The organism is Mongoliibacter ruber (assembly GCF_003003005.1).
GTDB lineage: Bacteria > Bacteroidota > Bacteroidia > Cytophagales > Cyclobacteriaceae > Mongoliibacter > Mongoliibacter ruber.
Window position 1 is genome coordinate 1 of the sequence record NZ_PVTR01000003.1, and the last position, 57,412, is coordinate 57,412.

The 57,412-nt window shown below is 39.0% G+C and carries 60 protein-coding genes, 1 rRNA gene and 1 pseudogene; 29 read left to right on the forward strand and 33 right to left on the reverse strand.

All coding sequences use genetic code 11. The features are described from left to right. The 8 genes and pseudogenes from CLW00_RS05610 to CLW00_RS05645 all read right to left on the reverse strand — a co-directional run. A 16S ribosomal RNA gene (locus tag CLW00_RS05610) occupies positions 1-63 on the reverse strand; the annotation flags it as partial. 444 nt (positions 64-507) lie between these two features. After that, positions 508-1,056 carry a 3-keto-disaccharide hydrolase gene (locus tag CLW00_RS05615; protein WP_425437943.1) on the reverse strand — a complete coding sequence of 183 codons (549 nt, stop codon included), beginning with the start codon at positions 1,054-1,056 and terminating at the stop codon, positions 508-510. A 53-nt stretch (positions 1,057-1,109) separates the two neighbouring features. After that, entirely contained in the window at positions 1,110-1,874 is a 765-nt protein-coding gene (locus CLW00_RS05620; protein WP_106132693.1) for a 3-keto-disaccharide hydrolase, read from the reverse strand. Then, entirely contained in the window at positions 1,871-3,220 is a 1,350-nt protein-coding gene (locus CLW00_RS05625; RefSeq protein ID WP_106132694.1) for a Gfo/Idh/MocA family oxidoreductase, read from the reverse strand. Before CLW00_RS05625 ends, CLW00_RS05620 begins: the two co-directional genes overlap by 4 nt. Before the next feature lie 103 nt (positions 3,221-3,323). Further along, on the reverse strand, positions 3,324-4,085 hold the full coding sequence (locus CLW00_RS05630) for an ABC transporter substrate-binding protein (protein WP_106132695.1): 762 nt from the start codon (positions 4,083-4,085) through the stop codon (positions 3,324-3,326). 136 nt (positions 4,086-4,221) lie between these two features. Then, the gene (locus CLW00_RS05635) at positions 4,222-5,289 is read right to left on the reverse strand and encodes a M42 family metallopeptidase (protein ID WP_106132696.1); all 1,068 of its coding nucleotides are present in this window, start codon (positions 5,287-5,289) and stop codon (positions 4,222-4,224) included. Positions 5,290-5,352: 63 nt separating this feature from the next. Beyond that, positions 5,353-5,682, reverse strand: a pseudogene (locus CLW00_RS05640) (four helix bundle protein); the annotation flags it as partial. Positions 5,683-5,880: 198 nt separating this feature from the next. After that, positions 5,881-7,464, reverse strand: a complete 1,584-nt coding sequence (locus CLW00_RS05645) for an acyl-CoA carboxylase subunit beta (RefSeq protein ID WP_106132697.1) — start codon at positions 7,462-7,464, stop codon at positions 5,881-5,883. A 164-nt stretch (positions 7,465-7,628) separates the two neighbouring features. On the opposite strand from CLW00_RS05645, the gene CLW00_RS05650 reads away from it, so the two are divergent. The 4 genes from CLW00_RS05650 (at position 7,629) to CLW00_RS05665 (ending at position 11,954) form a co-directional block, all read left to right on the forward strand. Continuing rightward, entirely contained in the window at positions 7,629-8,585 is a 957-nt protein-coding gene (locus CLW00_RS05650) for a Ppx/GppA phosphatase family protein (protein ID WP_106132698.1), read from the forward strand. 23 nt (positions 8,586-8,608) lie between these two features. After that, a complete protein-coding gene (locus CLW00_RS05655) occupies positions 8,609-9,679 on the forward strand; it encodes an Ldh family oxidoreductase (RefSeq protein ID WP_106132699.1) in 1,071 nt (356 codons plus the stop codon). A 92-nt stretch (positions 9,680-9,771) separates the two neighbouring features. Continuing rightward, on the forward strand, positions 9,772-11,136 hold the full coding sequence (locus CLW00_RS05660) for a Gfo/Idh/MocA family oxidoreductase (protein ID WP_106132700.1): 1,365 nt from the start codon (positions 9,772-9,774) through the stop codon (positions 11,134-11,136). A gap of 122 nt (positions 11,137-11,258) precedes the next feature. Further along, positions 11,259-11,954 (forward strand): DUF4397 domain-containing protein, encoded by a 696-nt coding sequence (locus CLW00_RS05665; RefSeq protein WP_170073176.1) that lies wholly within the window; start codon positions 11,259-11,261, stop codon positions 11,952-11,954. Between the two features lie 563 nt (positions 11,955-12,517). On the opposite strand, the gene cysM is transcribed toward CLW00_RS05665, so the two are convergent. The 16 genes from cysM to CLW00_RS05755 all read right to left on the reverse strand — a co-directional run bounded on the left by cysM (position 12,518) and on the right by CLW00_RS05755 (position 25,586). Further along, positions 12,518-13,396, reverse strand: a complete 879-nt coding sequence (gene cysM, locus CLW00_RS05675) for a cysteine synthase CysM (RefSeq protein WP_106132703.1) — start codon at positions 13,394-13,396, stop codon at positions 12,518-12,520. Continuing rightward, positions 13,393-14,226: a serine O-acetyltransferase EpsC gene (epsC, locus tag CLW00_RS05680; protein WP_106132704.1), complete on the reverse strand. Its 834-nt coding sequence runs from the start codon at positions 14,224-14,226 to the stop codon at positions 13,393-13,395. The genes cysM and epsC overlap by 4 nt, the downstream gene beginning before the upstream one ends. Before the next feature lie 26 nt (positions 14,227-14,252). After that, complete coding sequence (locus CLW00_RS05685) at positions 14,253-14,804, reverse strand: hypothetical protein (RefSeq protein WP_106132705.1); 552 nt, start codon at positions 14,802-14,804, stop codon at positions 14,253-14,255. Then, entirely contained in the window at positions 14,785-15,072 is a 288-nt protein-coding gene (locus CLW00_RS05690; RefSeq protein WP_106133060.1) for an FtsB family cell division protein, read from the reverse strand. The genes CLW00_RS05685 and CLW00_RS05690 overlap by 20 nt, the downstream gene beginning before the upstream one ends. Positions 15,073-15,210: 138 nt before the next feature. Beyond that, the gene (locus CLW00_RS05695) at positions 15,211-15,798 is read right to left on the reverse strand and encodes a porin family protein (protein WP_106132706.1); all 588 of its coding nucleotides are present in this window, start codon (positions 15,796-15,798) and stop codon (positions 15,211-15,213) included. Positions 15,799-15,873: 75 nt separating this feature from the next. Then, on the reverse strand, positions 15,874-16,245 hold the full coding sequence (locus tag CLW00_RS05700) for a response regulator (RefSeq protein ID WP_106132707.1): 372 nt from the start codon (positions 16,243-16,245) through the stop codon (positions 15,874-15,876). Positions 16,246-16,375: 130 nt separating this feature from the next. Then, positions 16,376-17,764, reverse strand: coding sequence for a sodium-dependent transporter (locus tag CLW00_RS05705; RefSeq protein WP_106132708.1), 1,389 nt, complete (start codon positions 17,762-17,764; stop codon positions 16,376-16,378). A gap of 39 nt (positions 17,765-17,803) precedes the next feature. Further along, positions 17,804-18,721 (reverse strand): SDR family oxidoreductase, encoded by a 918-nt coding sequence (locus tag CLW00_RS05710; RefSeq protein WP_106132709.1) that lies wholly within the window; start codon positions 18,719-18,721, stop codon positions 17,804-17,806. Next, positions 18,718-19,563 carry a peptidylprolyl isomerase gene (locus CLW00_RS05715; RefSeq protein WP_106132710.1) on the reverse strand — a complete coding sequence of 282 codons (846 nt, stop codon included), beginning with the start codon at positions 19,561-19,563 and terminating at the stop codon, positions 18,718-18,720. The genes CLW00_RS05710 and CLW00_RS05715 overlap by 4 nt, the downstream gene beginning before the upstream one ends. Then, on the reverse strand, positions 19,560-20,498 hold the full coding sequence (hemC, locus tag CLW00_RS05720) for a hydroxymethylbilane synthase (protein WP_106132711.1): 939 nt from the start codon (positions 20,496-20,498) through the stop codon (positions 19,560-19,562). Before hemC ends, CLW00_RS05715 begins: the two co-directional genes overlap by 4 nt. After that, positions 20,488-21,402 carry a 30S ribosomal protein S6--L-glutamate ligase gene (gene rimK / locus CLW00_RS05725; protein WP_106132712.1) on the reverse strand — a complete coding sequence of 305 codons (915 nt, stop codon included), beginning with the start codon at positions 21,400-21,402 and terminating at the stop codon, positions 20,488-20,490. The genes hemC and rimK overlap by 11 nt, the downstream gene beginning before the upstream one ends. After that, positions 21,399-21,830: an ATP-dependent zinc protease family protein gene (locus tag CLW00_RS05730; RefSeq protein ID WP_106132713.1), complete on the reverse strand. Its 432-nt coding sequence runs from the start codon at positions 21,828-21,830 to the stop codon at positions 21,399-21,401. The genes rimK and CLW00_RS05730 overlap by 4 nt, the downstream gene beginning before the upstream one ends. Further along, positions 21,830-22,972 carry a DNA polymerase III subunit gene (locus tag CLW00_RS05735; protein ID WP_106132714.1) on the reverse strand — a complete coding sequence of 381 codons (1,143 nt, stop codon included), beginning with the start codon at positions 22,970-22,972 and terminating at the stop codon, positions 21,830-21,832. The genes CLW00_RS05730 and CLW00_RS05735 overlap by 1 nt, the downstream gene beginning before the upstream one ends. A 7-nt stretch (positions 22,973-22,979) precedes the next feature. Next, complete coding sequence (locus CLW00_RS05740; protein WP_106132715.1) at positions 22,980-24,179, reverse strand: GlmU family protein; 1,200 nt, start codon at positions 24,177-24,179, stop codon at positions 22,980-22,982. A gap of 72 nt (positions 24,180-24,251) precedes the next feature. Further along, a complete protein-coding gene (locus tag CLW00_RS05745; RefSeq protein WP_106132716.1) occupies positions 24,252-24,497 on the reverse strand; it encodes a type B 50S ribosomal protein L31 in 246 nt (81 codons plus the stop codon). A 210-nt stretch (positions 24,498-24,707) separates the two neighbouring features. Beyond that, a complete protein-coding gene (locus CLW00_RS05755) occupies positions 24,708-25,586 on the reverse strand; it encodes a hypothetical protein (protein ID WP_106132718.1) in 879 nt (292 codons plus the stop codon). A gap of 300 nt (positions 25,587-25,886) precedes the next feature. Between CLW00_RS05755 and CLW00_RS05760 the strand changes: the two genes are divergently transcribed. From CLW00_RS05760 to CLW00_RS05805, 10 genes are all read left to right on the forward strand, one after another. Further along, a complete protein-coding gene (locus CLW00_RS05760) occupies positions 25,887-26,498 on the forward strand; it encodes a Uma2 family endonuclease (RefSeq protein WP_106132719.1) in 612 nt (203 codons plus the stop codon). 40 nt (positions 26,499-26,538) lie between these two features. Continuing rightward, complete coding sequence (locus tag CLW00_RS05765; protein WP_106132720.1) at positions 26,539-27,156, forward strand: Uma2 family endonuclease; 618 nt, start codon at positions 26,539-26,541, stop codon at positions 27,154-27,156. A 75-nt stretch (positions 27,157-27,231) separates the two neighbouring features. After that, the gene (locus CLW00_RS05770; protein WP_106133061.1) at positions 27,232-27,846 is read left to right on the forward strand and encodes a hypothetical protein; all 615 of its coding nucleotides are present in this window, start codon (positions 27,232-27,234) and stop codon (positions 27,844-27,846) included. Position 27,847: 1 nt separating this feature from the next. After that, positions 27,848-28,141, forward strand: coding sequence for a winged helix-turn-helix domain-containing protein (locus CLW00_RS05775; RefSeq protein ID WP_245917181.1), 294 nt, complete (start codon positions 27,848-27,850; stop codon positions 28,139-28,141). Between the two features lie 70 nt (positions 28,142-28,211). Next, positions 28,212-28,535, forward strand: a complete 324-nt coding sequence (locus CLW00_RS05780) for a hypothetical protein (protein WP_106132722.1) — start codon at positions 28,212-28,214, stop codon at positions 28,533-28,535. A gap of 48 nt (positions 28,536-28,583) precedes the next feature. Further along, the gene (creD, locus tag CLW00_RS05785; protein WP_106132723.1) at positions 28,584-29,939 is read left to right on the forward strand and encodes a cell envelope integrity protein CreD; all 1,356 of its coding nucleotides are present in this window, start codon (positions 28,584-28,586) and stop codon (positions 29,937-29,939) included. 216 nt (positions 29,940-30,155) lie between these two features. Continuing rightward, complete coding sequence (locus CLW00_RS05790) at positions 30,156-31,841, forward strand: hypothetical protein (protein WP_106133062.1); 1,686 nt, start codon at positions 30,156-30,158, stop codon at positions 31,839-31,841. 58 nt (positions 31,842-31,899) lie between these two features. Then, positions 31,900-33,732 (forward strand): ABC transporter ATP-binding protein, encoded by a 1,833-nt coding sequence (locus tag CLW00_RS05795; protein WP_106132724.1) that lies wholly within the window; start codon positions 31,900-31,902, stop codon positions 33,730-33,732. Positions 33,733-33,768: 36 nt separating this feature from the next. Beyond that, a complete protein-coding gene (locus tag CLW00_RS05800) occupies positions 33,769-34,134 on the forward strand; it encodes a hypothetical protein (RefSeq protein ID WP_106132725.1) in 366 nt (121 codons plus the stop codon). Between the two features lie 74 nt (positions 34,135-34,208). Then, a complete protein-coding gene (locus tag CLW00_RS05805) occupies positions 34,209-35,747 on the forward strand; it encodes a YifB family Mg chelatase-like AAA ATPase (RefSeq protein WP_106132726.1) in 1,539 nt (512 codons plus the stop codon). A 181-nt stretch (positions 35,748-35,928) separates the two neighbouring features. Here CLW00_RS05805 and CLW00_RS05810 read toward each other — a convergent pair whose 3' ends face one another. Beyond that, a complete protein-coding gene (locus tag CLW00_RS05810; protein WP_106132727.1) occupies positions 35,929-37,032 on the reverse strand; it encodes a trans-sulfuration enzyme family protein in 1,104 nt (367 codons plus the stop codon). An 83-nt stretch (positions 37,033-37,115) separates the two neighbouring features. After that, positions 37,116-37,598 carry a DUF4293 domain-containing protein gene (locus tag CLW00_RS05815; RefSeq protein WP_106132728.1) on the reverse strand — a complete coding sequence of 161 codons (483 nt, stop codon included), beginning with the start codon at positions 37,596-37,598 and terminating at the stop codon, positions 37,116-37,118. Positions 37,599-37,704: 106 nt separating this feature from the next. Here CLW00_RS05815 and truA point away from each other — a divergent pair, with 106 nt between their 5' ends. From truA to CLW00_RS05850, 7 genes are all read left to right on the forward strand, one after another. After that, complete coding sequence (gene truA, locus CLW00_RS05820; RefSeq protein ID WP_106132729.1) at positions 37,705-38,457, forward strand: tRNA pseudouridine(38-40) synthase TruA; 753 nt, start codon at positions 37,705-37,707, stop codon at positions 38,455-38,457. A 12-nt stretch (positions 38,458-38,469) separates the two neighbouring features. Next, positions 38,470-40,245, forward strand: a complete 1,776-nt coding sequence (locus CLW00_RS05825; protein ID WP_106132730.1) for an ABC transporter ATP-binding protein — start codon at positions 38,470-38,472, stop codon at positions 40,243-40,245. A 246-nt stretch (positions 40,246-40,491) separates the two neighbouring features. Continuing rightward, positions 40,492-41,076, forward strand: coding sequence for a hypothetical protein (locus CLW00_RS05830; RefSeq protein WP_106132731.1), 585 nt, complete (start codon positions 40,492-40,494; stop codon positions 41,074-41,076). 3 nt (positions 41,077-41,079) lie between these two features. Continuing rightward, positions 41,080-41,595, forward strand: a complete 516-nt coding sequence (locus CLW00_RS05835) for a hypothetical protein (RefSeq protein ID WP_106132732.1) — start codon at positions 41,080-41,082, stop codon at positions 41,593-41,595. Between the two features lie 266 nt (positions 41,596-41,861). Beyond that, positions 41,862-42,416, forward strand: a complete 555-nt coding sequence (locus tag CLW00_RS05840; protein ID WP_211300156.1) for a hypothetical protein — start codon at positions 41,862-41,864, stop codon at positions 42,414-42,416. Between the two features lie 133 nt (positions 42,417-42,549). Beyond that, positions 42,550-43,575, forward strand: a complete 1,026-nt coding sequence (gene hemE / locus CLW00_RS05845; RefSeq protein WP_106132733.1) for a uroporphyrinogen decarboxylase — start codon at positions 42,550-42,552, stop codon at positions 43,573-43,575. A gap of 253 nt (positions 43,576-43,828) precedes the next feature. Beyond that, positions 43,829-44,605: a DUF6733 family protein gene (locus CLW00_RS05850; RefSeq protein ID WP_106132734.1), complete on the forward strand. Its 777-nt coding sequence runs from the start codon at positions 43,829-43,831 to the stop codon at positions 44,603-44,605. 71 nt (positions 44,606-44,676) lie between these two features. On the opposite strand, the gene CLW00_RS05855 is transcribed toward CLW00_RS05850, so the two are convergent. Beyond that, the gene (locus CLW00_RS05855) at positions 44,677-45,477 is read right to left on the reverse strand and encodes an MOSC domain-containing protein (RefSeq protein ID WP_106132735.1); all 801 of its coding nucleotides are present in this window, start codon (positions 45,475-45,477) and stop codon (positions 44,677-44,679) included. Positions 45,478-46,038: 561 nt separating this feature from the next. On the opposite strand from CLW00_RS05855, the gene dnaK reads away from it, so the two are divergent. The 3 genes from dnaK (at position 46,039) to CLW00_RS21355 (ending at position 49,073) form a co-directional block, all read left to right on the forward strand. Continuing rightward, a complete protein-coding gene (gene dnaK, locus CLW00_RS05860) occupies positions 46,039-47,958 on the forward strand; it encodes a molecular chaperone DnaK (protein WP_106132736.1) in 1,920 nt (639 codons plus the stop codon). Between the two features lie 305 nt (positions 47,959-48,263). Continuing rightward, complete coding sequence (locus CLW00_RS05865) at positions 48,264-48,638, forward strand: co-chaperone GroES (RefSeq protein ID WP_106132737.1); 375 nt, start codon at positions 48,264-48,266, stop codon at positions 48,636-48,638. Positions 48,639-48,926: 288 nt separating this feature from the next. Beyond that, positions 48,927-49,073 carry a hypothetical protein gene (locus CLW00_RS21355; protein ID WP_170073177.1) on the forward strand — a complete coding sequence of 49 codons (147 nt, stop codon included), beginning with the start codon at positions 48,927-48,929 and terminating at the stop codon, positions 49,071-49,073. Positions 49,074-49,159: 86 nt separating this feature from the next. Here CLW00_RS21355 and CLW00_RS05875 read toward each other — a convergent pair whose 3' ends face one another. The 6 genes from CLW00_RS05875 to rocD all read right to left on the reverse strand — a co-directional run bounded on the left by CLW00_RS05875 (position 49,160) and on the right by rocD (position 54,929). After that, positions 49,160-49,408 (reverse strand): hypothetical protein, encoded by a 249-nt coding sequence (locus CLW00_RS05875; protein ID WP_106132739.1) that lies wholly within the window; start codon positions 49,406-49,408, stop codon positions 49,160-49,162. 135 nt (positions 49,409-49,543) lie between these two features. After that, on the reverse strand, positions 49,544-50,512 hold the full coding sequence (hemB, locus tag CLW00_RS05880; RefSeq protein ID WP_106132740.1) for a porphobilinogen synthase: 969 nt from the start codon (positions 50,510-50,512) through the stop codon (positions 49,544-49,546). Between the two features lie 29 nt (positions 50,513-50,541). Further along, entirely contained in the window at positions 50,542-51,054 is a 513-nt protein-coding gene (locus CLW00_RS05885; RefSeq protein ID WP_106132741.1) for a TlpA family protein disulfide reductase, read from the reverse strand. A gap of 114 nt (positions 51,055-51,168) precedes the next feature. Then, entirely contained in the window at positions 51,169-52,383 is a 1,215-nt protein-coding gene (locus CLW00_RS05890; RefSeq protein WP_106132742.1) for a porin, read from the reverse strand. A gap of 310 nt (positions 52,384-52,693) precedes the next feature. After that, positions 52,694-53,350: an HAD family hydrolase gene (locus CLW00_RS05895; protein WP_106132743.1), complete on the reverse strand. Its 657-nt coding sequence runs from the start codon at positions 53,348-53,350 to the stop codon at positions 52,694-52,696. 304 nt (positions 53,351-53,654) lie between these two features. Then, positions 53,655-54,929: an ornithine--oxo-acid transaminase gene (gene rocD / locus CLW00_RS05900; protein WP_106132744.1), complete on the reverse strand. Its 1,275-nt coding sequence runs from the start codon at positions 54,927-54,929 to the stop codon at positions 53,655-53,657. Positions 54,930-55,018: 89 nt separating this feature from the next. Between rocD and CLW00_RS21740 the strand changes: the two genes are divergently transcribed. The 5 genes from CLW00_RS21740 to ftsY all read left to right on the forward strand — a co-directional run bounded on the left by CLW00_RS21740 (position 55,019) and on the right by ftsY (position 57,401). Next, a complete protein-coding gene (locus CLW00_RS21740) occupies positions 55,019-55,177 on the forward strand; it encodes a C1orf53 family protein (protein ID WP_170073178.1) in 159 nt (52 codons plus the stop codon). Positions 55,178-55,699: 522 nt separating this feature from the next. After that, positions 55,700-55,942, forward strand: a complete 243-nt coding sequence (rpmB, locus tag CLW00_RS05905; RefSeq protein ID WP_106133064.1) for a 50S ribosomal protein L28 — start codon at positions 55,700-55,702, stop codon at positions 55,940-55,942. Between the two features lie 31 nt (positions 55,943-55,973). Next, positions 55,974-56,156: a 50S ribosomal protein L33 gene (gene rpmG, locus CLW00_RS05910; RefSeq protein ID WP_009036148.1), complete on the forward strand. Its 183-nt coding sequence runs from the start codon at positions 55,974-55,976 to the stop codon at positions 56,154-56,156. Positions 56,157-56,201: 45 nt separating this feature from the next. Beyond that, complete coding sequence (locus tag CLW00_RS05915) at positions 56,202-56,354, forward strand: DUF4295 domain-containing protein (protein WP_106132745.1); 153 nt, start codon at positions 56,202-56,204, stop codon at positions 56,352-56,354. Between the two features lie 90 nt (positions 56,355-56,444). Then, positions 56,445-57,401 (forward strand): signal recognition particle-docking protein FtsY, encoded by a 957-nt coding sequence (ftsY, locus tag CLW00_RS05920; protein WP_106132746.1) that lies wholly within the window; start codon positions 56,445-56,447, stop codon positions 57,399-57,401. Positions 57,402-57,412: the final 11 nt, after the last annotated feature.

Genomic DNA, 57,412 nt, shown 5'->3' on the forward strand with positions numbered 1-57,412 from the left:
GACTTGCATGTATTAGGCCTGCCGCTAGCGTTCATCCTGAGCCAGGATCAAACTCTCCGTTGTATAGTTTGTTGTGACATATAAATATGTCTAGTTGTCTCTCTATAGTCCCGGATATTCCTCGCCCGGATATCTTTATTTGTTATTCTTATTCTGTGTTACAGCCTTTCAAAGAACTTATTCCCGATCATAGATCAATACCATCAATCTATATCAGAACTCGACCAACGCTTTCCGTTAGTTTCTTACTTCTTTACCCTCTCTTTCGAAACAGGTTTGCAAAGGTAAGAATTTTTTATTGTTTCACAAGTGAGAAAGTTGAAAATTTAAAATATTTTTTACTTTCGTTTGCGCCTTTCCCCTTATGGGATTGCAAAAGTGGGAAACATATTTTAAAAGTCAAAACATCAGGTAAAATATATTCTGAATATTATGATAACTACCTGAAATGTAAAGACAAAAAATCCCGACAATAAATTGTCGGGATCAAATTACCATTTACAATTCTTACAAAGGCTTCAAAGTAATATTTTTCCAATACACCTTTATGCCACCACCATCATGGATTTGAAGAAGTATTCCTCCTTCACCCTGGCCTATTTTCGAATCTGTGTAATCTACCATTTCTACATCATTGAGATATGAAGTCACTCTGTCTCCTTTCACGAATATCTTCATTTTATTCCAATCTCCAAATTTCAACACACTGTCTTTCTCTTTATCAGGCTTAATCAACCAACCTCTGCCATAAGATTCATAGATACCTCCTGTATCATGACCAGGAGGAGCAACCTCCACCTGCCATCCCGAAACTTTGGTTCCATCCACGGTAGACCTAATAAAGACTCCACTGTTACCGTCAGCTTCTTGCTTGAATTCTAAATTGAGTTCAAAATCCTTATAATTTTTCTTGGTCCCCAAATAACCATACTCCTTATCAGGACCACTTTCAGAGATTAATAAGCCATCTTCTACATACCACTTTTCAGTGCCATAAATTACCCAGCCATTCAGATTTTTCCCGTTAAACAATTTTATCTCTTTGTTTAAGGTCATAGACAAGCCTGCAAAAACGCATACTCCTATTGCTACTATTGCAAATATTTTTTTCATAATGATCTTATTTTAATGTTTTTAAACCAAGCCTCACTCCCGTGGTCCTGTAATGCAATCAAACCTTTGGTAGCGATGGCGTAATCAGGGAAGTCATCCCATTTCCCACTGTTTCTCCTTTTTTGCCAATCTTCTGAGTAAGGAACAAACTCTAAAGTCTTTTTCCCATTTAGCCAATAGCTTGCACCATCTTTGGAAAAAATAATCCTAGAAGTATTCCATTCTCCGGCAGGTTTTACCACCCCTTCTATATCCCCTGGATACATTCCATAGTCAGATGCCAGTGACTGCCAATCTTCTAATGGCTGAGGGAAACCTAATTGATCTATCACCTGATATTCGGGGCCGGTTTCATAAGGTGCATTATATTTAGGATCTTCCACAACATGATAAAAGACCCCACTATTACCCCCTGGGGCTATTTTCCAAGTAAACTCTAATTCAAACTCCTCGAAATCTAGAGGCCCAAAAACAATATCTCCACCAATGTCACCTCCAGAACCCAAAGCCTTGAGCGCTCCATCTTCTACTACCCATCCTTCAGGAAAACTATCTCCGTTGAATGACCGCCAACCTGCCGGATCTTCACCGTCAAACAATAACATCCAACCTGATGACTTTTCACCCTCTGTAAGTGTATTGTCTAAAACAATTATTTCTTCCTCTTCTTCTATATCATCTTCGGTTTTCTCTGAAGCACATGACCAAACCAATAAAGGCAATATGATGGCCATAAAACCAACTTTATTTCTTTTTATCATACAAGTTTCATGTTTACAGGATCCCACTGAATAAATTTATTCTGAAAATAACTGTCATTACAAAGCAAAGCTGGGGCTGCAGCCCTGAATCCAAATACCGGATCTTCGGCTACCTTACCTTCTGTTCTAATGGCTGTAAACCAGTTCCCAAAATGATCATAGTGCGCCCCTTTCCAATTTCTTTGTGCTGAATACACCAATTCTTTAGGAGGTAAAATTGAGGCCCTAGCCTCAGAACCACCTCTTAATCTTGCCTGCTCTTGCAAGAAAGGATCATCAGATATTACACTTTGATTCATTTTTACTACAACCTCCTCCCACTTCACGTCCATTGAACCTTTTGTTCCCACTATCCTCAAATAAGTAGTACCGCTGGTGCCGTCTACAAAATTACACCTTAAAGAAAGGTTGAATCCTGGATGTTTTTCTGTTTTGGGATAATCAAAAGTCCCTAATAGGACATCAGGTACTTCTCTTCCATCATTCCAATACCTTAATCCACCCATAGCGGATATTTTACTAGGACCATACGAGTCTGTAATAAAGTGCAAGCTTGAAAACAAATGGACAAATAAGTCCCCTGACATACCTGTACCATAATCCAGATAGTTTCTCCACCTAAAAAACCTTAACGGATCCCAATCTCTAGTTTTGGTATTAGAAATATATTTTTTCCAATCAACAGTTTGTTCATTTCCATCTTGCGGAACATTATACTGCCAAGCTCCTTCAGGAGACATCCTTGCCCAAAAACCTTCTGCATACACAATATCACCTATGGCTCCTTCGGCTAATAATTCTTTTGCTTTTTCATTTCCTAAAGAAGAAACACCTTGACTCCCCACTATCATCACTTTACCGGATTTTTCCCATGCATTGATGACATCCATTCCCTCTTTCACAGAATGTACCATCGGCTTTTCGCAATACACATGTTTGCCTGCATTCAAGGCATCTATACTGATTTGCTTATGCCAATGATCAGAGGTTGCGATGATGACAGCATCTATATCATTTCTTTTTAGGATTTCTTTGTAGTCTTGGGTGACAAATAAGTGATCCCCCCATTTTTGTTTTGCTGTATCTAACCTACCTTTATATAAATCGCAAACTGCTACCAGCTCGACATTGCTATGCCTAAGTGCGGAATTGGTGTCTTCGGTACCCATAATTCCCGCACCTATGAGGGCAAGCTTAATGGGTGTATCATTATTGAGAAGAAAGCTATCTTTACTTTCTATGAGATTTTTGGCTTGGGCTTCTTGAGGGATAGCAAAAGGGCTTAAAGCGGCTACTGCCCCTGTGGCTCCCAATTTTTTAAGAAAGTCCCTTCTTTGTTTTTTCATGGCTTTGATTCAGTTATTTGGAATGAGTGGAAAAGTTAATTAATTTTTTTATAAAAGTACCGTTCAATGATTCATAATTTTATAAACGGACAAAAGCTCCTTTTCACATACCAAGAAAATATGTTTTCGCATATTTCAGTCTACTCCCGTACCAGCTAAACATCTCTCCGTCTACCAATTGAATTGTTGCCATTGGTAATAAAGATGCGAATTCCTCAATATGCTTACGCTTAAAAGGAAAAGGTTCAGAACTCAAAAGCAAGTAATCAGGGTTCAATGATTTCAACTCTTCCATAGCCAACATAGGATATCTTTCATTCTTGATCAAATTATCAAAACCCACTCTATTCAACATATCGTCAATAAAGGTATTGGCCCCTACTACCATCAGAGGGTCTTTCCAAATCACATAAACAGCTGTTCCTTTCTTTTCAAAGTGAAGGTCTAAATCATTTTTAATCTTTCGGACAAGAGAATTTGCAACAATTGAAGTCCCTGTGATTTCACCTACACCTACCATCATATTAAAGGCATCTTCCAAATTGAAAATATCACTCATCCAGACAGGATACTTTTCTGCCAATTGTTCAATCCCTTCCTGATAATTTTCTTCCTTATTCCCAATGATCAAATCAGGTTGCAGAGCAGCTATCTTATCGAAATGAAAGTTCTTAGTCCCACCAATGATGGTTTTTTGTTTTTTTAGTCCCTTGGGATGCACACAAAACTTAGTCACACCGACCAATCTTTCTTTTAACCCCAAATCCACCAATAGCTCTGTCTGAGAAGGTACCAATGAAACAATCCTTTGAGGCTTTTCATGAATCTCTATGGTCCTGTTCATCTGGTCGGTAAAAAAAGGCATGGGAAGAATGTCCTAGTGATTAGTGGTCAGTGAATAGGTGACTGAGTGAGTCATATAATAATGTCCTGAAATTACTTAATTCTTGTTTCTTTGTCTCGTATCTCGCTTCTAGTATCTTGTTTATCGTCTCTCCTTTCTAAACCACATACCTGAAATCAAACTTTGGATCAAATTCTATAAGGAACTTATACATCAATTCAATCACTAGCTCAATATCATCCTTGCTTGCAGTCTCCACAGTAGTATGCATATATTTAATTGCAAGAGAAATCAGTGCAGAAGGTACACCGTCATTGGAATAAGCAAATGCATCTGTGTCTGTACCTGTACTTCGGGAAGCCGCAGCCCTCTGGAATGGGATGTCGTTTTTCTTGGCAGTAGCAATAATCAGATCCAGAAGCTTTTTGTGTACAGCTGCACCATAGGTAAGCACAGGTCCTGAACCAGCAACTTGCTCACCACTGACATTTTTTTTGTACATGGGTGCAGTAGTGTCATGGCATACATCAGTTATGATTGCAATATTAGGCTTGATTCGTGCAGCAATCATTTCCGCCCCACGCAAGCCAATTTCTTCTTGGACAGCATTGACAATATACAGTCCAAAGGGAAGTTTTACTTCTTCTTCTTTAAGTTTTCTGGCAACCTGAGCTATCATATACCCTCCAATCCTATTATCCAAAGCTCTACCTGAAAGGTATTTTCCGTTTAATTCCTGTAATTCATCCTTGAAAGTAACGACACAGCCTACATGTACACCTAACTCCTCCACTTCCTCTTTGGACCGCGCTCCAACATCAAGAAAAATGTTTTCCAAGGTTGGTGTTTCCTCTTTTTCATTTTTTCTCACATGAATGGCCGGCCAACCAAAGACCCCCGGAACTATGCCTTTATCTGTGTGGATATTTACCCTCATTGATGGCGCGATCATGTGATCGGAGCCTCCGTTTCTATTCACATAAATATACCCTTCTGGAGTAATGTAATTGATAAACCAGGAAATTTCATCAGCATGAGCCTCGATAATTACTTTATAATCTGCTTCCGGATTGATCACCCCTACGGCAGTACCGTACTGATCTGTAAAGTGTGTGTCAACATATGGCTTGATATAGTCTAGCCAAATCTGCTGGCCAGAGGCTTCAAAGCCAGTTGGTGAGGCATTATTAAGGTATTTATATAAAAAACTGTTTGATTCACTCATTTGATAAAGTATTTAGTTATTGGTTATTGAGTTATTAGTTATTGGTTATTGAGTTATTAGGGGTCATGAGTTTTGTATTTTAGATTTTTTCAAATAACTGATGTAACCGTTCAGTAATTTTAAACACTCATTATTCAGTGTACGAAACTCAGCAAATTCTTCATCTGAAATGTAATTTTCATCATGGGCGATAATAATATGATCCAAAGTCTCTGCCAAAGAACCTCTGGCTATCCTACAAAACTGAATGTTTTCTTGGTAGAAGAATCTGCCAAATCCTTCTGCTATATTATTGGTTATTGATCTGGAAGCTCTTTTTACTTGATGTGTTAATGCATATTTTTCCTCTATAGGAAATTTTTTTATGATTTTGCTCACAAATAAACGTACCTCCCGTCCTTTTTTTCAGACGTCTAAATCCTCGAATGAATTAAAAGCCATAGTGATATAAAGTTATTGGTTCAACTATTGAAAAACTTTGACGATAGAATCTATTTCTTCTGGATAAGCCATCGCCAAAATCATAAAAGGCCTATGAAAATAAACAAACCTCTAATAACTCAATATACTAATTACTAATCAACTACAATCTTACAGCGGAATATTTCCATGCTTTTTCCTAGGTAGCTTATCAACCTTGTTTTCCAGCATTTTATAAGCCCTTATTAGCTTCTCTCTCGTTTCGGAGGGCATGATGACCTCATCTATAAAACCTCTATGAGCTGCACGATATGGATTTGCAAATTTCGCAGTGTAATCATCTATTTTTTCCTGTAGTTTGGCCGCCGGGTCATCTGATTCTGCTATTTCTCTTTTGAAAATAATTTCAGAAGCTCCTTTTGCTCCCATCACTGCAATCTCAGCTGTAGGCCAGGCAAAGTTCAAATCTGCTCCAATATGTTTGGAGTTCATTACATCATATGCACCTCCGTAAGCTTTTCGTGTGATGACCGTGACTCTTGGAACTGTCGCTTCTGAAAAAGCATAGAGTAATTTGGCCCCATTGACAATGATACCGTTCCATTCTTGATCAGTGCCAGGTAAAAAACCAGGTACATCAACCAAGACAAGTAAAGGAATATTAAAGGAGTCACAGAATCTTACGAATCTAGCAGCTTTGATGGAGGCATCATTATCCAAGACACCCGCCAATGATTGAGGCTGATTTCCTACAATCCCAATACTTCTCCCTGCTAACCTGGCAAAGCCAACAACGATATTATCAGCGTAGTTTTTATGAACTTCCATGAAAGAAGATTCATCCGTAATCCCAACTATCACCTCCCGCATATCATATGGATGATTAGGGTTTTCAGGAATAATCTTGTTCAAAACCTCTCTGCTTTCATCACTTTTAAGTTCATACTTATATACAGGGGCTTCATCTTCACAGTTTTGGGGTACATAGCTCAAAAGCTGTTTGATATGATTGATACATTCTATTTCATTGGCACAAGCAAAATGCGTAACACCACTTTTGGTACTGTGGGTACTTGCACCTCCTAGCTCCTCGGCAGTAACGTTTTCTTGTGTAACCGTTTTGACAACATTTGGTCCTGTAACAAACATGTAAGAGGAGTTTTCTACCATCATGATAAAATCCGTAATGGCAGGAGAATATACAGCACCACCTGCACAAGGCCCCATGATTGCAGAAATCTGCGGCACTACACCAGAGGCCAGTGTATTTCTATAAAAAATATCCGCATAGCCCCCAAGAGAAACCACACCTTCTTGAATTCGGGCACCTCCTGAATCATTCAATCCAATCACAGGAGCACCATTTTTCATAGCCATGTCCATGATTTTACATATTTTCTCGGCATGTGTTTCCGAAAGTGACCCTCCAAAAACAGTAAAATCCTGAGAATAGACATATACTAACCTTCCATTGATTTCTCCATAGCCTGTCACTACACCATCTCCTAAATAATGTTCCTTGTCCAAACCAAAATCTTTAGCACGGTGCATTACGAATTTGTCAATTTCCTGAAAAGTACCTTCATCCATTAAAAAATGAATTCTTTCTCTGGCTGTAAGTTTTCCTTTTTTGTGTTGTGCTTCTATTCTCTTCTGACCACCTCCCTCTAATGCTTCTTGGTTTTTTTTCTTGAGAAGACTGATTTTATCCTCATTGCTGGGCAAAGTATAAACACCCTTGATGCTGCTATCCATGTATCTAAAGTTAATTGGTTGTTTCAAATATAACGAGGTGGATCAAAGGGAGAAAATTTTTGTACAAATACGTCCGACAAATCCCAGTATCCAAAGAAAAAATAGTCAGTTTCACGGATTTAAGATAAACTTTCTATATTCGCAAAACTAAATTTCAGGGCCAAATGATCCCCAAGAAGGCAGCAATCATTGATATGGGTACCAATACATTCCATTTGCTATTGGTGGCATTATACGAAGACAGGTTTGAGACGATTTACAAAGAAAAAATCGCCGTAAAAATCGGGCAAGGAGGTATCAGTCAAAACATGATCCTTCCTGAAGCTCAAAAGCGTGCCTTCCACACCTTAAAACATTTCCGAAACCTTATCGACGGGGAGAATATCACCAACATATTCGCATTTGCTACAAGTGCTGTGAGAAATGCTGAAAATGGCTCCGCATTTGTAAATGAAATAAAAGAGACGTTTGATATATCAGTCAATGTGATATCAGGAGCAGAAGAAGCTCAACTCATTTATGAAGGCATCAGATTCAGCGGTTCATTGAATGGACAGACTAGTTTGATGATGGATATCGGCGGGGGATCAGTTGAATTCATCATAGGTACAGCACAAGAAGCTTTTTGGAGAAAGAGTTTTGAAATTGGCGGTCAGCGAATGCTTGACCTTTTCCATTATCACGATCCAATTCTGATAGAGGAGGCTGAAAATTTGACAGAATATTTAAAGGGCAATTTAGAAGAGTTATCTAGTGCAATAGCTCAATATAAACCAGTCGCGCTTGTAGGAGCTTCCGGAACTTTTGATACGCTTACCGATATCTATTTCCAATCTTTGCATCAGAACAAAAGTAAAACTCAACAGGTTTTTGACCTACCAAGGCCTTCGTTTGATGAAATCGCTGAAAAACTCCTGAATCTGAACAAAGAGGAAAGACTCAAAATCCCAGGAATGATACCAATGCGTGTGGATATGATCGTGGTAGCATCTTGTTTGATCAAATATATTCTAAAACTGGTCCCTGTAAATGTGCTTATTTGTTCCAATTATGCTTTGAAAGAAGGTGTCATTGCTCAATTGATGGGTAAACATTCCTTGGCTCCTGCTGAAAGCAGGTAAATAATATAACAAACATTGACTTCATGGTAATAGAATATCAACAGCTATTTGATTTCACCAAAAGAATTTTATTGAAAATCGGATGTCCAGAAACAGATGCTGAACTGGCTGCCGATGTATTGCTCTCCGCTGACCTCCGTGGGATCGATTCTCATGGTGTCGCCAGGCTTTCGGGCTATGTGCGGCTATGGGAGAAAAAGCGAATCAACGCCAATCCTAACATAAAAATTGTCCACGAAACTCCTAGTACCGCTGTGGTAGACGGGGATGCGGGTTTGGGTTTGGTGGTAGCACCATTTGCCATGAGAGTGGCAATAGAAAAGGCAAAAAATGTAGGTACAGGTTGGGTCTCGGTCAAAAACTCCAACCACTACGGAATAGCCGGGTATCATAGTATGATGGCTTTGGAACACGATATGATCGGTCTTTCATTCACCAATGCAAGCCCATTGGTAGCACCGACTTTCTCCAAAGAAAGACTCTTAGGAACAAACCCGATTTCAGTGGCAATTCCCGCTGGAGAAGAGCCTCCATTTGTAGCAGACATGGCAACTACTACGGCAGCCAACGGTAAACTTGAGATTTTGCAAAGAAAAGAGCAAGATGCTCCTTTTGGTTGGGTCCAAGATGATCAGGGGCAGCCAACCCAAGATGCAAATGGGGTAAAAAAAGGAGGGGCACTTTTACCTTTAGGTGGCGATCGGGATCATGGTTCACACAAAGGCTATGCTTTAGGTTCCATTGTTGATATTTTTTCTGCAGTATTGTCTGGCGCCAATTATGGGCCATGGGTTCCCCCTTTCGTAGCATTTTTAGAGCCGGACCCAAATCCTGTGGGTGAAGGTTTGGGACACTTTTTTGGAGCAATGAGGGTCGATGCCTTCCGTCCATCTTCTGATTTCAAATCCCATATGGATAATTGGATAAGAAGATTCCGATCAGCACAACCAACAGATGGCAATCCCAAAGTACTTATCCCCGGTGACCCTGAGAGAGATTTGGAAAAAGAAAGACGAAGCGGTGGCATACCACTTTTAAAACCAGTTTTCGAAGATCTATTAAAACTTGGTGATAGATTTGAGGTAAACCTTTGACCATCCATCAAATCGGATTTGATTGATTTTGACCTTTTTGTAAATTGGTTCGGTATTGTTAGTATCACCTATTAACCCAAACCCAGTAACCAATGAAAAATCTCTCACTCAACCGTCGTCAGTTTATCAAAGGCAGTGGCGCAACATTAGCCCTTGCCAGTATGGGACTGATGGGAATGAACTTTGTCAAAACAGAAAAAACCCTACAAGTAGCGCTGATTGGAAGCGGTTGGTATGGTAAAAGTGATCTTTTCCGATTGATTCAAATAGCTGACTGCGAAGTAGTGGCTTTGTGCGATGTCGATTCCAATATGTTGGAAGAAGCTGGAAAACTTGTGTCACAAAGACAGAAATCGGGTAAAGTTCCCAAACTTTATAAGGATTATCGAGAACTTCTGAAAAACCATAAGCTTGATATCACTGTGATAGGAACACCTGATCACTGGCATGCACTTCAAGCGATAGCTGCTATAAAAGCAGGATCACATGTTTACCTCCAAAAGCCCATTTCAGTGGACGTAATTGAAGGCGAGGCAGTAGTAGCTGCAGCTAGAAAATACGATAAAATGGTTCAAGTTGGAGTACAGCGAAGAAGCACACCACATCTTTGGGAAGCCAAGCGCGAAATTTTGGAAAAAGATATGCTTGGAAAAATTTCCCATGTCGAAATCTGCTGCTACTACCACATGAGGGCTAATGGAAATCCACCCGAACAAGATGTTCCTGACTTTTTGGATTACGACATGTGGACGGGACCGGCACCATTACGACCATATGATGGCATACCTCATACCCGTTGGTGGAGAACATTTATGGAATATGGGAACGGGATTACCGGTGACATGTGTGTACATATGTTAGACACAGTAAGATGGCTCCTAGCTTTGGGGTGGCCAACCAAAATTACTTCAACAGGAGGTATCTATGTACAAAAAGAGGGGAAGTCCAACATTTCGGATACCCAAACAGCCATCTTTGAATTTGATGAAATGAATGTCGTTTGGCAGCACCGTTCTTGGGGGAAACCAGTGGACCCTGAATACCCATGGGCTTTTAAAATTTATGGGGAAAAAGGCACATTGGTAGGCAGCACTATGAAGGCCGAGTTTTTACCCATGGAGGGTGAGAAAGTACTTTTTGATGTTCTTTATGAAAAAGAAGAATATCCAGAAGACCTGACTGAAGATAGAATTGAACTGAATGCTGCCCCGGCTACAAGAAGACAAATGCAGAATCTTATAAAATCAATGGAGACCGGAGAATTACCTGTTGCAGATATAAAAGAGGGGCATATTTCCACGGCTTCCTGTATTCTTGCAAATATCTCTATGGAACTTGGCCGGCCTTTGGCATATGATCCTGAAAAAATGATTGTCGTAGATGACCCAGAAGCTACGGAAAGGTTGAGGAGGCCATATAGGTCTCCTTGGAAACATCCTGAACCTGATCAAGTATAATCTCAATCCCCGAAAATTCGGGGATTTTTTTTTGTACCTGTAGCACTTTTGATGCATGTATCGTTAGGGGGGAAAATTAAACCAACTATTATATGATCAACAAATCAGTTATTAACCCATTTATGAAAAAAAGTCTTGTTACATTCTTACTAATAGGAGGAATATCCCTTCTTAGCTCTTGCCTTCCTGACAGAGATCCAGTTACCCCACCTGACGCTGCCTTTGTCACTATTTATCACGGTTCACCGGATGCTCCCAATTTGGATATTTACGCAGAGACCAATCGGATTAATAATTCACCCCTTACATATGGCAATTCATTCCCATATAGTCAGTTTTTTATCGGTGAAAGGTTACTAAGATTCACACCTCACAATGCTGCCAATACTGTGTTGGAAACGACCCATACCTTTGAAAAAGATAAAGTTTATTCGTTATTTATAATCAATAGGCTAGCTGAAATTGAAGCTATCAAAGTAGAAGATAAATGGAGTGATCCTACTTCAGAAAATGCTCAAATAAGACTTGCACACTTATCTCCTGACGCTGGAAATATCAGGGTTAAAATTGGGGAGGAAGAGGTATTTTTCGGCGCAGCAAATAATTTTGAGGAGGTTACATCCTTCAAGGATCTGGAAAAAGGAAAGTACTCTGTGAGCATTCTAAATGAAGACGGAAGCAAGGAATTGCTAAAAATCAATGAAATAGAAATCAGGGGAAATAGAATATACTCACTTATCGTGCGGGGTTTTGCTGATAGTGAAAACGGCAATAATCCGCTGAGCGCACAACTATTGACCAACTATATTAAATTCTAAGCAGAGTAAATTACAATTACGAATCCCAAAGATTTTTCTTTGGGATTCGTAATTGCCCTAAAAAATGTAAAATAGGTATACCTTTTTTCTCAATCACACTGGGTTTCACTCCAAACGCTAATTAAAGAGGTACAATAAATTTATCAGTTAATCACACCAACCAACAGAAATACCGAATAAATAACCATCAAAGATCTTGAAATAGGTATACCATTTGGAAAGATTTCAAATGGTATTTTTTGGTTGCGTTGGAAAATGAAAAATTGTTTAAAACAAAACTTGTAGATACTTTTATTCGGTTATAAATGAAATCAAGAGATAATGCTAAAAATTGGATATTTAGTCTTTAATAAACAAGCACTTAAAAACCTGGCTTTGCTATTTTTCCTAATTGGGCTTCCTTATGGATTTCTGATAGCTTATATACAAGATAATGGTGTAATAGTGTATCCAGCATTTCTAGTTTATGGATTATTCATTTATAACTTTTCATGTTTCTTTTTGCTAAAAAATAGAATTGCAAGGAACATAATTGAACTAAACAATTGATAATAAATCAATTGTTAACCAAACAAATCCGAGCTCAAATACCTATCACCTCTATCGCAGGTAATGCAGACAATCACACCGGATTGTAATTCAGAGGCTAATTTTAAAGCGGCGTGCAAGGCTCCTCCACTACTCATGCCAGCCAAAACCCCCTCTTCTTTGGCCATCCTCCTGGTCATGTATGTGGCTTCTTCCTGACTGACATCAATCACCCGATCAACCCGATTTGGTTCAAAAATCTTAGGCAAATACTCAGGAGACCACCTTCTGATTCCCGGTATACTTGAACCATCTGTAGGTTGAGTACCTACTATTTGAATTGCTGAATTTTTCTCCTTCAAAAACATCGAAACCCCCATAATAGTCCCTGTGGTCCCCATGGCTGACACAAAGTGAGTAACCTCGCCAGCCGTATCCCGCCAAATCTCCGGTCCAGTCGAATGATAATGTGCCATGTAATTGTCTGGATTAGAAAATTGATTGAGTATCACATAACCTTCCTCCAAAGCCATTTTTTCAGCTAATTCACGGGAATATTCAATTGTCTTTTCTGAAGGCGTAAGAATTACCTTAGCTCCATACGCTTCCATGGAAAGCACTCTTTCTTTGGTACTATTATCGGGCATGATCAAGGTCATGTGGAGCCCGAGAATATTTGCTACCATCGCCAATGCAATACCTGTATTACCACTTGTGGCTTCTACGAGCTTGTCACCTTTTTTTATTGTGCCGCGATCCAAAGCGCTTTTGATCATATTATATGCGGCTCGGTCTTTCACACTTCCGCCTGGATTTTGTCCTTCAAGTTTGCAAAAAATCTTAACATTTGGATTTACAGGAATGTTGGTCAACTCCACCAAAGGAGTGTTTCCGATCAAGTCAACAAGTTTCATCCTTGGCTTTTGATTATATAAGTATCTGTTTCTTCAGAATCAGGATTATACATCCTGGCTTGGTAGTAAATTTTACTGTTGGCGGGAACGCTTTTGGTGACCCATACATTTCCTCCAATCACCGAATGTTCACCAATAATGGTATTGCCTCCGAGAATGGTTGCTCCAGCATAGATGATTACATGGTTTTCGATTGTTGGGTGACGCTTTTTATCAGCATCTTCTTTTTCTACACTCAATGCTCCAAGTGTGACTCCCTGATAAATTTTGACACAATTTCCGATTATGGTAGTTTCTCCGATTACTATTCCAGTACCATGATCGATACAGAAATGTTCCCCGATTTTGGCGCCTGGGTGAATATCTATACCAGTTCGACTATGGGCATATTCTGTAATCATCCTCGGAATCAGGTATACATCGAGGCTATATAGGAGGTGAGCCACTCTATATGCTGCAATTGCATAAAAACCGGGATAACAACGAATGATTTCTGTAATGGATTTGGCAGCTGGGTCTCCATCAAACATGGCCTGAACATCTTTCAAAATGAGCTCGTAAACCGTTTCCAATTTAAAAAAAAAGTCTTCGGCAATTTGAGCGCCATCTTGACCATGAAGGTGCCTGTTTTTGATCAAAAGACTACTTAGGTGATGTTTGAGCTCTTCAATTTTAGCGGATACTTGTACCTCTTCCTTCAGCAAATCATTTGCAAAATCAGGAAACAGTAGCCCAAGTATGTTTTCAAAGAATGACTGAATAATTTTTGGTGAGGGACACTCAGGGCAATTCTGGTGAGATTTGCTGAGTTTTTTGACCAATGAATCCATGATGAAAGGGCTTTATTAGGTGGTGATTACAGAATAAAACCCACTCGAATCACGTAAGGTTCAAAATAAGGTGATCTTCTGTTGTCATGAAGCAGATTATAAAGAAAAGTAAAGTTAAATCCTCCTCTATCCCCAGACGGAACAAAATATCCTCCTCCTAGAAAAAAAGCGGGAACCCAAATTCTCTCAAATACATTTCTATTTCTATCTAACCAGTCATAGTTGACATTTTCGTATTCCGCATGTGCAAAAAAATTGGGGAAAATATTATATCTGGTAAAAACCCTTCCGCCATAAAGACTATTGCTACCTCCAAAAAATCTTCTGTCATTAAAATATTGATAAGTAGCTCCTACTCCACCTGAAAGTCGGTTGGTCACCATGGCTCCAACCAATGGGGAAACATCTACGAAAGTGATGGTGCCAAAAGAAGCCCCAAAATTACCTCCGTAGTACAAACGATCTTTTAATGGGGGATTGGCTTCTTCATCAATTACTCTCTGAGCTGATACAAACGTTGAAGTCCAAGCAAAAAGAATAAAAAAAACGACAATTACCTTATTCTTCAACAACCACATATAAATCCTCTGTTTTTCTTTTCATCATATAACGTTCACGGGCAAACTTCTCAAGAAGTTCATAATTGCTCATCAGTTCTTCACGGTCGGCTTTTATTTTTTCTTTTCTCTCAAGATAAAACTCCCTTTGCTTTTCCAGGTCTTTCACTTTAGACCTTAGCTTAAACTGGGTAAAGATGTCATTGGAATCAATAAATACCATCCATAGGACAAAAAATAAAGTGAAGATGAAATAAAAATTTTTGGTGTACTTAAGGTAGCGACGCATTCTATCAATTTTTGACCATGACAAATATAGAGATTGACAATAAAAAAAACCATAATTGGGATTTTTCATGTAACAGCTATAAGAAAGCCCAAAAACCAAGCCAGCGATAGTTAACTATCTAAATATCCGATTCCTGATTTAAAAAAGCCTAAAACCAGCAGAAATAATAAGTTGATTTTGCCTTTGATCTGTTTCAAAACCGGCAACACTTCTTGATATCTTACCCAGAGAATTTTCATATTTGAAGTCCAAGATCAAATTACCGACATCTAAACCCACCCCGGCCTGATAACCTATGGTAGAATTACTATAGTCAACATCTAAAGCATTCTGAACCCCATCTTCAATAGTATAATCGAGCAAAACAGAAGCAATTGGACCAGCCTGTACCCTGAAAAAATTAGCCAATTTAAAGCCCATCATCAAAGGAATATCAAACCTGTTGAAGTTTGCATTAATGGTCCTTACTGAAGTATTCGATGTTTCGACAATTGTTCCTCCTGTGTTAGTAAAAAGGAATTCGGGTTGCACAAATATTGATGAACCTCCCATCCTAACAAACAAACCAAGATGGTAACCCGTAAAACTATCCCCTGAGGAAAACGCGTCACCATTTACTGAAATGTTGGCTTGAGAAACTCCTACTTTTGGGCCTATTGAAAACTCTTGAGCACTTATTGCGTGACTTAGCAAGATTGTAATGAAAACTAATACAGCCTGTTTCATTTGATATATTTTTAGATAATCGAATCTACGAAAAAAACATATCTACAATAACGAAAAAAAAATGTTTTCAATACGTTAGTCCAATCCTTTTCTTGCCTGCTCTTGAGCAATTGCATAGATTTCATAAAAGTCCATTGGTTTTTGAAGAAGTATATCAAAAGTAAGTTTGCTCGCTTTCTTAAAATATTCAATGTTTCCGGAAGTGATGCCAATAATGGGTAAATTTTGAATCTTTTCGTTGAGCTTTATCTGTGCTAATAGTTCTAAGCCATCCATTTGTGGCATCATAATATCAGTTATTATAAGATTGAACCCAGATTCACCTTCCAAAATGCTGATAGCTTCTACACCATTATTCGCAGTAAAAACTAGGTGATTTTCTTTTTCAAATACTTTTTTCAAAATAAGCCTATTGATGGCATCATCATCTACAACGAGGACTTTCATGCGGTTTAGGGGGTTGGATCAGTCAACAATATACATAAATCATAATATAAAATACATATTTAGATAGATAAAATAAAAAAAGAGGGGTTTAAACCCCTCTTTCAAATGATAAACAATGTCTTTAAAGGAATTACCCTCCTTCTTGAGGCGTACCAAACACGCCTACTAGATCCAGTAATACCAATGCAATTACAATAGGACAAACCCATTTGATAAAGAAAATCCACGCTGATCTCAAAGGTCCTTTAAAACCAGGAGCACCTTGAGCCAATTCATTGGCAAAATCCCCGATCTTCTTAGCCCATCCAGTATACAAGCTCAACATTAGACAAATGACAACCACTGCAAATGTCCCAAAGACAAAATCCATGATAGCAAAGAAACCTACCTGAGTATTGCCAAGGAAATTAAGTGTAAGGTCATTGAAATAATTCCCCTCAATAGATGACAAAGCTGAAGGCACTGAAAGAGCCATTGCTGCAATACCTATGGACCATGTCGCTTTTTTCCTACTCCACTTTTTCTCGTCAATAAAATAAGAAACCGGAACTTCCAACATGGAAATACTTGACGTGAGTGCAGCCACTAAAAGCAATAAGAAGAACAAGGCTCCAATGAAGTTTCCACCTGGCATTGCATCAAATACCTTCGGCAAAACTTCAAATACCAAGGCAGGGCCACCTGCTGGATCTTTTCCTGGCAACAAGGCAAACAAAGCCGGAAATACCATCAGTCCACCCATCAAGGCGACCATGCTGTCCATCCCTGCAATCCAACCTGAAGATTGGACAATGTTGCTTTTCTTAGGTAAATAAGAACCAAAAGTAATCATCAACCCCCAACCTACTGACATAGAGAAAAAGGCTTGACCAAGAGCTTGTAAAACAACTTTACTGGTGATTTTTGTAAAATCAGGATATAAATAATACCTAACCCCTTCCATAGCACCATCTAAAGTCACTGCTCTTCCAGCTATGAAAATAATGATCACAAATAAAATAGGCATTAGAAATTTAGCTGCTTTTTCTATACCTCCGGAAACGCCACCTAATACAACGGCAATGGTCAAAAATATGAATAAGAAACACAGAGGAACTACATACTGAGGCGTATCTTGAAATTCCTCAAAATCTATCGGAATGTTTACCAATTCGGTAAAAATATACCCAATTGTCCATCCAGCTATTACTGAATAATAACTCAACACACAGAAACAAACCAAAATACACAATACTCCTGCAATCTGCCAGAAACCATTCCCTCCGGTAGCTTTGATTGCACCGATTGGGTTTTTGCCTGATTTACGGCCTAAGGCAATTTCATTCAATAAGAGCGGAAGCCCGATAAGGAGAACGCGGATAGCATATACAAATACGAAAGCTCCTCCTCCATTTTCACCGGTGAGATATGGAAATCTCCAAATGTTTCCCAATCCAACCGCAGAACCGGCTGCAGCCATAATAAAACCCAAACTTGAGCCAAATTGGCCTCTACCTTGGGTATCTGAATTCATCGCCATTTTATTTGAATTAATTGATTTTGAATAAATATGATTTTTTTAAGAATCGGCTAATTTAAGTTGTTTTGATAAAATACCAATTCCATCCATAAAACTTTTGGGATTATAGCCTAATTGACTTTTTGCCTTTTCAATTATGAAACCTGTTTTGAGTGGTCTTTGCGCGGGTTGTGAAAAATTACTGGAATCGGCCTTATTAATAAGTGAATGATCCAACCCAAAATAGGTGGCCGTCTGCATGGCCATATCGTATGGAGTGAGAAAATCCTCACCTGAAATGTTGAATATACCTTCAGCTCCATGTTCAAAGATCAAAATACAACCATCTGCAAGATCCTCTGCCAGAGTAGGTGTACGCCATTGATCTGTAACTACATTGATCTGCTTTCCACTTTCCAGAGATTTTTTTACCCAAAGTATAATATTTGACCTGCTCATATCAGCGGCCAAACCATAGACCAAAACAGTCCGTGCAATAGCCCATCTGCACTTTGATTTATTGATTAATCTTTCCGCTTCCAATTTGGCTTCTCCATAGTAGTTCACCGGTCTTGGAATGGCCTTTTCATCATAGGGACCATTTTCACCATCAAAAATAAAATCTGTGGACAGATGTACAAGGTGTATATCATGCTGTTCGCAAACCGAAATCATATTGGCTACAGCATCTACATTGGCTTTCCAACAGGCTTCTTTCTGATTTTCGCAGTCATCTACCTGTGTCATGGCAGCAGTATGTATGATACAATCTGGTTGATACTCCCCTACAATTGAATTAACAATATCAGGGTCAGTAATATCCATACTCTCCCAAGTGTATCCACTTGACCAAGATGCAGGAAGCCTAGAAGCCCCTACTCCTGTAGCTATGAGATGAAGATCTTCCTTCCCCATAAGCTTCTGAACCAATTTCTGCCCGAGTAAGCCATTAGCGCCAGTAATTAATATCTTTTTCATTGTGGTTTGTATTCGTACCCATACTCCTTTGTAATAGTAGTTTTAGGTAGTTGTTCTACGCTAACTTTCATATGAACTGGTTCAAGAGGTTTGTCCCTAGGCCCAGTCTGTTCTTTGGAAATAGCTTCCATCACTTCCAAACCCTTGATCACCTGACCAAAAACAGTGTATTCATTGTCGAGATGAGGAGTACCACCCACAGAAGTATAAGCCTCCACTTGTAAAGGAGTCATTGGTTTTTCAAGATTTACATTAAAAAAGGACTCCAAATTCTCTTTTTCTGCCAACATCATTTCATTGAGAGCATCAAATTCTTTTGCTTCATACATCTCTCTGTACTTGTCTTTGAGCTCAGCATTGCTACTCAATTGGATATACTTGAAAAAGGTCTCTGACAATAATTTCATATCCGTGATCAATTCCGCTTTTGTATACACTTTCCCCTGGACAATGTAAAACTGAGAACCACTGGACCTTCTTTCAGGATTGACATTATTACCTTGACGAGCGGCAGCTATCATTCCTTTACTATGAATGAATTCAGGCTTGATTTCAGCCGGTAATGTATACCAGTCTTCTTCTGGCAGTTGCTCTTTCCCGAATACATCTCCACCCTGCACCATGAATTCTGGAATGACCCGATGGAACTCAGTGGAATCGAATCTGCCCGCTTGTGCTAATTCTATAAAATTTTGTTTGTGCTTTGGCGTTTCATCAAAAAACACAGCATACATATCACCATGCCGAGTTTCTATTTTGATCAAGTAATCCTTTTCAGTAGCACAAGAAAATAAAAAAGATCCCAAGAATAGGATCACAAACCAAAATCGTATGTTTTTCATTTGTTTAGCGCCGATTTAATGTCTTTTAAAATTTGATCTCCACCACTGGCAAACACCATTTCTGCCAGCTTTTTACCGATACTTTCAGCTTCAGTTTTTTCTCCGGACACTTCATGTATTATTCTTTTGTCACCAGAGAGACTTACTATTCCTCCTTTGATCTTCAAGGAATCTTTTTCAAGGGTAGCCAAGGCAAATACAGGAATACTGCAACCGCCCTCTAAAACCCTCAAATAAGCTCTTTCCGCTAGAAGCCTGTAGCCTGTTTCTTTATGATGGCAAGCCTCTACAATCAATTTCTTTAACTCAGGATCAAGATTGACAGAGGATTCAATTGCAACAGAACCTTGCCCTACTGCCGGCGTAAATTCCTCCAAAGACAATTCATGGCAGATCATATCATCATAGCCCATTCTATGTGCTCCTGCAAATGCCAGTAGTAAGGCGTCACAGACTCCAGACTCCATTTTCGAGATTCTAGTCTGAAGGTTCCCCCTCACTTCCACTGTCTTGACATGAGGATAATAATGTTTCAAAGTAGCAACCCGTCTTGTTGATGAAGTCCCCAAAACAAGTGGCTTTTCAGGATTTTTGTAATCAATATCTCTATGATGACTAAGGATGATGTCATTCACTTTTTCTCTTTCAGTAAAGGCTATCAGTTCAAAGCCTTCAGGCAGTGATGATTGCATGTCTTTGGCACTATGAACAGCAATATCAATAGCACCCGAAGCCAATTGATCCTCAAGTTCTTCTGTAAATACCCCCTTACTACCAATTTTAGCTATCGAAACATCGAGGACTTTATCTCCCTTGGTTTCTATAATGACGATTTCGGATTCCAATCCTTTTGCTTTCAGCAGATCTTCAACATGATAAGCTTGCCAAAGTGCCAATTTACTTCCTCTAGTTCCTATCCTGATTTTATGGTTCATTTTTTAGTTTTCTTTTTGAAGGCTGTTTATTAACAGAACTTTCAATAAATTTTATGATTTCAGCTGCAATATTAACTCCTGTTGCTTTTTCAATTCCTTCCAAACCCGGGCTACTATTGACTTCCAGAATAAGTGGCCCTCTTTCAGACTGAAGCATATCAACTCCAGCTATATCCAGGCCAAGCGCTTTTGCCGCATTAAGGGCAGCTGTTTTTTCGGCTCGGGAAAGCTTGATGATGGTTGCTTTGCCACCACGGTGAAGATTGGATCTAAACTCACCTTCCGCACCTTGTCTTTTCATGGCGCCAACCACTTTACCGTTGACAACAAATGCCCGGATATCCGCTCCTTTGGCCTCTTTGATGAACTCCTGCACGATAATTCTTGCTTTCAAACCATGGAAAGCCTCAATTACGGACTGACCGGCTTTTTTCGTTTCTGCTAAAACCACACCTAGTCCTTGAGTTCCTTCCAGAAGCTTGATGATCAATGGTGCCCCTCCTACCCTTTCAATAAGGGCTTTTTCTCCCCCTTTGGAAAAATTGGTAAAAGCTGTCTTGGGCATTCCCAAACCTGCTCTCGAAAGAATCTGTAAACTCCTAAGTTTATCTCTACTCCGCACAATAGCCTGTGATTCAACTGCAGAAAATGTCCCCATTAACTCAAATTGCCTTACTACAGCTGTGCCGTAAAAAGTAACCGAAGCTCCTATACGAGGGATGATGGCATCTATGCCTTCAAGCTTCTCCCCTTTATAATAGATTGAAGGCCCCGTTTGCTCAATGATCAGGTCGCAGACCGAATGGTCAACGATCAGCGATTCATGACCGGCTGCCTTGATTTCTTCCACAAGTCTTTTTGTTGAATAGAGATGGGGATTTCTAGATAATACTGCAATTTTCATTTTAAAGACTTTTTAGATAGATTGACTTCCGCTACATCCACTACAAACCTGCCCTGAAGAAGCTTTCTGCCCAAAAGTATTGGGTTCTTCATTTTTGACCTATCTGTCAATGTAAATTCCGCTTGGAAAACTTCGCCAAACATAAGCACTTCTGTGCTCACTTTGTACCTGATTTCCGCCTGACCAAAAGAATTTTTAACCTTTTTTTGGGTATAAAACTCTGTTTTGATTTTCCCTTCACTAAAGTTCCTTTGCGAAGGGTCTAATAATTGAAAAATCAATACTTTTTTACCAGCTTCTTCGACCTCTTGAATATCCTGACAGTGAATTGAAGAAGTGTATGCTCCTGTATCAACTTTTGCTGTCACATTCTTCAGTCCCCATTCCGGTAGGGAAATCCTTTCTCTTCTTCCAATCAATCTTTTCATCAAGAAGCTGTTTGTTTTGGTTTCATGACCCTTGCAATTTGAAATGAAAGGTCCGCAAACATGATTTTCATATTTGCATTTCTTTCTAGGTGGTAATATGCCAAATTAAGTATTTCATAAATTCGACTGAGTTTATCACCATCAAGCACATGAGAACCCAATTTATGAATAAAATCTCTGTCTGTGTCAGCACTCCGCATAAGGTTAACCACTTGTGCTTTGTCAAGCATGACTTCCCGAAGCACATTTATACCTGTAAGTAATAGGGACTTTTGGGCTTCTTTATCTCTTATGCTAAAACTCTCTACAAAGCCAAAAATCTGGTTGATGTCTATCTGAAAACAAGCCCTGAACCAATCTCTGATCAAAACAGTATTTTCATCTGCAACCTGATCGATCATTCGGTAGGCTTCACGAAGGTTACCATCTGCCAATGGCGCTATCTGAACTGCCCCCTCTCTGCTGCTCATCTCTTCTGCCACCAAATGATCCATTATTTCCTGATCTGTAAAAGCCCTGACCATAACTTTTTGAGTCCTGGACAAGATTGTAGTCAGTAACTGTTCGGGCTGAGAAGTCACCAAAAGAAACACCGTCTTTTCGGGTGGTTCTTCCAAGATCTTTAAAAGTGAATTTGCCGAAGCAGCATTCATAAACTCCGGTGCCCAAATCAGCATAATTTTAAAACCTCCCTCAAAGGACTTTAGTGAAAGTGTTTTGATCAATTGCCTGGCGGCACTTTTTGAAATGTTGAGTTGCTTTTTTTCAAAGTCATTTTGGTATACCCAATCAGAAATATTCCCATACCCATTCTGTATGGCAAATGACCTGAAAGCAGCTACAGGATCTAATTTTTTCTTTTCTTCCTTATCTTCCTTTCCTTCTCCAGGGACAGGTACAGCAAAATTCATGTCGGGGTGAACAAGCTTTGCCATTTTCTGGCAAGAAGGGCATTCCCCACAGGAATCATCATCTTTTGGGTTTTGACAATGCAGGTATGTTGCCAATGCCAATGCCATTTTAAGATTTGCCGAACCCTCTGGGCCATGAAAAAGCAAAGCGTGCGCAAGGTGGTTATTTTTAACCGCTTGAATGATTTTTTCCTTGACCTCAGTCAGTCCTGGAATACTTGAAAACAGCATAATTGATTTAACCTTCTTTGTCCCAAATACGATAATGTCTCGTCAATTCGAAAACCTTTTTGATGATTTCTTTTTCCTCATCTCCATACTCAAGCTTTCTTCTTTTCATCACAGCAGTGGCAGTCTCTTCAAATTTCCTTACCTGAAAAGTACTAAAACCGGCAGCCCCTCCCCATGAAAAAGATGGAATAAAGTTGCGTGGATAACCATCACCAAAGACATTTGCACCGACACCTACCACCGTACCTGTATTGAACATGGTATTGATACCGCACTTTGCATGGTCTCCCATCATTAGCCCGCAGAACTGTAAGCCTGTATTGGTGAATCCTCCTTTGGTGTAATCCCAGATTTTGACAGAAGCATAGTTGTTTTTGAGATTGGAAGTGTTGGTATCAGCTCCAAGATTACACCACTCACCTATCACAGAATTCCCCATAAATCCTTCGTGCCCCTTGTTGCTGTAGCCAAAAATCACTGAATTGGATATTTCTCCACCCACTTTGGAATGAGGACCAACAGTAGTATCGCCTCTAAGCTTTGCTCCCATATTGACAACTGAACCTTCACAGAGTGCGAATGGACCACGAATCAATGCCCCTTCCTGTACTTCAGCATTTTTGCCGATATATATTGGACCATTCTCAGCATTAAGAACTGCAGCTTTGACAATTGCCCCTTCTTCTATAAAGATGTTTTCTTTACCATAAATGATAGTGTGAGGATCTGAAATGGGCAAGGAACCTCTACCTTTAGTAATTAGCTGAAAGTCGCTCCTAAGCTCAGAAGCGTTGAATTGGAATATATTCCATGACTTTTGGATGATATTCGATTCAGCTGCAGTTTGGATTTTCTGAAAATCCTTTACCTGTTCAGGTTGAAAAGCTTCTCCATTTTCCGTTATACATGCCAAAAGAATATTGTCCTGATATAAAGCCTGGCCTCTTTCCAATTTTAAAATTTCTTGGACAAGCGTTTCATTAGGACACAGGGCACCGTTTACCATCATGGCATTCCCTGAATTACAGGAGAATTTTGTACTTAAGTAGTCTTGTGTGAGATAGGAAATTGATTTTCCTGTGGTAACCTGCCATTTTTCAGAAATTTTCAGAATCCCAATCCGGATATCAGCTACGGGTCTTGTAAAAGTAAAAGGCAGCAAAGACCCTCTAATTGTGGGGTCATCGAATAAAATAATATTGTCCATGGCACAAAAATAAAAAAGTCTCACGGAAAAACGATTCCGGGAGACTTTTAGCTTGAGTTCTTTTCGAAACTCTTATTTCTTTGCGTATCTTCTGTTGAATTTCTCAACTCTACCAGCAGTATCCAACATCATTTTCTTACCAGTGTAAAATGGGTGAGAATTGGAGCTTACTTCTATCTTGTAAACTGGATATTCTTGACCATCTTCCCAAGTAATTGTCTCACTAGTTTCGATAGTAGACTTGGTGATGAATTTATATTCGCTGGAGGTATCGTAAAATACGACGTCTCTGTAGTTTGGATGAATGTCTTTTTTCATTGTATAGCTATTTTTCTTTGATCCCTTTTCACAAATGAGGCACAAAGTTATCCCTTTTTCCAAATGTATCCAAACTCAATCTAAAAATAATTGACTCAACTAACTTCTTTCTTCTATTTATCGGTCTTTTGATAGTGAAAAGGTGGTTTAGGAAGTTTATAACAATTGAAAATGAGGGAAATATCAAACGAATTTCTTCAAATCTCTTTTTCAATAATCGACAAATTCGTCTCCAAAATTGAATTTCATCAAGGCTACTCGGGTCTGGTTTCTTGCAGCTCTTCGGAACAATCCACCAGAAACACCAATACCAACATTGGCGATAGTCAAAGGTAAAAGGATATTGCTAGGAGCTGAAGACTGTATTTGAGGTGAGAGAATATATCCCACAAATACAAAAGTGGAAGCTAAATCCAGTAACCCCATAGCTAAACTCCAGTTTTGGTTTCTTTGTGACTTCTTAAAATACTCTTCAAATTCAGGATAATCCAACATATACTGATTGATCCTGTTTTTACTCAATAGATTTGGGCCATCATATATGTCAATTTTTTCTCCTAAAAAATTATTCCGGAAATCCATTTTCAAATATGGCTTGGTCAATTCATCCTGTCTGATCAAGTAATTGTGGTTTTCTATTAGGGTATTGACTTTTCTCACACTTTGTCTGTTCATAATCCTACCTACGCTTCCTCCTACCCCACCTACAGTGGTAGCTATAAACCAATTCCCTACGATTTGATTATTCAACCTATTTCTATTGTCATAGGCATACCCTAAAGCACCAAAAATCAATAATTGCCCACTCAGCGAGATAGCTGTACCTGTGATCGCTTTGGTATGGGTTTGGGAAAAGTCATTCGCATCTCCGGGCATAATCTCCATATAGGCACGGACTTCTGAAGCCTTTACTTTTTCTCCTTCAATAAAATATATTGGATTACCAAAAAAATTCTCTTTTAAGGTCACCACAGGAAGATCTATGTAATTGCTCTGACTGTAATAAGATTGGTATTCGGACGATTGGCCAAAACCAGATTGGGACATCAAAAAGAACAAAATCCCAAAGAAAAAAACATGATTTTTCATAACCCTGGAAGCAAACAACAAATGGATAAAAGATAAACTATATTTGAAATTAAATACTTAGGAATGGATTTTCAAAATACTTAGCTGATTAACCATCATAATTTTCTTGGGTGTTTGACAACATTTATCTTAAAAATCAGAACAATATTCTAAATCTCATCGAGCCTAAAACAAATTTCAGACAAAACATCCTACGCAACCATTTTTTTCAAAATGATAACGTTTTTCCTGCTCTTTTGAAAAAATAAGTGCCGCTTCTTACGTTGATCAAGTATATTTAACTTTTTGTAAATTAGGCAAATGGAAAAGGAAGAAGAAAAAAATATAGTCAAAGAACCCTATTCCGAATACGGCAGGTACACTTATGCCGATTACTTGAATTGGGAGATTGACCATATGGTCGAACTGATAAAGGGTGAGGTTTTTAGGCAGGCAGCAGCTGCGCCAAGGAGAATCCATCAGGAACTGGTGCTGAAGATTGGATCACAGTTGGGCAACCTTTTAAAAGGTAAGACCTGTAAGGTATATGTAGCCCCTTTTGACGTGCGTCTCCCTGTAGAATCAAAAAAACACAAAGACATCAACACCGTTGTACAACCTGATATCTGCGTCGTCTGTGATCCAGAGAAACTCGACGAGTTGGGTTGTGTTGGAGCACCCGACTTGATTATGGAAATCCTTTCCCCTAGTAATAATAAAAAAGAGCTTCAAAACAAATATGAAGTCTATGAAGAAAGTGGCGTCAAAGAATATTGGATCATACATCCTTATGAAAAAACGCTTTTGGTGTACACTTTGGTTGAAAAGAAATATATACCGTCAAGACTTTTTACTCTAGGAGACCTTGTTCCATCTAAATGTATAAAAGGATTTGTCTTGGACTTGGATGAACTATTTGAAGGTTTAGAGTAAGGTTTATCTTGCATGTTACTTTTTAGTTAAACTTAGTTTTATGGAAAAGGAAGAAGAAAAAAATCTTGTCAAAGAACCCTATTCCGAATACGGCAGGTACACATATGCCGATTACTTGAATTGGGAGATTGACCATATGGTCGAACTGATAAAGGGTGAGGTTTTTAGGCAGGCAGCTGCTGCGCCAAGGAGAATCCATCAGGAAATTTCAATAAAAATCACTTATCAGCTTTTCGGGATTTTAAAAGGACAAAAGTGCAAAGTTTTCTCAGCCCCGTTTGATGTCCGTCTACCTGTCAAATCCAAGAAGCATAAAGACATCAACACCGTTGTCCAACCTGATATCTGCGTCGTCTGCGATCCGGAGAAACTCGACGAGTTGGGTTGTGTTGGAGCACCCGACTTGATTATGGAAATCCTTTCCCCTAGTAACAATAAAAAAGAGCTTCAAAACAAATATGAAGTCTATGAAGAAAGTGGCGTCAAAGAATATTGGATCATACATCCTTATGAAAAAACGCTTTTGGTGTACACTTTGGTAGAAAAGAAATATATACCGTCAAGACTTTTTACTCTAGGAGACTTTGTTCCATCTAAATGTATAAAAGGATTTGTCTTGGACTTGGATGAACTATTTGAGGGATTAAATGAAATTTAATTCTTGTTAAATTTTTACTATGCAGCATCAAATTTGGAATATTTGATTTACTTTGTAACTCAAAGTACTTTTAAAATGAAAAATGCTGAAAAGGAATTAGCTGAAATTAAATCCATGATGGAAAGAAGCACACGCTTCCTCTCATTGAGCGGGTTGTCCGGAGTATTGGCAGGTATCTATGCCTTACTTGGTGTCAGTCTGGCATATTATTGGATTTATTATCCAAACCCTCCATACGGGTTCAGGACTACCTTCATTGATGACGCGGCTGTTTTCGCCAAACTCATAGCACTGGCATTGATAATTTTGATGCTTTCAATAGGCAGTGCATACTTTCTCAGCCGTAAGAAGAGCCAACGACTCTCTACCAATCTCTGGACTCCTGCAGGAAAGCGTTTCTTGCAAGCTTTATTTATCCCGGTTTTGGTTGGTGGAATATTTTGCTTGGCCTTAGTACTCAGAGGTTATTTGATTGTGGTTGCCCCTTCAACATTGATTTTCTATGGTTTAGCATTGGTCAATGCCTCCCAATTCACCCACAGTGACATCAAATATCTGGGATATGGCGAACTTATTCTAGGGATTATCTCTGCATTCTTTCCTGGTTACGGTTTGATCACTTGGGCCCTTGGATTTGGCTTGTTGCATGTAGTTTATGGCTCTATGATGTACTACAAATACGACAGATAAAGTGAAGGGGAATTACGATAAGGCTTTTGAAAATGTAATCCGACTACGGATCATGTCCATTTTGATGGTCAACGAGCAGTTTGATTTCAATTCATTCAAAGAGCTTCTTGAAGTGACAGATGGCAACCTTGCTTCCCACTTAAAAAATCTTGAAAGTTCTGAATATATCTATGTCCAAAAATCATTTATCGGAAGAAAACCCCTTACCAATTATTCTGCCACAAACGCCGGTAGGGAAGCTTTCAAATTACACCTCGAATTTCTTGAAAATCTAATCAATGAAAACAAAAGCTAAAAAAATTTCTTCATCCACTTTGAATTACAAAGTACTTTCATTTTATATATCATTTTAAATCACAAGAACCATGCACCCTTCCTCTCCCTCCAGAAAACTACTTATTCAAAGGGTTCTCCTACCCACCATAATTGGTGGAAGCCTCCCCTTGGCCTTTTTACTATTCATCATTCTTACCAAAGAGGAATATTTTGAGACTTGGATGATCTATCCTATGACCATCATTCCTCTTGGGGGAGCTTTAGGTGGAGCCATTTTTTTTCTGCTGGTTTTCCACCGGTACCGAGTGGGCACGAAAAAAGTATTTGCCATTATTTTCAGCATAATTATCTACCTCGTGTCACTTTGGATCAGCGCCATTATAGCCTTCAATTTTACTGGACATTGGGATTAACTCAATCAGAAAACTTTACAAATCACTATATACTTAACCTCGAAAATCATGGATCAAAAACCAAAAACACAAACGTTCAACTCCAATAGATTTGATTTTGCAGAATCTGCCAGTACCAAACTTCTGATAATAGGATTGATTGCGCTAGCCTTGTTGATTCCACAAAAATTCACTTTGGATCTGATTGAAGAAAGGCAACTTCGCCTCTCTGAAGCAGAAGAAGACATCAGGGGAAAATGGTCTCAGGATCAGACTATTTTAGGTCCCTATTTGAGCCTACCTTACTTTGAATTGAAAGAAGTAATAACTAATGGTGAAAAGAAAATCGTCAAGGAGTATAAGACTAAATATATCCTACCCGAGCAATTGAACTTATCTGGAAACATTGAAGCCCAATTATTGCACAGGGGGATTTTTGATGTGGTTGTATATACCAATACGCTTTCTTTTGATGTCAAATTCGACTCTCTTGAACTTGAGAAAATGAATCTCCCATCAAAAAACATATACTGGAATCAAGCCAGCCTCATGATAGGCATCAGTGACCTGAAAGGATTAAGCGGAAGTCCAAATTTTAAAGTGAATGAAAAACCATTAGAATTGGAGCCATTTTCTGAAAGGAACGGTGAAAACAAAGGGCTATTATCTAGAATTCAACTTGACCCCAATAATTCATCCCTTAGTTTCACAGGTGAAATGATCTTGAAAGGCAGTAAAGATTTTTCTCTAATTCCCATTGGCAAAACAACTAATCTAAACCTGACGGGCAATTGGCCAAATCCAAGTTTTCGAGGTGAATTCCTACCTGAATCACGACAAGTCACTGAAGCCGGCTTTAGTAGCAATTGGAATATCCTACATTTCAACCGCCCATTTGGGCAAGAATTTGAAGGATACATTCCTGATTTGAATCAAAGTGCCTTTGGCCTAACTTTGGTCAATCCCGTAGATCAATACCAACAAAGCACACGTACATCTAAGTATGCCATACTTATTATTACTTTAAGCTTTTTAGCTTTATACTTAATGGAGCTGATTACAAAATCGCAAATCCACCCTATTCAATATTCATTGATTGGGTTTGCATTGGTATTGTATTACACTTTACTAATTGCGCTATCTGAACATCTTGGATTTGGCATTGCATATTGGATAGCGAGCTTGGCTATAGTTGTCCTTCTTGGGTTTTATTCACGTTCAATTTTCACAAAGTGGAAAGAAATCGGAATCTTCACAACACTACTTTCAATATTCTACATCTTCATATTTATCATTATCAAACAACAGGACTTCGCATTGCTGATAGGAAGTATCGGACTGTTTATTGCCTTGTCCATTACCATGTATACCTCTAGAAAAATAAATTTCTCTGGCCAGGAAAACGAAGACCTCAGTCTTGCCTGATGATTTAATTCTTCTCAGAGAATAAAAAAGGCAGACTGTTTTGAAATATACGTTTCATGAGGTCCCTCATTCGATCGATTCGGCAAAGTCCTTAATTCCACATTGCAATTTTCAAAAAGTCAACATACTGTTGGCTTTTTGCTTTTTCCTACCCCTTTTTGCAAGGGCTTTATTTTTACCATACTTTTTTTAGATTTACAAAATGCTATCGTCCATATGAGAAAACACCTTACCCTCTCTTTTTTCCTGATTCTTTTGTTACAATTGGAAAGCTTTTCCCAAGGGGCCTATATTCCTTACAACAGAGATTATTACCATCTTCTGGAGCGATATGAAATCTTGGAAGGGAAAAATAACCAGATTTTCCACACTGGCTTTAAGCCTTACAGAAGAGATCAGGTGGGCGCTTATTTGGATACTTTGGCCCAAGGAAATCTAATTCAATCCAAAACAGATAGATTTAACATCAATTATCTTAGCAATGACAATTGGGAATTTATCGATAGGGAAACTGAAAATTCCAGAAATCCAATATTAGGAGGCATTTACAGAAAACCATCTGATTTTTTCCATTACAGGGATTCGATATTTGACTTTCATATCAACCCTGTGATATATCTTTCAGGAGGAATAGAGCCCAATCAAGACAACTTCCGAATGAGAAACAGTCGAGGTGTGGAATTCAGGGGAAGCATTGACAGAAAGGTGTCATTCTACACTTACTTCACTACCACCCAGACGATATTTCCTTCTTGGGTCAAAGAATATGTAGAACAGTCCGGAGCGGTTCCCGGAGAAGGTTTTTGGAAAAGATATGAAGGTGAAGGATATGGCTATTTTTCTGCCATGGGTCATGTGAATTTTAATATTAGTAAAAGCATTCAAGCACAGTTTGGACATGATCGAAACTTTGTAGGTGAAGGATACAGGTCTTTGATCATATCCGATTTTTCGAACCCTTACGTTTTTGTGAAACTGAATACCAAAATCTGGAAATTCAATTTCACCAATCTATGGTCTCAAAAGACAGCTGATGTCACATATGATTTTGTCGGAAGGCCTACCGATGACCGCTATCCACAAAAATGGTTTTCGCACCACCGTCTTGGCATCAATATCGGAAAGAAGCTGAATGTGGGAGTTTTTGAATCAGTAATGAAGAATCAATTTGACTGGAATTACCTCAATCCTTTGATTTTTTACAGGTGGGTAGAACATCAACTCGGTACTCCAGACAAAGTAATGTTGGGTACTGATTTCAAATGGAATTTCACTCCAGGCATGCAGCTTTATGGACAGTTTGTGTTAGATGAGTTTGTATTTGGAGAGTTTTTTGGAATCGATGGTCCAAACTCGATTCGAAACAAGCACGCCCTTCAGGCTGGCTACAAGTACATCAATGCATTTAAAGTAAATAACCTGGATTTGCAATTGGAATACAATCAGGTAAGACCATATACCTTTCAAGAAAAATTCGAAAACCAATCATTTACAAATTACAGGACACCTTTGACACATCCCCTAGGTGCAAATTTCAGAGAAGCGGTTGCCATTGTCAGGTACCAGCCCATCCCTAGACTTTTTACCAATTTGACTATGCTCTATCAATACTTTGGAGATGACCCATCCGCTGATATCAACTATGGTAAAAACATCTTGAAAGACCGCACAAACCCAAATACGGGGATAGGTCTTTTCGGGAATGTCATAGGTCAGGGTGTAGAGAATAGGGTCTTGATGGCAAATCTCAACTTGAGCTATATGGTCCGACAAAATGTGTTTCTTGATTTGAGTCATTCGATAAGAAACCAAAAAATCGAAAATGAGGATCAGATGAGAAACACCTCCTTTACCCAACTGTCACTTAGGGTAAATATGGTCAGAAACGACTTCAACTATTAAGGTCACCTGATTTGGGTATAAAATGTTTAACTTGCGGCCTTAAACCGAAATTGACAGAATGCATACTTATCTCAGGATACTTTCCTTTGCCAAACCTTACAGAAGGTACTTCCCTGTTTATATCATTTACACCTTACTGGCAATCATTTTTGGATTGCTGAATTTCACACTTCTCAAGCCACTTTTTGATGTCATCTTCGAGCAGGTGGAGCCCGATGCCATGAGTAGGTATTTGACAAAGCCTGACTTCAACTTTTCCTTAGATTACTTTATTCATCTGTTCAATTACTATTTCCTTCAGACAGCAGAGACCTATGGCAAATTCGGGACATTGGTATATGTCTGCATCATCATTGTGGTTTCTGTTTTTTTATCCAACCTCTTCACATATCTATCTGGCGTAGTGCTGGCCAAAGTCCGTGCTGAAATCATCCAAAAAATGCGGATGAAAATTTTCACACGCGTCTCAAGCATGCACATAGGCTATTTTTCGAGTGAAAGAAAAGGAGACCTGATGTCCAAAATCACCAACGATATTCAGGAAGTGGAAAATATGGTGGTACAATCCCTCAAGGTGGTGTTCAAAGAGCCGGCGACCATTATCCTATATTTTGCAGTATTGTTTATGATGTCGGTCAAACTAACCCTTTTCACCATTTTGGTCATCCCTATTTCCGGAGCCATCATCGGTACCATCACCAAAAGGCTCAGAAAAAAAGCTGTAGAAAGTCAAGAATCCCTTGGTCGGATTGTGAATATCCTTGACGAAACCATCTCAGGAATGCGTGTAATCAAGGCTTTTGGAGCTCAAAAATACATCAGAGAAAAATTCAATAAAGAAACGGAGTTCTACTCTTCGGTCAATGTCTCTATGGCCAAAAAAAATGAGCTGGCCTCTCCGATTTCCCAGTTTTTGGGAGTGTCTGTTGTTGCCGGTATCTTGGTCTATGGAGGAAACTTAGTGCTCAGTAATAGTTCTGAGTTGAGTGCGTCCGATTTCATAACATATATCATCATTTTCACTCAGGTACTCAATCCTGCCAAGGAAATTTCCAAAGCTGCCAGTAGCATTCAAAGGGGATTGGCTTCAGCGGACAGAATCTTTGTAGTGGTAGATACTGAAAGTAAGATTAACAACACTGACAAACCTGTGAAGGTAAACTCCTTTGAAAAATCCGTGATTTTCAAAGATGTATCTTTCAAATATGAAAAGGAAACTGTTCTCAAAGATGTCAATTTTGTTTTGGAAAAGGGCAAAACAGTGGCATTGGTAGGCCCATCTGGTGGTGGGAAATCTACAATGGCAGATTTGTTGCCTAGGTTTTATGATCCATCTTCTGGCCAAATCACACTGGATGGAAAAGATATCCGTGATCTGGACATACTCGATTTAAGATCCTTGATGGGCATAGTTACCCAGGAGTCTATTTTATTTAATGACACTGTTTTCAACAATATTGCTTTCGGCTTGGAAAACATTTCCGAAGAAAAAGTGATAGAAGCCGCGAAAATTGCCAATGCACATGAGTTTATCATTCAATTGGAAAATGGCTATCATACCAATATTGGAGAAAGGGGTTCAAAACTTTCCGGCGGTCAAAGGCAGAGAATGAGTATAGCCCGGGCAGTCTTAAAAAACCCTCCGATTTTGATCTTAGACGAGGCTACTTCTGCTCTAGATTCCCAATCAGAAAAGCTGGTACAGGAAGCCTTGACCAACTTGATGGCCAACAGAACCACCCTTGTCATCGCCCACCGATTGAGTACTATTCAGCATGCTGACGAAATCCTCGTCATCAAAAAAGGTGAGATTATTGAAAGGGGCACTCACCAAGAGCTCATGGAACAGAAAGGACTTTATCGGAATCTTTCTACCATGCAGTCTGTTTAGTATATTGTCCAAAGAATCATTAACAACCCAATACCAATGAAACAAGTCAATAAAATAGCACAACTTTTAGTGCTTCTTTTTTTCGCAATAAGTATAGTCTTTTTCCTGTCATTCAACGGAATCAAAGGTTTGTTCGGAATAGAAGAACTCAAATCAGGCACTGTAGTATACTTCCTTTTGGTTGGACTCATCCTGTATTTGGTCTCATTTGGCACAGAACACATGCTTAAAAACAGCCTGAATGAGGAGATTTCAAAAAAGGAAGCTGAGAAGAAAGAATTGAAAGCCACACTATATGATCTTGAAAAAGGAATCAAACTGAACAAACTCGAAAATAAAATCAATAAATCAGAAGAGGGGAAAGAATCACCCAACCTGAGGCCAAGGCAAAACTTCAAATAATAGGATTTTGTCCCAAAAATATTAATTTAGGAATCTGTAAGGATTCCTTTTTTTGTTTAACTAAAATAGCTTAAATGGTAGCAAAAACTTTTGGCAGTGCGGTATCCGGTGTAGATGCCAAACTGATCACTATCGAGGTCAATGTAGGTCAAGGTACTAGTTTTTACATGGTAGGTTTACCAGACAGTGCTGTCAAGGAGAGTCAACAACGTGTGGAGTCTGCTCTCAAATATTTCGGCTTCCGTATGCCCAGGCAGAAGGTCGTCATCAACTTAGCTCCGGCTGACCTCCGCAAGGAAGGCTCTTCCTACGACTTACCGATCGCTTTAGGCATACTTCAAGCCTCAGAACAAGTCGTTTTTCCTGAGCTAGACAAGTATGTCATCATGGGAGAGTTATCTCTTGACGGCCAGTTGAGGCCTGTCAAAGGAGTCTTGCCAATTGCCATTGAAGCAAGGAAACAAGGCTTCAAAGGATTTATCCTACCGATCGAAAACGCTACCGAGGCCTCCATTGTCAACAACCTTGACATCATCGGAGTCAATTCAGTAAAGGAAGCAATTGAATTTTTGGAAGGGACTCTGGAAATCACCCCTTTAGTCACAGACACCAGGGATATGTTCTTCAATTCGTTGGAGAATTATGAGTTTGACTTTGCAGATGTGCAAGGCCAGGAAAATATCAAAAGAGCAATGGAGATTGCAGCCGCAGGTGGTCACAATGTCATCATGATTGGCCCTCCTGGAGCAGGCAAAACCATGCTAGCCAAAAGGTTGCCATCAATCCTCCCTCCACTTACTTTGCAGGAAGCACTGGAAACTACAAAAATCCACTCAGTGGCTGGGAAACTTGGCAGAAACGCTTCTCTCATTGCCCAAAGGCCTTTCCGCTCTCCGCACCACACCATTTCAGATGTGGCTTTGGTAGGCGGAGGAGGTAACCCTCAACCAGGTGAAATCTCCCTTTCCCACAATGGTGTCTTGTTTTTGGATGAATTACCGGAATTCAAACGAACAGTGCTAGAAGTAATGCGTCAACCTCTTGAAGAAAGGAAAGTGACAATTTCTAGAGCCAAGATTTCAGTGGACTATCCGGCTAATTTTATGCTGATTTCCAGTATGAATCCATGTCCTTGTGGCTACTACAATCACCCTGAAAAAGAATGTGTATGTGGCCCTGGAATTGTACAGAGATACTTGAATAAGGTCAGTGGCCCACTCTTGGACAGGATTGACCTCCACGTGGAAGTTACGCCTGTGAAGTTTGATGAAATGACTTCTACTCGAAAAACAGAATCCAGTAAATCCATCAGAGATCGTGTAATAATAGGGAGAGATATTCAAGTGAAAAGGTTCAAAGAAAAACCTGAAATCTACTGTAATGCTATGATGCCTTCCCATATGGTAAAGGAAGTATGCCAAATCAATGAGGCTGGTAAGACACTGTTGAAAACAGCGATGGAAAGACTAGGACTATCTGCAAGGGCATATGATAGAATTCTTAAAGTCTCAAGAACCATTGCCGACCTTGCCCAATCAGAAAATATCAAAGTTGAACACCTCGCTGAAGCTATTCAATACAGGAGTTTGGATAGAGAAGGATGGGCAGGATAAGTTTTATTAGACTAAAATTTTATTGAAATGAAAAATAGTTGGTGAAAAATTTTAAAAAGTCAAAAAACATATATTTCTTTGGTGGTATTAACATACTTTAGCGAAAGTTGCTTATACTACCCTATTTTTTTAAATAACCATCACTTACAGTACAAAAAAGGCTGTTGATACAGCCTTTTTTCTATTTACCCAAAGCCTGATCCATATCCTCCACCAAGTCATCTACATGCTCGAGGCCCACAGATAACCTTACTAGGTTTGGAGGGGTCTTGCTATCTGGCCCTTCCGATGCTGCTCTCCTTTCAATCAGGCTTTCCACTCCACCCAAACTGGTGGCATTGGTATAATACTTTAATTTAGAAATAACCCGATCAGCATCATCGGCTTCACCTTTCACCAAGAAAGAAAGCATTCCACCAAATCCAGACATTTGAGAAGCCGCTACCTCATGCCCTGGGTGTGATTTCAATCCAGGATAATATACAGCCTCTACCTGAGGGTGGTGAAAAAGGTATTCTGCCAAAATTCCAGCATGCTCGACATGCCCTTTCATACGATAGGAAAGTGTCTTGATACTTCTGCACAATAGATATGTGTCAAAAGGTGAAGGAACAGCCCCCCCCGTCTTCTGGACAAATTTAACTTTCTCCCAAAATTCATCCATCTTCTTTGTCACCAAAGCACCGCCCAAGATATCGCTATGTCCGCCCAAGTATTTGGTACTGCTGTGCATGACAATATCTGCACCTAGTAACAATGGGTTTTGAAATACTGGAGTAGCAAAAGTATTGTCGCACGCCACTTTGATTTTTCTTTCAGACGCTATAGAACAAATTTTCTTAATGTCCGAAATCTTCAAAAGAGGGTTAGAGGGTGTTTCCACCCAAATCAACTTGGTTTCTGGTTTAATAACCGCCGCTATATTGTCCGGATTGGTCATGTCCACGAAACTCACTGAATGAATCCCTTGAAACATCTGAACCAATTGGGCCCTTAATCCATGATACATGTCATCAGGTGCTACAATATGACTTCCTGGCTCAAGCGACTGAAATACTGCCATCCCTGCAGCATTTCCTGATGAAAAAGCGGCAGCATCTTCTCCGAATTCCAGCTTTGCCAAAAGGTTTTCCAAAGCCATCCTGTTGGGATTATTGGCTCTGGAATATACTAAAGAATCCTCCTGATGAAGAAAAGTGGTGGATGTTGTGATGGGCTGGACAGCAGGCTTGTTACTATCTGTTACAATATTTCCAGCGTGAATGGCTGCAGTTTCTTGTTTCATGTTGCTCTAGTTGGATCCCTAATATTAAAAAGAAAAGCCAGCGAAATATCCCGCTGGCCTTTTTTTCTTTATTACTAACTGAATTATCGAATTCTATCCACTGATCTGACGAGATTTTCGTCCTTTTTGATAAATCTATTGGCAAGCATATTCATTACCAAAGCCGCAAAAATGGCCCAAAAGCCTAATACAAAGGCTCCATTTACTTGAGGATTAAAATCAGCATTGGCTGAATAAGTAAAGTATACAATGAACCCAACATTGACTACCATTGCAAGTGAATTGAACATGTTGATCATCATTTGCTTTCCCCTATTTTTATATGAAAAAATACTGAAAGCCGCTAATCCAATAGAGACAAGTGCTAAAATACCTATAACCATCACCTTAGATTCGCTGGCAATCACTTCTTGACTCGTCACATCCACGGTAGTTAGACTCCATGCTGTCAAGGTCATCAATTGTACCTGTCCAGGATCTACTTGCTGCCAAATGGGGAATAACATCACCAAAACCATTGCTACCATCAATAAGAATAGAAATACTGTTTGAATTCTTTGTATCATGTCTTTTTAAAATTTAGACAAAGAAAACTTGTTATTTGCTGAATCGCAAGGTTTGTATAAAAGCGCGCTTAATTTTGACTTGGAATAGTATCTTTGCCATGCAAATATGGAAATGAAGAGGTATTTTCTGGAACTAGCCTACAATGGCAATAACTTTCATGGTTGGCAGACGCAAAAAAATGCACATTCTGTACAAGCAGAAATAGAAAAAGGACTTTCTCTACTTTTGGGAAAACCTACGTCGATTCAAGGTAGTGGCAGAACAGACACAGGCGTGCATGCCAGTCAACAATTTGCTCATTTTGACAGTGACACAACATTGGACAGACCTTCTTTTCTCAAGAAGCTTAATGGAATCTTAGGGAAGGACATCGCAATATATGATTTGATCCCAGTCAAGGAGGATGTGCATGCCAGGTTCAATGCGGTAGAACGTGAGTATCTGTATAAATGCAATTTGAGAAAAAACCCTTTTGATCATGAGTCTTCTTGGCTACTGTTTCAAATGCCAGATGTACAAAAAATGAATGAGGCTGCATCAATGCTTTTGGAATATGAAGACTTTCAAAGCTTCAGCAAAGTCAAAACTGCAGTCAATAATTTCCGCTGCGAAATAAAACAGGCTTTTTGGGAACAAAAAGGACACGAATTGTTCTTTCATATAACTGCCAACCGATTTCTAAGAGGAATGGTACGTGCCATAGTAGGCACCCTTATGGAAGTGGGGCTGGGTAAAATTAGTCTTGATGATTTCAAAGTAATTATCGAAAGTAAAAACAGAACTAACGCAAAATCTTCAGCACCGGCCAAAGGGTTATACCTTTGTAGGGTAAGTTATCCTGAGGATATATTTATTTAAAATTTCGAACCATTGAGTCTGGATAAAGAAAATGTCAAAAGCGGTGAGATCATAGACACCGAGGTACTTAGAAAGCTTTACAGGTTTGTACAGCCTTACAAAGGACAATTCTATTTTTTGATATTTCTCACAATAGCTTTGGCTATATTGGCTCCTACCCGACCCTATTTCATCCAAGTTGCAATAGATGACTATGTTGCTGTGGGGGACGGTCCCGGATTGGTGAAAATCATCTATCTGCTGATTTTCCTTTTGGTTTTACAGGCTATAGTCCAATTCGCACATACCTATATATCAGGATGGATTGGACAGGTAATTATCAAGGATATCCGGATCAAATTATATAAGCATTTACTCAAAATGCGCCTCAAATTTTTTGACAACACTCCCATTGGCAGGCTAGTCACTAGAAACATCTCAGATATAGAAACTTTGGCAGATGTGTTCAGTGAAGGCTTGGCTGCAATTATCGGAGACCTATTGCAGTTGGTGACCATACTCGGAGTAATGTTCTACATCGATTGGAAACTGACCTTGGTGAGTTTGTGCACATTACCTCTCTTGATTATATCCACTTACATTTTTAAAGAGAAGATAAAAGTCGCCTTCAATGATGTCAGAAATGCAGTATCCAACCTGAACTCCTTCTTGCAAGAACACATCACGGGAATGAACATCGTGCAGATTTTCAATAGAGAAAAAAGGGAATACGATAAATTCAAGGATATCAATACAGATCATAAAAAAGCACATATTAAGTCAGTTCTTTATTACTCAATTTATTTCCCTGTAGCAGAAATCATTCAAGCCATCGGTATTGGTCTGGTTGTATGGTATGGCGCCACAGGAGTATTTGACACTGATATTCAAGTGGGGGTTCTGATATCCTTTATCATGTATTTGCAGTTGTTTTTCCGTCCGATAAGGATGATTGCTGATCGCTACAACACCTTACAACTAGGAGTGGTAAGCTCTTCAAGGATATTCAAATTGTTAGAATCCAAGGATCAAATTCCGAATGAAGGAAATTTCAAACCAGAAAGGATTAAAGGCAACATCAATGTAAAAGACGTCTGGTTTGCTTACAATGATGAGGAATGGGTACTCAAAAACATAAATTTCAAAGTCAAACATGGGGAGACGGTTGCTCTTGTAGGCGCTACTGGCGCGGGTAAATCCTCTATCATCAACCTGATCAGTCGTTTTTATGAGATAAATAAAGGCATCATTAAGGTAGACGGAACTGACATCCGTGAATTTGAATTGGGAACATTGAGAAAACACATTGGTGTAGTCTTACAGGATGTATTCCTATTTTCTGACACTATATATTATAACATCACATTAGGTAATCCAGACATCAGCAGGGAGCAAGTAATGGAAGCTGCAGAGTTGGTCGGTGCCAAAAGGTTCATCGAAAGACTTCCGGGAGGGCTAGATTACAACGTGATGGAAAGAGGTGCTACCTTATCTGTTGGCCAAAGACAGCTGATTTCATTTGTAAGGGCAATGGTGTATAATCCTGAAATCATTATCCTGGATGAAGCTACCTCATCAGTAGACACCGAAACTGAAGAACTGATTCAGGGAGCCATTGAAAAAATGATGAAAGGCAGGACATCTATTGTGATTGCACATAGGCTTTCCACCATTCAAAAAGCGCATAAAATAATAGTCTTGCATCAAGGAGAAATCAAAGAAGAGGGCAGCCATGAAGCTTTACTTGAGTTGGGAGGATATTACGCGCAACTGCATCAGATGCAGCTCAAATCTATGGCTATAGGTTAAACCCAATGCATTGCAATTCTCCACCTACCAAAGCTGCACAGCAGGTACTTCGGACTGAAAATGCAAAATCTCAGGTAAATAATCAGGTTTTGCGATTTTTTGAATAAAGTTGAGATTTTAAGTCATTAATTTTCAAGATGGTATATCAAACAATTGAAATTTGGTGAATTTAGGCCTAAGATTTGAATAACAGAATTTAATTTTGCGCCGTAGAAACAAAGATTTGAAAACAAAACCAACAAAAGCGTGAAGAAATTAATTTTAATGATGATTGTCCTGATTCCAGTACTGACCTTTGCTCAGGAATCAAGTGTTGGACTTAGGTTAGGTGAGCCATTGTCAATTACTTACAAGACATTTCTGGATGAGAATTTTTCAGTGGAAGGCATGATAGGAAGGGCAGGTGTAAACAGTGCTCAATATTACCGCCGCTCTTTTGAAAACAACAGACCTTCATCCAATGCATTTTATGCTGGGCATAGTACGGGCAATGTGTTTTCAATAAATGCTAGAATTGCTTATAATGAAGATTTTACCGATGAATTCGGTATTACTGAAGGGTATTTGCTTGGTTATGCGGGAGTTGGTGGTCAAATCAGGTCTGTAAGAGTCAACTATGCTTACACTGATTCTTCCATTTCACCTACTACAGTTTTTGGCGAAAACAGGACTAACATTGATTTTGGGCCGGAAGTTTTTGGTGGGGCAGAATACTATTTTGATGACTTACCTATCAACGTGTTCGCTGAAGTAGGCTTATTTATGGAATTACTGGACCGCTTTGGTCATTTGAGATTGCAAGGAGCCATTGGGGTCAGGTATATATTTTAAAAAATGAAAAAGAAACCACTGATATCATTGATTGTCTTGTTGGCATTGGTTGCCGTCATTGGGCTATATATGTTCGGGGGCTTCAATGATATAGAAGTTGCACATGAAGATTTGGGAGAAATAGAACTGGCTGGAATCTACTACAGGGGGACTCCTCAGGATCCTGAATTGAAAAGAGCTTTTGAAAAAATAGAAGGTATGGCCAATGATAAACCTGAAGCTTACTTGAACACCATTTATTATATAGAGCCTGCCGGGAAACTTGACACTATGGAGGTTTTTGTAGGTTTAGAAAAAAAATGGACAGAAGGAATTAGTGGATTGACTGAAAAGACGTTCGACGGGACTTCGGCCATAGTAGCAAACATACAATCCCATAGATTTGTAATGCCTGGGCCTAAAAAAGTGCAAAGCAAAATCCGACAATATGCTGAAGAAAACAGCCTTTCAATCCCTGATGTTTATATTGACCAGATCTTTAGTCCAAGCAAGGTAAGAGTCGTTGGATTGAAAAAATAAACTGCAAATAGAGGGAATTAAGTGGACTATCAGTTATATTAAACGTATAACAGAATATCTGAAATTAAAACACTAAACCAATTCCTAAAATCAATTCGTGGTTTAGAATGTACCTACTGAAGTCAGGTATCGATGGAAAATTTATTCACAGAATCAGACCCTGTGTCAAAGAATATCTGAATGAAAAAAACAAATTGCTCATAATTACTAGTACAATTGTGGATATACATATTGGATTTTAATTTTAACATTTAACACACCATTTTATGAAAAGAATTCTTGGATTAATTGCAGTACTAGCCTTGGCTTTTCAGGCATGTGAGGGGCCAATGGGACCTCAAGGACCTCAGGGGCCTCAAGGTGATCAAGGTCAACAGGGACCTCAGGGTCAACCTGGAGATAGTTTTATTGGGATAGCTTATGAGGTAACGCTGGATTTTACAGAAGAAAACGATTACTTCGAATTACTGGAATTCCCAGAACCATTAGTGGAAAGTGATATCGTATTGGTGTTTCTCAAAGTGGACACATTTAATGACCTTAAGGTTTGGAGGATGCTGCCACAGATGTATTTCTTTGAAGAGGGCTTTCTGAAATATAACTACGACTTCAGTCTGGAAGACGTTGCATTATATTTAGAGACCAATTTTAACCCTGAGATTTTAGATGACTCCTGGAAAAGAGATGTTGAATTCAGAATAGTCATCTTGCCGGTAGATTTTGCCAATGGAAGACTTGACCTTACAGATATGGATGAGGTACTCAAGATGATGGGAATCCAAGAAAAAGATTTTAAAACTTTGGAGAAAAAGATGCAGTAGTTGCTAAAACAACAAATTATCAAATCCCGACTTGCAATATCAAGTCGGGATTTTTTTTATCCTAAAAGTAAACTCAAAAGAATGTTTTATCCTATAGTCTTAATAAATCCGCTCTGTATTTTATCTTTGCGGCATGCAATTGAAAAACGACTTACTAATAAAAGCTGCAAAGGGAGAAAATCCTGAAAGAACACCGGTATGGCTCATGAGGCAGGCTGGAAGAATTCTGCCTGAATACAGGGCTGTGAGAGAAAGTGTCAGTGGCTTTATAGAGCTGGCTCAAACACCTGAGCTGGCTGCGGAAGTAACCATCCAACCAGTGGATTTACTTGGTGTGGATGCCGCCATTATTTTTTCAGATATTCTGGTGATTCCAGAAGCAATGGGTTTGCCATATGAAATGGTGGAAAAGAGAGGGCCTTGGTTCCCAAATACGGTGAATTCGAAAAGTGACCTTAAAAAACTAAGGGTTGCTGACGGTGTAGATGACCTTAGATATGTTATTGAAGCCATCAAAATCACCAAAAAGGCTTTGAATGGCAGAGTTCCATTGATCGGTTTTGCAGGAGCGCCTTGGACAATATTCGCATATATGATCGAAGGGTCAGGCAGCAAGACTTTTTCGAAAGCAAGGGCTATGCTCTATACACAGCCTGAGTTCTCCCATCAATTGCTTCAAATGATCACGGACAGTACCATCAATTACCTAAAAGCTCAAATTGACGCAGGTGCTGATTTGATCCAGATATTTGACAGTTGGGCAGGTATCTTGCCTCCTGACCAATACAGGGAATTTTCCTTGCCCTATATCTCAAAAATCTGCGATGCCATCACTACAGTTCCTAAGACAGTCTTCGCCAAAGGAGCATTTTTCGCCAGAGAGGATATGGCAAAACTGAATTGTGAGACTATCGGATTGGATTGGAACATGGGTATCACTGAATCCCGAAGAATGATAGGGGAAAGCAAAACGTTACAGGGAAATCTTGATCCGGCCGCACTTTATGGCACCGAAAAACAGGTTGAAGCTGCTACTATTCAGATGATGGAACAGTTTAAGGGAACCAGACATATTGCTAATCTTGGACACGGAGTATATCCCGACATAAATCCAGAAATGGTAAAAATTTTCATAGAAACTGTGAAGTCTTTCAAATAAATCACGAAAAGATTGAAAAAACTATAAAGAGGCCCTATAAGGCCTCTTTTTTTATTTTACATCCTGAAGTCTTTTTTATTGTAAAGTCTTCAACAGAAATGGATCTCGTTACATTTTTAACATAATTTTAGAGTTTTCATTGCATTTTAAAAATTATAGGCTAATTTCAACACTTGAATTCAGATATTTAATGTCAAACATTTAAATACTGGTTCATTTTCAAACCTACATATCATTAAACCTGTTAAAAATTATGAAAAGAAGTTTTACAAAAAGCTTCAAAGCAATTTTTGCTTTAAGCGCAATGTTGATCGCCTTTAACATAGGCAATGTAAATGCTCAAGAAGAAGATAAATTCAGTCTTGATGTCACACTAAACTCAGATATCTTTTTTGGATTTTACCCATTCTTTGCCGGATCATACAGCTTGAGTGAAAACACTGCCTTTACCTTTTACGGAATCCTATGGTCTGGTGGAACAGGCGGCGTGCAGGGTACCGGCGGTGGCGGCTGGGGCAACTGGACTGAATTTGGTGTCGGTATGGATTTCCAAGTAGCTGAAGGCATCAACATCAATCCACAAATCGGTTTGCTAAGCGGTAGCCTTACATCAGGACTTGGTACTCCTGTACTTGGCGAGGGCATTGTGCCAAACTTGACTATTGGTCTGGACAAGGCAAAAACTGAAGGTGAATTCTATCTTGGATACTACTATGGATTCAACCACGGAAACCCTACCACATTAAATTTCCTACACTATTGGGCCAATTATGGGTTCAAAATCAGTCCATTCTTTTCAGCTGGCCTTCATTTTGAACAGTTAAGCTTCACTGGTGGCAGTGAAGTCGCTAGTGATGATTCTTTTGATTATTATGTTGCTCTTGGACCATATGTTCAGTTTGCAGATCCAAAAGGTGGTGCATTTGCAAGATTCACTTCTGGTGCTGACCTAAGAAGCACAGAAATGGTTGCGAAAAGCGGTACCAGCCAACCTTCATTCTTCAAGTTGACTGTTGGATATAGTTTCTAAAAAAAATTGATTACAGCCATATCTTTCAACTAAACTAAACCATGAAGCTAGAGCCGGAAGAAATTCCGGCTTTACTTATTTTTGGGAATCAAGCTATCACCCAACTGCACTCTGCTTCCAGAGAGCAACAACATGTTTTGGCCAAACATTACTTTATTATCCATTGTCCGATACTTAGCAAGGGTTTTAAGTGGCTCCTTGCCTTTTGAACCTGTATTTTGATCCACCGTAGTCATCACACAACGAGCACAGGGCTTCGTAATTTTAAATTCAGCATCCCCTATTTTTACCGTATCCCATTCATCCTCTTCAAAAGCAGTGTTTCCAGAAAAAACAAGATTAGGTCTGAATCGCTCCATTCCTACAGGATCCATCAACCTGCCGTTGAGATCATCCAGAGAAGCTTGTCCTATTAACAAGTAAGGCATCCCATCTGCAAAACTGACAGACTCTCCATTGACAGCATATTTTGGTTTTAGTCTCCTTTGTGCACTTAAAGGCATACGTACTAGTCTCGCCGAAACTTCTAAAAAATCAGAAAACCAGGCCCCATACTTTTTGTCAAGAAGCTCTGCCTCCACTTCATCTTCCCAAATCTGAACACTAATTTTACCTTCAGCTTCGGATTCAAAAGGTATAAATAGATAACGATCAGCATTAGTTTTATCAGTGACTTTGAGACCATTTTCTCCTAAAGTCACTTGAAGCAAAGCCATCTTATGCAGTGATCGCTGTGACATAAATTTACCGTGTTCATCGACCAGCATCCACCTTCTGTCATGGGTAAAGCCCCTCTCTTCCAGCGTCCAACTTTCCAACCGGATTCCCCCGAGAGATTTAATGGGATATATATAAATGTCCTGTAATTTCATAAGTGCAATATCATAAAAAAATAAGCTGAAAATAAAAAATCACCTGTATATGAGAGGTTTTTTAAATTGACAGCATCATGGAGCAAATCAAGCATATAAAAAACACCAAGCCCCATTTTAATCTTTCTCTCAAAAGTTCATTGTGTTGCATATCTAGAAGATACAATTCTCTCTAAAAAGGTTGCTTCAGCTATTGGCCATATTTAATCCACCATTGACAGAATTGTAAGAGTCGCCACTCTGATCCCGATAGCTTATACGGGAGCGGGGTCTCCTACCTTGTGGGAGATATTTCAACTCCGAAAGCCTGCCGACATGAAGTAGGCTCCTTTCAGCATGACGCGAACCATGCTGTCATTTCCATTCAGTAAATGCCAAATTTTACAAACTCATCATGACAAACTTTTCTAGTTTCCAATGACATGATGTGGTAAATAAGAACAAATCCATGACACAAATCTGTCAATCTGACACAAAACTCTTTCAACATCCTATTGGCACATCCATTGTCATAATGGATTTGCATAAGAATTAGTAACTAAAATTTGAAAATATAATATCATGGGAAAAATCATAGGTATAGACTTGGGTACTACCAACTCCTGTGTTGCTGTAATGGAAGGTAACGAGCCGGTAGTGATCCAAAATTCGGAAGGAAGAAGGACTACGCCATCTATCGTAGCATTCTTGGACAATGGTAACGGAGAAAGAAAAGTAGGTGATCCCGCTAAAAGGCAGGCAATTACCAATCCGGCCAATACCATTTCTTCTGTAAAGAGATTTATGGGCAAAAAATTCTCTGAAGTATCTGAAGAGAAAAAACATGCTTCATACAAAGTAGAACAAGGATCCAACGATACCTTGGTCATCAGAATTGGAGACAGATCCTACACCCCACAGGAATTGTCAGCCATGATTCTTCAAAAAATGAAGAGCACAGCTGAAGACTTTTTGGGTCAGGAAGTAACTGAAGCTGTCATCACAGTACCCGCATACTTCAATGATGCAGAGCGTCAGGCTACAAAAGAAGCAGGTCAGATTGCAGGTCTTGAAGTAAAAAGAATAATCAACGAACCTACTGCTGCCGCCTTGGCTTACGGCATGGATAAGAAAAACCAGGATATGAAAATCGCTGTGTATGACCTTGGTGGTGGTACATTTGACGTGTCTATCTTGGAATTAGGTGATGGTGTATTTGAAGTGAAGTCAACCAACGGTGATGTTCACCTTGGTGGTGATGACTTTGATCAAGTAATCATCAACTGGTTGGCAGATGAATTCAAATCCGAAGAGCAAATAGACTTGAGACAAGATCCTATGGCCCTTCAGAGATTAAAAGAAGCTGCCGAGAAAGCAAAAATTGAGTTATCAAGTTCTTCTTCTACAGAAATCAACTTGCCTTATATCACCGCTACTCAGTCAGGACCAAAGCACTTGGTTAGAAACTTGAGTAGGGCAAAATTTGAGCAACTTTCCGAAAGCTTGGTTAAAAGATCCATGGATCCTTGTATAAAGGCTTTGAAAGATGCAGGAATGACAGCATCTGATATCGATGAAGTAATCTTGGTAGGTGGTTCTACAAGAATCCCTAAAATCCAAGAAGAGGTTGAGAAATTCTTTGGAAAGAAACCATCTAAAGGTGTAAACCCTGATGAAGTAGTAGCTATTGGAGCGGCTATCCAAGGGGGTGTGTTGACTGGAGAAGTGAAAGATGTATTGTTGCTTGATGTGACTCCATTATCTCTAGGAATAGAAACAATGGGCGGCGTGTTCACAAAGCTTATTGAGGCAAATACTACTATTCCTTCTAAAAAATCAGAGGTGTTCTCTACGGCAGCAGACAATCAGCCGGCTGTAGATATCCATGTATTGCAAGGTGAGAGACCTTTGGCAAAAGACAACAGGTCTATTGGAAGGTTCCAATTGAGCGATATTCCACCTGCACAAAGAGGAGTTCCTCAGATCGAAGTGACTTTCGATATTGATGCCAACGGTATTCTTAATGTTTCTGCGAAAGACAAAGGAACTGGAAAAGAACAAAAAATCAAGATTGAAGCTTCTTCAGGTCTTTCTCAGGATGATATCGAAAGAATGAAGAAAGAAGCAGAAGCAAATGCTGCAGGAGATAAAGCTGAAAAAGAGAAGATCGAAAAACTCAACTCAGCAGATAGCTTGATTTTCTCTACAGAAAAACAATTGAAAGACTACGGAGACAAACTTTCTGATGGCAATAAAGCCAACATCAACAGCGCTTTGGAAACTTTGAAGAAAGCCCATGAATCAAAAGACTTGGCAGGTATTGATACCGCTATGGAAGGTCTTAACAAAGCATGGGAAGCCGCTTCTCAAGAAATGTACAATGCTGCAGGCGGAGCGGAAGGTGCACAACCTGGCGCTGACGCAAATGCTGGCGGTTCGGCAGAAGCTGGTGATGGTGTTTCTGACGTAGACTACGAAGAAGTGTCTGAAGACAAAAAATAATTCTTAATAAATCTCAAAAAGAGGGCATCTGTATTTGATATGGATGCCTCTTTTTTTGGGAAGCAGGAGACAAGAGTCAACATAATTCTGATTTTTATGGAATTACGATTTACGAAATACGATTTACGAGGCTTTTTTGTGTTCATTGCAGCAAATCATTTGAAATAGCAATTCATAAAGTTTATCTGTATATGATCTTGTTTGCATGTCTTGCCTTGTTTTCTCGGTCTCAAATCTAAATTCTGAAATCTACAATCTAAAATTGTCACTCTGGCTCTCGCTTCTAATTTCTAAACGTCTAAAACATGCAATTGACTCCTGACAATAAACTGAAAAAACTGATCATCGTGGGCGACCGTGTTTTGATCAAACTGAGAAAAGCTGATGAAAAAACCTCTTCCGGACTTTACTTGCCACCTGGAGTGCAAGAGAAGGAAAAGGTACAGCAAGGCTATATCATCAAAACGGGTCCAGGCTATCCCATACCTTCTCCTGTAGAAGATGATGAACCATGGAAAGAACGTGATGAAAGCATCAAATATATTCCTCTACAAGCCAAAGAAGGAGATTTGGCTATTTTCTTGGTAAATGGTTCATACGAAGTGATGTATGAAGGTGAAAAATACTTTATCGTTCCCCAGCATTCTATTTTGATGCTGGAAAGGGAAGAGGAGTTGTAAGAGGGAGTGAACAATAAGCAGTATGAGAATGATCTGAGATAAGAATAAAATTTATTATTTAACTTGTCTTTCCTTCAAATATGAAAATAGATATTAATAGAAATAAAATGAATTACAATATTCATGGGGATCAAAACCTTGTTTCTTTTGAATCGATAAATAAAGAACAGAACCAATACAAATACTATCAAAGAGGAATAGAGCATAATCAATCTATAACTATGACTTACAAACATCCCTGTTTGAAGGGAAAGCTGAACCGCAATTCCTAAGTAAATAAGAAAATCAATGGTAGGAGAATCAGATGTATTGAAAAACCCTGCAAAAGCCTTAATTGCAAAATATAAGGAGATAATTAGAAGCCCTATAACTATTGGAAAAATAGAGATAAGCCCAACAGAGTATAAAAAAATTGCCAAAAATGACAAACCGTAGTAGCCAATTGCTACAAATTTTGGATAATTCAACTCCATATTGATTAAAATTTAGATTTTAAATTTTATTATTTTTTTCTAACGAAACTAATCCTCAGTTAATGACAAATAGATACAGTTCACCCATATTGCCGCCATACCGCCAGCTGCCAAATCATATACTACAACGGTAGTTTCAAACCAGGTATCTGCATCCTCAAATTGATCATTTACCTTTTGTTCTGCACAATCTAAAACGTCACATTCAAATTTGGAATCACAGGCTATCCTTCCATTTTCCAAGTTTACCTTTTGGTGCAGGATACTGCTATACGCCTTTAAAACAGCAAGCTGCATCAAAAGATATTCTTTTTTTACATCAGTTAAGGCTTAGAACTTTGACAGGAATTTATTGACTGTAGGACACAATTTAACTTTGCATTAAATATTATTTAAACCTTCGAATTTTACTTTTTAAATTCTTTCCATTTTCTATTTCCCCAACATAGCAAACTCCTTTGCAAAATAGCTCAAGATCACATTGGCTCCTGCCCTCTTAATGCTGAGCAGAGATTCCAGCATGGCCCTTTCTCCATCCAACCAACCTCTCCCAGCAGAGGCTTTAATCATAGCATATTCTCCACTGACATTGTAAGCCGCTATGGGCAGATTGGAATTGTCTTTCAAAAGACGGATAACATCCAAGTAAGCCAATGCAGGTTTGACCATTAAAAAATCAGCTCCTTCTTCTGTATCCAAATCCGCTTCAATCAAGGCCTCTTGGTAATTGGCAGAGTCCATTTGGTAAGTTTTCTTATCCCCCATTTTCGGAGCCGAATCCAAAGCGTCTCTGAAAGGACCGTAAAAAGCAGAGGCATATTTTGCTGTGTAAGACATAATTGACACATCTGTAAAGCCATTTTCATCCAAAACACTCCTTATGTAACCAACTCTTCCATCCATCATATCCGACGGTCCCAGGATATCTGCTCCTGCCTGGGCTTGAGCCAAAGACATTTTTCCCAAAATCTCCAAAGTCTCATCATTCAGGATTTTCCCATCTTCTACCAATCCATCGTGTCCATCTGAACTGTAAGGATCCATTGCCACATCGGTCATCACTACAATTTCCGGAAAAGTAGTCTTGATTTTATGAATGGCCTGAAGATAAAAAGTCTCAGGATTGTGACTTTCAGTTGCATACTTATCTTTTTTGGATTCGGGATATGCTGGAAAAATATCAAATGCCATGATACCAAGATTAGCGCATTCCTCTATTTCTTTCAGCATCAGATCTAGAGAATACCTATAAATCCCAGGCATGGACGCTACTTCTATTTTTTGGTTAACGCCATCTATCAAGAACATGGGAAATATAAAGTCTTTAACAGAAAGCCTTGTTTCTTCGACCATATTTCTGATGGCCTGTGATTTTCTGTTTCTTCTTGGTCTTCTGAACATAATTGAACGATTTTTACGCAAAGTTAACACTATTCAGCTGAAGCATGTTCATTTAGAAACCGCTTAATCTTTTGAATATTTGTTGAAGATGCCCCAATAAACACATCAGCTACTTGACCTTCTTTGTCTATCAGAATATGTATAGGAATTGCTCTGCCACCATATTCTTTTTCTAAAGATTTGAGAAGTTTGATAGCGTCTTGATTGCCAAAACTGGTTTCATAATCAAATTCAAAACTTGGCCTTTTTTTCTGAAATGCCTTGAATGTACTTTCCTGTTCATCAGAAAATGCCAAGAATCTTACATTTTGACCCTCATATTCTTTGACAATTTTGTTCATTTCAGGTATTTCCTGGATACAAGGCCCACACCAAGTCGCCCAAACATTGATGACTGCCACTTCTCCTGGCGCTAATTCTGTCATACCTGAATTTTTCCGAAGAGTTTTATTCACTTCTTCCTTGTAATTGATCAATTCTTTTTCATTACCATAAAAAAGAAGGAAGCATAATACCGAAAATGCTGAGATAAAAATTTTCATTGTAAATGGATTTAAGACAGTGAAATATATAATCTTTAGTTGAAAGTACAAAAAAAACAGGCCCTACCAAGGCCTGCTTTTTACTTTTCAATAGACTAAACTTTATTTTTTTTTTTAGAAATTCACTTGAGCTTGCAATCTCAGCAAACTTCCTTTTTGCCTGTTATCAGGATTGAGTGAATTTTCAAATGTCCTATCTGATATGGTATACATCGCTACCAATTCAAAATTTCTGTTTGGCTGCCATTCAATTCCAAGTTCCAATTCATTTACTCTATGGCGCGTAGCATCCAATTCGAATTTTTTCCCTCCTTTATAATAGTGATACCTGGTAAAAGGAATGAAAATATCTTTCCCTGTTTGGATAAAATAGTTGGCCAGTACGTATCCACCTCGAAGTGGTGCATCTTTGACTTCATTGGTTTCAGGATCATACTCTGGTCCTCTTCCCCAGTTGAATTCAGCTTGAATTCCAAAGGGCTGAGGATATACTATCACACTTGGCCCGTACCTGAATTCTTCAAATTCGGTCTGATCAAAGTCAGTTTGAGGATTTCTGTTGATGACAAATTTTCCTGTATATGCTTGAAATGAAGTTTCTATAAACTGACCGGATGGCAACTCCCAAGGGTAGGAAGCGCGGCTGACAACATGGAAGTTTTTGTTTCTTTCCGGAAGGTTGGCAGTTTGTCCATTGTAGAGTCCCAAGCCAAACACTCCGTAGTCTCCGGATCCTTTAAGTCCTGAAGACACCAAGTAGTTGAATCTTTGTCTGATTTCAGAAGGTGCATAGTAGAAAAACACCCCTAGGTCCCTTTCATTCAAAACAGCCGAGTTTAATCCATCATGACGATCAAGTGGAAGTCTGTTCTGACTTGATTGAAGGTTTTCGAAACCAAATGGTACTTTTGACTGACCGATTCTTAACCTGAATTCCTGCTTAGCATCTAAGCCCAAATCAAAATAAGCATCTCTTATCTGGGCAAAATTATTTCCTCCAGAAGCCAAATCTGGCTGGATATACATAAAAATACGTTCGTGAATTTGCCCGGAAAATATCATCCTGATCCTTCTGAAAAAAAATCCTCCACCATCACCACCCCAAGAGCGGTCGCACTGGGCACACTGAAGGTCTGGATTGGTTTCTAACAAACCATTGTAACGCATCTGGGCATAGCCTCGAAGCTGAATGGTTTCATACCATGGTTTTGTCAACTTTTTGCTACTTGGCGCAGCATTGTTCAGGGAATCTCTTTCAACGTCCCTTGCAAAAACGTTGGAAAAGGTCACGATCATGAAGATCATGGTCCCTGCGAATATTTTTCGCATCTCAAGAAATAGTTTAAGTAATTGAATACTTATTGTACAGCGACACAAAGGTGCGACACCAATATTTCTTTATAATGATGCAGATATTATGAATTTGTTAACAGAAAAAAGGGCTTCACCTACCGTAATCAACCAATAAGACTCAAAAAAATGCTTTGAATCATAAAAAGAAGGCAATGTCTAAAATAAACCGACATTAAGGCAATGTTAACAAACTGTCAATGTTAAAAAATGCTTAAAAAATTGTTACCTAACTTTAGATAAAACTGAGCGTTTTTAAATTTTTCTCCAATAAAAAAGACTGATTGAATCACGAAGAAACTAAAGAATAAAGCTGTTTAATATTGATCTCATGGTAGTTGTTGATATACAAATCACATGGTGGCAATTCATCTTTAGCATGAGAAGAAAGTACTCCCACGACTTTCATTCCAGCTCTGATAGCAGCAGTAACTCCTGAAAATGAGTCCTCAAACACAATACAATTCTCTGGGTGCTCCTCTAGGTTTTTGGCTGATTGGAGGTATACTTCCGGTTCGGGCTTGTGTTTGGTCACATCCTCACTTGCCAAGATGGATTCCATTTGGTTTTTGAGTCCCAGTGTCCCTACGATGAGATCAAGGTTTGCTCTGGGTGCCGAAGTTGCCACTCCTGTCAATAGACCATCTTCTTTTATTTTACCAAAAAAGTCTAAAAACCCGTCGATTGGTTTTACTATATCTTTATAAATATCCCTAAACAGACTTTCTTTCTCATCTTCCAATTCCAATAACTCGGCTCCCTCAATTTTTCTGCCCAGAAAATGACTTAAAATGTAGGAATTGTTTTTACCATACATGTGCAAGGCAAACTCATCTTCAGTTGGAAAAAGGTCTCTTTTGGCAAAAAACTCTTTGAAGGCAATAGAATGAAATGGATTGGTATGGCAGATCACTCCGTCCATATCGAAAATGATGGCTTTGGTCATGGTTTAATAGGCTCTTTGGTTTGGTAAAGCTAACAAAAAAAGAAAACAAGACTTGTATTACAGAAAACTATAGTTTTATCAATTTTTGTTACTTTAAATGTTGTGCAGCTTTTTAAAAAGCCCTCAATGTTTTGAGGGCTTTTCTAAGAAATATTTACGTTCGCTTTTAATAAAATATGTATATCCGCTTTCATACCAGTAGAATCATAATAGAATTAACCTGTGATTTCGAACCAATATCCTTAAATATCTGATATTATTATTTCAATGCATTTCTATAATATTCCAACTGTATTTGCAGAATCTAACGCTCAAACTCCTTCACCACTTTCTCAATGATATCACAGCATTCATGCAGTTGATCCTCTGTCATAACCAAAGGCGGTGCAAAGCGGATAATATTGCCATGAGTAGGCTTTGCAAGAAGCCCATTGTCCTTTAAAGCAACACACATGTCCCATGCTGTACTGCTGTCTTGGCTGTCATTGACCACAACAGCGTTGAGCAAACCTTTACCTCTTACCAGTTTTAATATACTGTACTTGTCAACAAGTATTTGCATGCGCCCACGGAAAATATCTCCCAGTTTACGTGCATTTTGCGCTAGTTTTTCATCTCTGACTACTTCCAATGCTGTCATGGCGACTTGTGCACCCAAAGGATTACCTCCAAAAGTCGACCCATGCTGTCCCGGCTTGATGACGTCCATGATGTGGTTATCGGCCAATACTGCTGAAACTGGATAAAATCCACCTGAAATCGCTTTACCTAAAATCAACATATCTGGTTTGATATAAGTAGCCTGCTTTTCACAGTGACCCTCACAAGTACAGTTACCACAGACTGCCAACAGAGACCCTGTCCTGGCTATTCCAGTCTGGATTTCGTCAGCTATGAATAGCACATTATGCTTTTTACAGGTTTCTGATACCTTTCTTATATAGTCATCTGCAGGAGTATATACTCCAGCTTCACCCTGAATAGGCTCCACCAAGAAAGCCACTACATTTTTATTTTCAAGTGCTTTTTCCAAGGCCTCAATATCGTCGTATGCTATCTTTTCAAAACCCGGCGTGTATGGGCCGAAGTTTTTTCTTGCATTTTCATCATTAGAGAAAGAAATCACTGTTGTGGTTCTTCCGTGGAAATTATTTTTAGCAACAACAATCACTCCTTCATTTTCAGCGACCCCTTTTTTCTCATAGCCCCACTTACGTGCAATTTTTATGGCCGTTTCTACCCCCTCAGCACCTGTATTCATAGGCAAGACTTTTTCAAAGCCGAAGTATTCGGTTATATATTTTTCAAATGGCCCTAGCACATTATTAAAAAAAGCTCTCGAAGTCAGTGTCAAAGTACCTGCTTGCTCTATCAAGGCATCCTTTATCCTTGGATGACAGTGGCCTTGGTTGACCGCCGAATAGGCAGATAAAAAATCATAGTACTTTTTACCTTCTACATCCCAAAGAAAAACGCCCTCTCCTTTGGCCAGTACAACAGGCAGAGGATGGTAATTGTGAGCTCCATACTTGTCTTCCAATTGGATAGCCTGATCGCTTGAGTTTATTGTTTCCATCATAAATTTGTAGTTTTACAATCTCATCAAAATTTGACAAGATTAATATTTCCAATTTAGGCAAATATAACAAATGGGCTTAGGATAAAAGAATGAATTCGAAAAAGAAGGCAGCAGTACCTCAGAAGCTTGTTCCGGGTGACTATTATATAAATGAAAATGGCCTTATGGTCTTTACCGCTCAATACCACATAAGAAGAGGCTATTGCTGTAGCAGTGGTTGTAAGCATTGTCCTTACCCACCGAAGTAGGGATGGGATTTAGGGAATTATTGTAGAATTGATTAACTGTGCAACCGTTTAACTGTGGGCATTCCTGTTATAAGGAATGAAAGGGGCAATGTTAAAGGTTAAAAATGTTAATAGTTAAATTTGGGTTTTCCGTAAGTTGGGCCGAAACCAATTCAAAAATCTAAGATCCCTGCGGGTGATGATTTATCTTTACTTAGATCTCCCCTGCGTCGCGATGACAAGGTGAAGCTGATATTTATCTTGATGCTGGAATTGTTAACTTCAAAATGTTACCTGTTCAAGATTGCCGCTAAACCTTGCAACTTTTTCAAAACTCTCGATTCTCGTCTCTCGCTCCCTCTCCTTCATCCTTTTCCCAAACCTTCAACTTGTTCGGACCTAATTCTAAAATCTCCCTACTAATCCTCCACATTTTTAAAACTTTACGGAATTATTTTAATGGTAGCTTTTGGTAATTCGGTTAAAAGTCCGATATTTGCAGACTCAATTGGAAAAACGTCTATAATAATACGATCATATATCATGGCAAAAGTTTGTGACATCACCGGTAAAAGACCTCGAGTAGGTAATAATGTATCGCATGCGAACAACAAAACTAAGCGTAAGTTCTATCCGAACCTACACAAGAAAAGCTTCTACATACCTGAAGAAGATGCTTGGATCACGTTGAAAGTATGTACCAAAGCTTTGAGAACTATCAATAAAAAAGGCGTTAGCGCTGTATTGAAAGAAGCTCAGGAAAAAGGTATGATCATCATTAAGTAATTAGGTTTACCCATTTTAAAAATACAGAGCGATGGCTAAGAAAGGCAATAGAGTTCAGGTAATAATGGAGTGTACTGAGCACAAAAACTCAGGCATGCCAGGAACTTCAAGATACATTACAACAAAAAACCGTAAAAACACTACTGAAAGATTAGAGTTGAAGAAATTCAATCCTATCTTGAAGAAAGTTACGGTTCACAAAGAAATTAAATAATTTAGGAAAGCGTTACCTAACAGTAACCTCAAACCCCTTTAAGATATGGCTAAGAAAGTAGTAGCAACCCTGAAGAAAGAAGGCGGCGTCACTTATGCCAAAGTGATCAGAGCTGTAAAGTCTGAAAAGACTGGTGCATATTCATTCAAAGAAGAAATGGTTCCTTCCGCAATGGTACAGGATACATTGAAAAAATAATAGAATAGCACAAAATACATCTAAAAGTCCCTTCGAGCGATGTCTCGGAAGGGACTTTTTCATTATATTCGGGTTCTAAAAATCAATACTATGGGAATTTTCGGTTTCTTTTCTAAAGAAAAAAAAGAAAGTCTGGACCAAGGACTTCAAAAAAGCAACGAGAATATTTTTTCTAAGCTAAGCAAAGCCGTAGTCGGAAAATCCAAAGTAGATGAAGAAGTTCTGGATGAGCTCGAAGAAATTCTGATCACTTCGGACGTTGGAGTGGACACAACAATCAAAGTCATCAGAAGAATTGAAGAAAGAGTTGCCCAGGACAAATACCTCAATACTGCTGAACTTGATGTCATTCTGAGAGAAGAAATTGAGAACCTTCTTAAAGAAAACAAAAGCGCAGACCTTGCAGATTTTGATCTGCCAGCTGACAAAAAACCTTATGTCATTATGGTAGTGGGAGTTAATGGCGTGGGCAAAACAACCACGATCGGCAAACTTGCATACCAGTTTAAGCAAGCTGGAAAATCAGTAGTATTGGGAGCGGCAGATACTTTTAGAGCTGCGGCAGTAGACCAATTGATACTTTGGGGCGAAAGGGTGGATGTGCCTGTTGTTTCTCACGGCATGAATACAGATCCCGCTTCAGTGGCATTTGACGCTGTTAAAAAAGGGGTAGACACCAATGCTGATGTAGTCATCGTAGATACCGCTGGACGTCTTCATACAAAAATCAACCTGATGAATGAGCTGACAAAAATCAAAAAGGTCATGCAAAAATTCATTGACGATGCCCCTCACGAGATTCTACTTGTGCTAGATGGCTCCACTGGACAGAATGCATTTATCCAAGCCAAAGAATTCACCAAAGCAACCGATATTACTGCATTGGCCATCACCAAATTGGATGGCACCGCTAAAGGCGGTGTGGTCATCGGCATATCCGATCAATTCAAAATCCCTGTAAAATATATCGGAGTAGGTGAAAAAATGACTGACCTCCAAGTATTCAACAGGAAAGAATTTGTGGACTCTTTGTTTAAAAAGAAATGATAACCTTTGAG

What these genes read in the sequence shown, in the direction of transcription:
- hemE (WP_106132733.1), top strand. Translation starts at nt 42,550, where the DNA reads ATGCAATTGAAAAACGACTTACTAATAAAAGCTGCAAAGGGAGAAAAT.
- CLW00_RS21355 (WP_170073177.1), top strand. Translation starts at nt 48,927, where the DNA reads ATGGTAGGAGAATCAGATGTATTGAAAAACCCTGCAAAAGCCTTAATT.
- CLW00_RS05755 (WP_106132718.1), bottom strand. Translation starts at nt 25,586, where the DNA reads ATGAAAAATCATGTTTTTTTCTTTGGGATTTTGTTCTTTTTGATGTCC.
- CLW00_RS05850 (WP_106132734.1), top strand. Translation starts at nt 43,829, where the DNA reads ATGAAAAGAAGTTTTACAAAAAGCTTCAAAGCAATTTTTGCTTTAAGC.
- CLW00_RS05795 (WP_106132724.1), top strand. Translation starts at nt 31,900, where the DNA reads ATGCATACTTATCTCAGGATACTTTCCTTTGCCAAACCTTACAGAAGG.
- CLW00_RS05840 (WP_211300156.1), top strand. Translation starts at nt 41,862, where the DNA reads ATGAAAAGAATTCTTGGATTAATTGCAGTACTAGCCTTGGCTTTTCAG.
- CLW00_RS05805 (WP_106132726.1), top strand. Translation starts at nt 34,209, where the DNA reads ATGGTAGCAAAAACTTTTGGCAGTGCGGTATCCGGTGTAGATGCCAAA.
- truA (WP_106132729.1), top strand. Translation starts at nt 37,705, where the DNA reads ATGGAAATGAAGAGGTATTTTCTGGAACTAGCCTACAATGGCAATAAC.
- CLW00_RS05615 (WP_425437943.1), bottom strand. Translation starts at nt 1,056, where the DNA reads ATGACCTTAAACAAAGAGATAAAATTGTTTAACGGGAAAAATCTGAAT.
- CLW00_RS05770 (WP_106133061.1), top strand. Translation starts at nt 27,232, where the DNA reads ATGAAAAATGCTGAAAAGGAATTAGCTGAAATTAAATCCATGATGGAA.
- hemB (WP_106132740.1), bottom strand. Translation starts at nt 50,512, where the DNA reads ATGTTCAGAAGACCAAGAAGAAACAGAAAATCACAGGCCATCAGAAAT.
- CLW00_RS05705 (WP_106132708.1), bottom strand. Translation starts at nt 17,764, where the DNA reads ATGGCGATGAATTCAGATACCCAAGGTAGAGGCCAATTTGGCTCAAGT.
- CLW00_RS05780 (WP_106132722.1), top strand. Translation starts at nt 28,212, where the DNA reads ATGCACCCTTCCTCTCCCTCCAGAAAACTACTTATTCAAAGGGTTCTC.
- CLW00_RS05765 (WP_106132720.1), top strand. Translation starts at nt 26,539, where the DNA reads ATGGAAAAGGAAGAAGAAAAAAATCTTGTCAAAGAACCCTATTCCGAA.
- cysM (WP_106132703.1), bottom strand. Translation starts at nt 13,396, where the DNA reads ATGAAACTTGTTGACTTGATCGGAAACACTCCTTTGGTGGAGTTGACC.
- CLW00_RS05740 (WP_106132715.1), bottom strand. Translation starts at nt 24,179, where the DNA reads ATGGACAATATTATTTTATTCGATGACCCCACAATTAGAGGGTCTTTG.
- rpmG (WP_009036148.1), top strand. Translation starts at nt 55,974, where the DNA reads ATGGCTAAGAAAGGCAATAGAGTTCAGGTAATAATGGAGTGTACTGAG.
- epsC (WP_106132704.1), bottom strand. Translation starts at nt 14,226, where the DNA reads ATGGATTCATTGGTCAAAAAACTCAGCAAATCTCACCAGAATTGCCCT.
- CLW00_RS05650 (WP_106132698.1), top strand. Translation starts at nt 7,629, where the DNA reads ATGATCCCCAAGAAGGCAGCAATCATTGATATGGGTACCAATACATTC.
- CLW00_RS05635 (WP_106132696.1), bottom strand. Translation starts at nt 5,289, where the DNA reads ATGAGTGAATCAAACAGTTTTTTATATAAATACCTTAATAATGCCTCA.
- CLW00_RS05715 (WP_106132710.1), bottom strand. Translation starts at nt 19,563, where the DNA reads ATGAAAAACATACGATTTTGGTTTGTGATCCTATTCTTGGGATCTTTT.
- CLW00_RS05875 (WP_106132739.1), bottom strand. Translation starts at nt 49,408, where the DNA reads ATGCAGCTTGCTGTTTTAAAGGCGTATAGCAGTATCCTGCACCAAAAG.
- rimK (WP_106132712.1), bottom strand. Translation starts at nt 21,402, where the DNA reads ATGAAAATTGCAGTATTATCTAGAAATCCCCATCTCTATTCAACAAAA.
- CLW00_RS05630 (WP_106132695.1), bottom strand. Translation starts at nt 4,085, where the DNA reads ATGCCTTTTTTTACCGACCAGATGAACAGGACCATAGAGATTCATGAA.
- CLW00_RS05790 (WP_106133062.1), top strand. Translation starts at nt 30,156, where the DNA reads ATGAGAAAACACCTTACCCTCTCTTTTTTCCTGATTCTTTTGTTACAA.
- CLW00_RS05915 (WP_106132745.1), top strand. Translation starts at nt 56,202, where the DNA reads ATGGCTAAGAAAGTAGTAGCAACCCTGAAGAAAGAAGGCGGCGTCACT.
- CLW00_RS05700 (WP_106132707.1), bottom strand. Translation starts at nt 16,245, where the DNA reads ATGAAAGTCCTCGTTGTAGATGATGATGCCATCAATAGGCTTATTTTG.
- CLW00_RS05865 (WP_106132737.1), top strand. Translation starts at nt 48,264, where the DNA reads ATGCAATTGACTCCTGACAATAAACTGAAAAAACTGATCATCGTGGGC.
- CLW00_RS05690 (WP_106133060.1), bottom strand. Translation starts at nt 15,072, where the DNA reads ATGCGTCGCTACCTTAAGTACACCAAAAATTTTTATTTCATCTTCACT.
- CLW00_RS05890 (WP_106132742.1), bottom strand. Translation starts at nt 52,383, where the DNA reads ATGCGAAAAATATTCGCAGGGACCATGATCTTCATGATCGTGACCTTT.
- CLW00_RS05735 (WP_106132714.1), bottom strand. Translation starts at nt 22,972, where the DNA reads ATGCTGTTTTCAAGTATTCCAGGACTGACTGAGGTCAAGGAAAAAATC.
- CLW00_RS05685 (WP_106132705.1), bottom strand. Translation starts at nt 14,804, where the DNA reads ATGTGGTTGTTGAAGAATAAGGTAATTGTCGTTTTTTTTATTCTTTTT.
- CLW00_RS05815 (WP_106132728.1), bottom strand. Translation starts at nt 37,598, where the DNA reads ATGATACAAAGAATTCAAACAGTATTTCTATTCTTATTGATGGTAGCA.
- CLW00_RS05835 (WP_106132732.1), top strand. Translation starts at nt 41,080, where the DNA reads ATGAAAAAGAAACCACTGATATCATTGATTGTCTTGTTGGCATTGGTT.
- CLW00_RS05745 (WP_106132716.1), bottom strand. Translation starts at nt 24,497, where the DNA reads ATGAAAAAAGACATTCATCCAAACTACAGAGACGTCGTATTTTACGAT.
- CLW00_RS05895 (WP_106132743.1), bottom strand. Translation starts at nt 53,350, where the DNA reads ATGACCAAAGCCATCATTTTCGATATGGACGGAGTGATCTGCCATACC.
- CLW00_RS05760 (WP_106132719.1), top strand. Translation starts at nt 25,887, where the DNA reads ATGGAAAAGGAAGAAGAAAAAAATATAGTCAAAGAACCCTATTCCGAA.
- CLW00_RS05810 (WP_106132727.1), bottom strand. Translation starts at nt 37,032, where the DNA reads ATGAAACAAGAAACTGCAGCCATTCACGCTGGAAATATTGTAACAGAT.
- CLW00_RS05800 (WP_106132725.1), top strand. Translation starts at nt 33,769, where the DNA reads ATGAAACAAGTCAATAAAATAGCACAACTTTTAGTGCTTCTTTTTTTC.
- hemC (WP_106132711.1), bottom strand. Translation starts at nt 20,498, where the DNA reads ATGAACCATAAAATCAGGATAGGAACTAGAGGAAGTAAATTGGCACTT.
- CLW00_RS05695 (WP_106132706.1), bottom strand. Translation starts at nt 15,798, where the DNA reads ATGAAACAGGCTGTATTAGTTTTCATTACAATCTTGCTAAGTCACGCA.
- CLW00_RS05660 (WP_106132700.1), top strand. Translation starts at nt 9,772, where the DNA reads ATGAAAAATCTCTCACTCAACCGTCGTCAGTTTATCAAAGGCAGTGGC.
- CLW00_RS05885 (WP_106132741.1), bottom strand. Translation starts at nt 51,054, where the DNA reads ATGAAAATTTTTATCTCAGCATTTTCGGTATTATGCTTCCTTCTTTTT.
- CLW00_RS05730 (WP_106132713.1), bottom strand. Translation starts at nt 21,830, where the DNA reads ATGAAAAGATTGATTGGAAGAAGAGAAAGGATTTCCCTACCGGAATGG.
- dnaK (WP_106132736.1), top strand. Translation starts at nt 46,039, where the DNA reads ATGGGAAAAATCATAGGTATAGACTTGGGTACTACCAACTCCTGTGTT.
- rocD (WP_106132744.1), bottom strand. Translation starts at nt 54,929, where the DNA reads ATGATGGAAACAATAAACTCAAGCGATCAGGCTATCCAATTGGAAGAC.
- CLW00_RS05645 (WP_106132697.1), bottom strand. Translation starts at nt 7,464, where the DNA reads ATGGATAGCAGCATCAAGGGTGTTTATACTTTGCCCAGCAATGAGGAT.
- CLW00_RS05710 (WP_106132709.1), bottom strand. Translation starts at nt 18,721, where the DNA reads ATGAAAAAGATATTAATTACTGGCGCTAATGGCTTACTCGGGCAGAAA.
- creD (WP_106132723.1), top strand. Translation starts at nt 28,584, where the DNA reads ATGGATCAAAAACCAAAAACACAAACGTTCAACTCCAATAGATTTGAT.
- CLW00_RS21740 (WP_170073178.1), top strand. Translation starts at nt 55,019, where the DNA reads ATGAATTCGAAAAAGAAGGCAGCAGTACCTCAGAAGCTTGTTCCGGGT.
- ftsY (WP_106132746.1), top strand. Translation starts at nt 56,445, where the DNA reads ATGGGAATTTTCGGTTTCTTTTCTAAAGAAAAAAAAGAAAGTCTGGAC.
- CLW00_RS05665 (WP_170073176.1), top strand. Translation starts at nt 11,259, where the DNA reads ATGAAAAAAAGTCTTGTTACATTCTTACTAATAGGAGGAATATCCCTT.
- CLW00_RS05625 (WP_106132694.1), bottom strand. Translation starts at nt 3,220, where the DNA reads ATGAAAAAACAAAGAAGGGACTTTCTTAAAAAATTGGGAGCCACAGGG.
- rpmB (WP_106133064.1), top strand. Translation starts at nt 55,700, where the DNA reads ATGGCAAAAGTTTGTGACATCACCGGTAAAAGACCTCGAGTAGGTAAT.
- CLW00_RS05655 (WP_106132699.1), top strand. Translation starts at nt 8,609, where the DNA reads ATGGTAATAGAATATCAACAGCTATTTGATTTCACCAAAAGAATTTTA.
- CLW00_RS05620 (WP_106132693.1), bottom strand. Translation starts at nt 1,874, where the DNA reads ATGATAAAAAGAAATAAAGTTGGTTTTATGGCCATCATATTGCCTTTA.
- CLW00_RS05855 (WP_106132735.1), bottom strand. Translation starts at nt 45,477, where the DNA reads ATGAAATTACAGGACATTTATATATATCCCATTAAATCTCTCGGGGGA.